Origin of the sequence: Methyloterricola oryzae (assembly GCF_000934725.1) — a bacterium.
GTDB lineage: Bacteria > Pseudomonadota > Gammaproteobacteria > Methylococcales > Methylococcaceae > Methyloterricola > Methyloterricola oryzae.
Window position 1 is genome coordinate 114,182 of sequence record NZ_JYNS01000005.1, and the last position, 57,671, is coordinate 171,852.

General features: G+C 61.6%; 48 protein-coding genes (2 of these 48 running past the window's edge). 11 read left to right on the top strand and 37 right to left on the bottom strand.

Translation table 11 applies throughout. The annotated features are described in order from the left end of the window. The 3 genes from EK23_RS09030 to ppsA form a co-directional block, all read right to left on the bottom strand. A protein-coding gene (locus EK23_RS09030; protein WP_045225029.1) for an ATP-binding cassette domain-containing protein crosses the window boundary here: on the bottom strand, positions 1-67 show its start. The gene continues 1,631 nt to the left of window position 1, outside the view; the window shows 67 of its 1,698 coding nt (coding positions 1-67); its start codon is at positions 65-67; its stop codon lies beyond the left edge, outside the window. A 156-nt stretch (positions 68-223) separates the two neighbouring features. Continuing rightward, positions 224-1,045: a posphoenolpyruvate synthetase regulatory kinase/phosphorylase PpsR gene (gene ppsR / locus EK23_RS09035; RefSeq protein ID WP_045225030.1), complete on the bottom strand. Its 822-nt coding sequence runs from the start codon at positions 1,043-1,045 to the stop codon at positions 224-226. Positions 1,046-1,139: 94 nt separating this feature from the next. Next, positions 1,140-4,463: a phosphoenolpyruvate synthase gene (gene ppsA, locus EK23_RS09040; protein WP_438941138.1), complete on the bottom strand. Its 3,324-nt coding sequence runs from the start codon at positions 4,461-4,463 to the stop codon at positions 1,140-1,142. Positions 4,464-4,592: 129 nt separating this feature from the next. Between ppsA and EK23_RS09045 the strand changes: the two genes are divergently transcribed. Continuing rightward, on the top strand, positions 4,593-5,516 hold the full coding sequence (locus EK23_RS09045) for a LysR family transcriptional regulator (RefSeq protein WP_045225031.1): 924 nt from the start codon (positions 4,593-4,595) through the stop codon (positions 5,514-5,516). 209 nt (positions 5,517-5,725) lie between these two features. On the opposite strand, the gene EK23_RS09050 is transcribed toward EK23_RS09045, so the two are convergent. Further along, complete coding sequence (locus EK23_RS09050; RefSeq protein ID WP_158002475.1) at positions 5,726-7,282, bottom strand: carboxypeptidase-like regulatory domain-containing protein; 1,557 nt, start codon at positions 7,280-7,282, stop codon at positions 5,726-5,728. Between the two features lie 926 nt (positions 7,283-8,208). On the opposite strand from EK23_RS09050, the gene EK23_RS09055 reads away from it, so the two are divergent. Both EK23_RS09055 and EK23_RS09060 read left to right on the top strand, forming a co-directional pair. Next, complete coding sequence (locus EK23_RS09055) at positions 8,209-8,799, top strand: hypothetical protein (protein ID WP_045225033.1); 591 nt, start codon at positions 8,209-8,211, stop codon at positions 8,797-8,799. 276 nt (positions 8,800-9,075) lie between these two features. Then, complete coding sequence (locus EK23_RS09060) at positions 9,076-10,197, top strand: AI-2E family transporter (protein WP_235281971.1); 1,122 nt, start codon at positions 9,076-9,078, stop codon at positions 10,195-10,197. Positions 10,198-10,315: 118 nt separating this feature from the next. On the opposite strand, the gene EK23_RS09065 is transcribed toward EK23_RS09060, so the two are convergent. After that, positions 10,316-11,302, bottom strand: a complete 987-nt coding sequence (locus EK23_RS09065) for an alpha-1,2-fucosyltransferase (RefSeq protein WP_158002476.1) — start codon at positions 11,300-11,302, stop codon at positions 10,316-10,318. Between the two features lie 435 nt (positions 11,303-11,737). On the opposite strand from EK23_RS09065, the gene EK23_RS09070 reads away from it, so the two are divergent. Continuing rightward, on the top strand, positions 11,738-13,855 hold the full coding sequence (locus tag EK23_RS09070) for a polysaccharide deacetylase family protein (RefSeq protein WP_045225036.1): 2,118 nt from the start codon (positions 11,738-11,740) through the stop codon (positions 13,853-13,855). 253 nt (positions 13,856-14,108) lie between these two features. Here EK23_RS09070 and EK23_RS09075 read toward each other — a convergent pair whose 3' ends face one another. From EK23_RS09075 to EK23_RS09130, 12 genes are all read right to left on the bottom strand, one after another. Continuing rightward, a complete protein-coding gene (locus EK23_RS09075; RefSeq protein ID WP_045225037.1) occupies positions 14,109-14,762 on the bottom strand; it encodes a PqiC family protein in 654 nt (217 codons plus the stop codon). A gap of 14 nt (positions 14,763-14,776) precedes the next feature. After that, a complete protein-coding gene (locus tag EK23_RS09080; protein WP_045225038.1) occupies positions 14,777-15,802 on the bottom strand; it encodes an MlaD family protein in 1,026 nt (341 codons plus the stop codon). Beyond that, complete coding sequence (locus EK23_RS09085) at positions 15,799-16,593, bottom strand: ABC transporter ATP-binding protein (protein ID WP_045225039.1); 795 nt, start codon at positions 16,591-16,593, stop codon at positions 15,799-15,801. Before EK23_RS09085 ends, EK23_RS09080 begins: the two co-directional genes overlap by 4 nt. After that, positions 16,594-17,730: an MlaE family ABC transporter permease gene (locus tag EK23_RS09090; RefSeq protein WP_045225040.1), complete on the bottom strand. Its 1,137-nt coding sequence runs from the start codon at positions 17,728-17,730 to the stop codon at positions 16,594-16,596. Between the two features lie 171 nt (positions 17,731-17,901). Continuing rightward, a complete protein-coding gene (locus EK23_RS09095; RefSeq protein WP_045225041.1) occupies positions 17,902-18,768 on the bottom strand; it encodes a transporter in 867 nt (288 codons plus the stop codon). A 70-nt stretch (positions 18,769-18,838) separates the two neighbouring features. Then, positions 18,839-20,116: a patatin-like phospholipase family protein gene (locus EK23_RS09100; RefSeq protein WP_200892130.1), complete on the bottom strand. Its 1,278-nt coding sequence runs from the start codon at positions 20,114-20,116 to the stop codon at positions 18,839-18,841. Continuing rightward, the gene (locus tag EK23_RS21650) at positions 20,113-20,841 is read right to left on the bottom strand and encodes a DUF4410 domain-containing protein (protein WP_158002477.1); all 729 of its coding nucleotides are present in this window, start codon (positions 20,839-20,841) and stop codon (positions 20,113-20,115) included. Before EK23_RS21650 ends, EK23_RS09100 begins: the two co-directional genes overlap by 4 nt. Positions 20,842-20,929: 88 nt before the next feature. Beyond that, on the bottom strand, positions 20,930-21,778 hold the full coding sequence (locus tag EK23_RS21655) for a DUF2092 domain-containing protein (RefSeq protein ID WP_082054058.1): 849 nt from the start codon (positions 21,776-21,778) through the stop codon (positions 20,930-20,932). 61 nt (positions 21,779-21,839) lie between these two features. Continuing rightward, complete coding sequence (locus EK23_RS09115) at positions 21,840-22,604, bottom strand: hypothetical protein (RefSeq protein WP_045225042.1); 765 nt, start codon at positions 22,602-22,604, stop codon at positions 21,840-21,842. A gap of 40 nt (positions 22,605-22,644) precedes the next feature. After that, positions 22,645-23,037 (bottom strand): hypothetical protein, encoded by a 393-nt coding sequence (locus EK23_RS09120; RefSeq protein WP_045225043.1) that lies wholly within the window; start codon positions 23,035-23,037, stop codon positions 22,645-22,647. Between the two features lie 160 nt (positions 23,038-23,197). Further along, positions 23,198-23,902 (bottom strand): DUF3313 domain-containing protein, encoded by a 705-nt coding sequence (locus tag EK23_RS09125; protein ID WP_045225044.1) that lies wholly within the window; start codon positions 23,900-23,902, stop codon positions 23,198-23,200. Between the two features lie 124 nt (positions 23,903-24,026). Continuing rightward, on the bottom strand, positions 24,027-25,889 hold the full coding sequence (locus EK23_RS09130) for a mechanosensitive ion channel family protein (RefSeq protein ID WP_082054059.1): 1,863 nt from the start codon (positions 25,887-25,889) through the stop codon (positions 24,027-24,029). Between the two features lie 150 nt (positions 25,890-26,039). Here EK23_RS09130 and EK23_RS09135 point away from each other — a divergent pair, with 150 nt between their 5' ends. Continuing rightward, positions 26,040-27,371 carry an esterase/lipase family protein gene (locus tag EK23_RS09135; RefSeq protein ID WP_158002478.1) on the top strand — a complete coding sequence of 444 codons (1,332 nt, stop codon included), beginning with the start codon at positions 26,040-26,042 and terminating at the stop codon, positions 27,369-27,371. Between the two features lie 46 nt (positions 27,372-27,417). Here EK23_RS09135 and EK23_RS09140 read toward each other — a convergent pair whose 3' ends face one another. From EK23_RS09140 to EK23_RS09150, 3 genes are all read right to left on the bottom strand, one after another. Continuing rightward, on the bottom strand, positions 27,418-28,449 hold the full coding sequence (locus EK23_RS09140) for an SGNH/GDSL hydrolase family protein (protein WP_045225045.1): 1,032 nt from the start codon (positions 28,447-28,449) through the stop codon (positions 27,418-27,420). A 181-nt stretch (positions 28,450-28,630) separates the two neighbouring features. After that, a complete protein-coding gene (locus EK23_RS09145; protein WP_045225046.1) occupies positions 28,631-29,074 on the bottom strand; it encodes a DUF2846 domain-containing protein in 444 nt (147 codons plus the stop codon). Positions 29,075-29,334: 260 nt separating this feature from the next. Next, positions 29,335-30,432: a hypothetical protein gene (locus EK23_RS09150; protein ID WP_145998610.1), complete on the bottom strand. Its 1,098-nt coding sequence runs from the start codon at positions 30,430-30,432 to the stop codon at positions 29,335-29,337. 718 nt (positions 30,433-31,150) lie between these two features. Here EK23_RS09150 and EK23_RS09155 point away from each other — a divergent pair. Then, positions 31,151-32,239 (top strand): IS5 family transposase, encoded by a 1,089-nt coding sequence (locus EK23_RS09155; RefSeq protein ID WP_045225048.1) that lies wholly within the window; start codon positions 31,151-31,153, stop codon positions 32,237-32,239. Positions 32,240-32,903: 664 nt separating this feature from the next. Here the strand turns inward: EK23_RS09155 and EK23_RS23645 are convergent. From EK23_RS23645 to def, 12 genes are all read right to left on the bottom strand, one after another. Continuing rightward, complete coding sequence (locus EK23_RS23645; RefSeq protein WP_158002479.1) at positions 32,904-33,056, bottom strand: PepSY domain-containing protein; 153 nt, start codon at positions 33,054-33,056, stop codon at positions 32,904-32,906. 213 nt (positions 33,057-33,269) lie between these two features. Then, positions 33,270-35,093, bottom strand: a complete 1,824-nt coding sequence (gene typA, locus EK23_RS09160) for a translational GTPase TypA (protein ID WP_045225144.1) — start codon at positions 35,091-35,093, stop codon at positions 33,270-33,272. Positions 35,094-35,279: 186 nt separating this feature from the next. Further along, positions 35,280-36,566, bottom strand: coding sequence for a DUF4340 domain-containing protein (locus tag EK23_RS09165; protein ID WP_052808067.1), 1,287 nt, complete (start codon positions 36,564-36,566; stop codon positions 35,280-35,282). Positions 36,567-36,633: 67 nt separating this feature from the next. After that, entirely contained in the window at positions 36,634-37,032 is a 399-nt protein-coding gene (locus tag EK23_RS09170) for a rhodanese-like domain-containing protein (RefSeq protein ID WP_327037040.1), read from the bottom strand. 27 nt (positions 37,033-37,059) lie between these two features. Further along, positions 37,060-37,641, bottom strand: coding sequence for a class I SAM-dependent methyltransferase (locus EK23_RS09175; protein WP_045225049.1), 582 nt, complete (start codon positions 37,639-37,641; stop codon positions 37,060-37,062). Positions 37,642-37,644: 3 nt separating this feature from the next. Further along, positions 37,645-39,024: a Trk system potassium transporter TrkA gene (trkA, locus tag EK23_RS09180; RefSeq protein WP_045225050.1), complete on the bottom strand. Its 1,380-nt coding sequence runs from the start codon at positions 39,022-39,024 to the stop codon at positions 37,645-37,647. 115 nt (positions 39,025-39,139) lie between these two features. Next, the gene (locus tag EK23_RS09185; protein WP_045225051.1) at positions 39,140-40,510 is read right to left on the bottom strand and encodes a sigma-54-dependent transcriptional regulator; all 1,371 of its coding nucleotides are present in this window, start codon (positions 40,508-40,510) and stop codon (positions 39,140-39,142) included. Further along, on the bottom strand, positions 40,503-42,686 hold the full coding sequence (locus tag EK23_RS09190; protein ID WP_045225052.1) for a sensor histidine kinase: 2,184 nt from the start codon (positions 42,684-42,686) through the stop codon (positions 40,503-40,505). Before EK23_RS09190 ends, EK23_RS09185 begins: the two co-directional genes overlap by 8 nt. Continuing rightward, the gene (locus EK23_RS09195) at positions 42,668-43,228 is read right to left on the bottom strand and encodes a DUF4390 domain-containing protein (protein WP_045225053.1); all 561 of its coding nucleotides are present in this window, start codon (positions 43,226-43,228) and stop codon (positions 42,668-42,670) included. Before EK23_RS09195 ends, EK23_RS09190 begins: the two co-directional genes overlap by 19 nt. Then, complete coding sequence (rsmB, locus tag EK23_RS09200) at positions 43,225-44,511, bottom strand: 16S rRNA (cytosine(967)-C(5))-methyltransferase RsmB (protein ID WP_045225054.1); 1,287 nt, start codon at positions 44,509-44,511, stop codon at positions 43,225-43,227. Before rsmB ends, EK23_RS09195 begins: the two co-directional genes overlap by 4 nt. Next, positions 44,508-45,440, bottom strand: coding sequence for a methionyl-tRNA formyltransferase (gene fmt, locus EK23_RS09205; RefSeq protein ID WP_045225055.1), 933 nt, complete (start codon positions 45,438-45,440; stop codon positions 44,508-44,510). The genes rsmB and fmt overlap by 4 nt, the downstream gene beginning before the upstream one ends. A gap of 73 nt (positions 45,441-45,513) precedes the next feature. After that, entirely contained in the window at positions 45,514-46,050 is a 537-nt protein-coding gene (def, locus tag EK23_RS09210) for a peptide deformylase (RefSeq protein ID WP_045225056.1), read from the bottom strand. A gap of 352 nt (positions 46,051-46,402) precedes the next feature. On the opposite strand from def, the gene EK23_RS09215 reads away from it, so the two are divergent. From EK23_RS09215 to nifA, 3 genes are all read left to right on the top strand, one after another. Next, positions 46,403-46,690 (top strand): 2Fe-2S iron-sulfur cluster-binding protein, encoded by a 288-nt coding sequence (locus EK23_RS09215; RefSeq protein WP_045225057.1) that lies wholly within the window; start codon positions 46,403-46,405, stop codon positions 46,688-46,690. A 111-nt stretch (positions 46,691-46,801) separates the two neighbouring features. Continuing rightward, positions 46,802-48,376, top strand: a complete 1,575-nt coding sequence (gene nifL, locus EK23_RS09220) for a nitrogen fixation negative regulator NifL (RefSeq protein ID WP_045225058.1) — start codon at positions 46,802-46,804, stop codon at positions 48,374-48,376. Continuing rightward, on the top strand, positions 48,369-49,898 hold the full coding sequence (nifA, locus tag EK23_RS09225; protein ID WP_045225147.1) for a nif-specific transcriptional activator NifA: 1,530 nt from the start codon (positions 48,369-48,371) through the stop codon (positions 49,896-49,898). The genes nifL and nifA overlap by 8 nt, the downstream gene beginning before the upstream one ends. Positions 49,899-50,045: 147 nt before the next feature. Here nifA and EK23_RS09230 read toward each other — a convergent pair whose 3' ends face one another. Further along, on the bottom strand, positions 50,046-50,417 hold the full coding sequence (locus tag EK23_RS09230) for a hypothetical protein (RefSeq protein WP_052808068.1): 372 nt from the start codon (positions 50,415-50,417) through the stop codon (positions 50,046-50,048). 2 nt (positions 50,418-50,419) lie between these two features. Beyond that, entirely contained in the window at positions 50,420-51,043 is a 624-nt protein-coding gene (gene parA, locus EK23_RS09235; protein WP_045225059.1) for a ParA family partition ATPase, read from the bottom strand. Between the two features lie 568 nt (positions 51,044-51,611). Here parA and EK23_RS09240 point away from each other — a divergent pair. Continuing rightward, the gene (locus EK23_RS09240) at positions 51,612-52,493 is read left to right on the top strand and encodes a hypothetical protein (protein WP_045225060.1); all 882 of its coding nucleotides are present in this window, start codon (positions 51,612-51,614) and stop codon (positions 52,491-52,493) included. Between the two features lie 53 nt (positions 52,494-52,546). Here EK23_RS09240 and EK23_RS23650 read toward each other — a convergent pair whose 3' ends face one another. After that, entirely contained in the window at positions 52,547-54,013 is a 1,467-nt protein-coding gene (locus tag EK23_RS23650) for an HAF repeat-containing protein (protein ID WP_045225061.1), read from the bottom strand. Positions 54,014-54,191: 178 nt separating this feature from the next. After that, a complete protein-coding gene (locus EK23_RS09250; RefSeq protein WP_052808081.1) occupies positions 54,192-55,322 on the bottom strand; it encodes a transglycosylase SLT domain-containing protein in 1,131 nt (376 codons plus the stop codon). Between the two features lie 154 nt (positions 55,323-55,476). On the opposite strand from EK23_RS09250, the gene EK23_RS09255 reads away from it, so the two are divergent. Further along, positions 55,477-57,033 carry a putative hexosyltransferase gene (locus EK23_RS09255; protein ID WP_145998611.1) on the top strand — a complete coding sequence of 519 codons (1,557 nt, stop codon included), beginning with the start codon at positions 55,477-55,479 and terminating at the stop codon, positions 57,031-57,033. A 117-nt stretch (positions 57,034-57,150) separates the two neighbouring features. Here the strand turns inward: EK23_RS09255 and EK23_RS09260 are convergent, their stop codons facing one another. After that, a protein-coding gene (locus EK23_RS09260) for a TetR/AcrR family transcriptional regulator (protein ID WP_045225064.1) crosses the window boundary here: on the bottom strand, positions 57,151-57,671 show its 3' portion. The gene runs 127 nt beyond the window's last position; 521 of the gene's 648 nt are visible here — the last part of the coding sequence; its start codon lies off the right edge, out of view — the gene reads right to left on this strand; its stop codon occupies positions 57,151-57,153.

Genomic DNA, 57,671 nt, shown 5'->3' on the forward strand with positions numbered 1-57,671 from the left:
CGATCGTGTAGAACTGTTTCAGGCGCGTCAGCGGGTGCAGCGCGGGATGGTCCGTGTGCGGCGTCATGCGTCTATCGTCGTGTCTGGGATGGCGGCATGGGCGTACTGCGCGCCTTTCGCTCTTCGGTGCAAAATTTTCGAGTTTGTTCGACTTCCCTGACCCATAAAGCCCGCCCGAGTTCCAAGGGCCAGATTGTCCGTGGCGCGCAGGGACTTGGCAAGGCTAGAGGTAGGATTCCAGCGAAGGCAGCCGCGCGCGCTGCAGGATGGTGGTGGCGATCTCCTCGATGGAGCGGGTGGAGGAATCCAGCCACGTGATGCCCGCCTCGCGCATCAGGCTCTCCGCCTTGCGGATTTCCGCGCGGCAGGTCTCCAGCGCCGCGTAGGCGCTGTCCGGGCGCCGCTGGCTGCGCACCGAGTGGAGCCGCTCGGGGCTGATGCTGAGCCCGAACAACTTGGTCCCGTAGGCCAGCAGCGCCGGAGGCAGCACGCCGCGGGCGAAGTCCTCGGGGGTCAGCGGGTAGTTGGCCGCCTTGACGCCGAACTGCATGGCCAGATAGAGGCAGGTGGGCGTCTTGCCGCAGCGGGAGACGCCCACCAGGATCACCTGTGCTTCCTCCAGGCCCTGATTGCTCATCCCGTCGTCATGGTTGAGGGTGTAGTTGATGGCGTCGATACGGGCGAAATAGGCGCTGCCGGTGGCGCTGCGGGATTTGCCCAGTTCGCCCTGCGGTGTCTGTTCCAGTTCGTAGGCCAGGGGATCGACGAACAGCCCGAACACATCCAGCAGCAGTCCGCCGCTGTCCCTAAGGCGCGCGCGCCAGTCGGGGCGGAGCAGGGTGGCGATGACCACCGGCCGCGCCGGTTCCTGAGCCGCCACCCGGCGAATGGCCGCCACCGCCTGCGTCAGTTTCTCCTCGCTGTCGATGAAAGGCATGCGGACCTGGCGGAACTGGACCATGGGGAAATGCGCCAGGAGATGGCCCAGGGACTCGGCGGTAATGCCGGTGCCGTCGGAAATGAAAAAGACCGTGCGGTCGTGCATGGCTGTCTGCGATCGGGGTTTCAAGTCCTTCAAGGAGAAGCGGGCAGGTTATCCCGACCTGCCCGCTTCCTGTCGCCTTCGACCGGCGTGCCGGTCACTCCGCCAACCGATTCCAGGTGGCAACCACCGTGTCCGGGTTCAGGGACACGGACTGGATGCCCTGCTGCAGCAGCCACTGGGCGAAGTCGGGATGATCCGATGGGCCCTGGCCGCAGATGCCCACGTACTTGCCCAGGCGGTTGCAGGTGTTGATAGCCATCTTCAGCAGCACCTTCACCGCGCGATCGCGTTCATCGAAACCGTGCGCCATCAGCCCTGAGTCCCGGTCCATGCCCAGCGTGAGCTGGGTCATGTCGTTGGAGCCGATGGAGAAGCCGTCGAAGTACTGCAGGAATTCCTCCGCCAGCAGCGCGTTGGACGGGATCTCGCACATCATGATCAGGCGCAGCCCGTGCTCGCCGCGCTTGAGGCCATTGCGCGCCAGAATGTCCACCACCGAGCGGGCTTCCTCCAGGGTGCGCACGAAAGGGATCATCAGTTCCACGTTGGTCAGGCCCAGTTCCTCGCGCACCTTGCGCATGGCGATGCACTCCAGCTCGAAGCAGTCGCGGAAGTCCTCGGCGATGTAGCGCGCCGCGCCGCGGAAGCCGAGCATGGGGTTCTCCTCTTCCGGCTCGTAAATGTCCCCGCCGATCAGCTTGCGGTACTCATTGGACTTGAAGTCCGACAGGCGCACGATCACCGGCTTGGGGTAGAAGGCCGCCGCGATGGTGGCGACGCCTTCCACCAGCTTCTCGATGTAGAACTCCCGGGGGTTGGCATAGCCGCTGGCGCGACTGGCAACCTCCGCCTGGAGTTCCGCCGGCAGGCTTTCCATGTTGAGGATGGCCTTGGGGTGGATGCCGATCATGTTGTTGATGACAAATTCCACTCGGGCCAGACCGACCCCTTCATTGGGCGTCGCCGCGAAGGTGAAGGCCATGTCCGGATTACCTACGTTCATCATCACTTTCACCGGCACCTTGGGCATGGCTTCCGCTTCCCGGGATTCCACCTGGAAGGGCACGGCGCCTGCATAGACCTTGCCGGTATCGCCCTCGGCGCAGGACACCGTGACGACCTCGCCTTCCTGCAGCGCCTCGGTGGCATTGCCGCAGCCGACGATGGCCGGGATGCCCAGCTCACGGGCGATGATGGCCGCGTGGCAGGTGCGCCCGCCGCGGTTGGTGACCAGGGCCGAGGCGCGCTTCATCACCGGTTCCCAGTTGGGATCGGTCATGTCCGCCACCAGCACGTCGCCCGGCTGCACGCGGTCCATTTCGGACGGGTGCCGAATCACCCGCACCGGGCCTTGGCCGATCCGCTGGGTGACCGCGCGGCCGGTGATCAGCACCTCGCCGGTGCCCTGCAGGGTGAAGGTCTCCACCGTGCCGGCCTGGCGCGATTTCACCGTTTCGGGCCGCGCCTGCAGGATGTAGAGCTTGCCGTCCAGACCGTCCTTGCCCCATTCGATGTCCATGGGGCGGCCGTAGTGCTGCTCGATGGTCATGGCGTAGCGGGCCAGTTCCAGCACCTCCGCGTCGTTGAGCGAGAAGCGCGCGCTGTCTTCGGGCGCTACCGCCTCGGTGACTGTGGACTTGCCTGCCTCGGCGGCGCTGCCGAACACCATCTTGCTGCGCTTGCTGCCCAGGGTGCGGCGCACGATGGCGGGGCGGCCCTGGCTGAGCAACTCCTTGTGCACGTAGAACTCGTCCGGGTTCACCGCGCCCTGCACCACGGTCTCGCCCAGGCCGTACGACGAGGTGATGAACACCACGCCGCGGAAGCCGGATTCGGTGTCCATGCTGAACATGACGCCGGCGCTGCCCGTATCGCTGCGGACCATGCGCTGGATTCCGGCGGACAGCGCCACTTCGGCGTGGGTGAAGCCCTTGTGCACCCGGTAGGCGATGGCGCGGTCGTTGTAGAGCGAAGCGAATACTTCCTTGATGGCATGCAGTATGTTGTCCAGCCCCACGATGTTGAGGAAGGTTTCCTGCTGGCCGGCGAAAGAAGCGTCGGGCAGGTCCTCGGCGGTGGCGGAGGAGCGCACGGCGAATGAGGCTTCCTCGCCGGCCTCGGCCACCAGGGCCAGGTAGTGATCACGGATCTCCTGCTCCAGCGCCTCGGGGAAAGGCGATTCCAAGATCCAGCCGCGGATGGTCGCGCCGGCCGCCGCCAGGGCATTGACATCCTCCACGTCCAGGCCGGCCAGTTCCGCCTCGATGCGTTCGGCCAGCCGGCCGTGGGCGATGAATTCGCGGAACGCCTGTGCGGTGGTGGCAAAGCCGCCCGGTACGCGGATGCCTTTGGAGGACAGTTGGCTCAGCATCTCGCCCAGGGAGGCGTTCTTGCCGCCCACCAGCGCGACGTCGCTGTTGCGCAGCTTTTCCAGGGGGATGACCTGCGCGGTAGCCGTTTCCTCGGGCCCCCACTGCAACTGCGGAATCACCCAGTCGGGCCGGACGCCGTAGTCCTTGGCGATGGCGGCAACCACGTCCAGGCACTGCGCTTCGGACTGCAGCCCGCTGAATTCGGCGTGGTGTATACCGCCGGTGACGAAAGCGGTGTGCACGCCGGCCTTGGCGCCGCCCATGACATCGTGGAAGCAGGAATCGCCGATGGCCAGGGTGCGTTCAGGCGCGAACTGGGGGAGCAGGGACCGGCAGTACTCGTAGATGGAGGCGTGGGGCTTGCCGATGTAATGGACCTTGCCGCCCATGGATTCGTAGCGGTGGGCCACCTCGCCGGCGCTGAAGGTCAGGCCATGGCTGGAGAAGCGCACCGTGTCCGGGTTGGCGCAGACCAGCGGGATGCCCTGCATGCGCGCCTGGTGCAGCTCGGTCTCGTAGAAGGCCATGGGCTTGGCGTCGTCGACGCCGGCCAACAGGATGAAATCGGCATCGGCCATGCGGCGCACCGGCTCGATGTCCAGGCCTTCCAGCAGGGTGGCATCCGCGCCGTTGCTCCAGAGCAGGCAGCGCCGGCCCAGGTCGGCCGTGAAGGGGTGGATGCCACGGGCCAGGCAGTCGCGCGCCACTTCGCCCGAGGTAACCAACTGCGAGTAGCACGCGCGGGGAATGCCCAGTTCTTCGAGGCGCTGTACATTTAACTGCGCGCGCTTGCCGGAGTTGCTGAGGATGACCACCTGCTTGCCCAGGCCCATCAGGCGGCGCAGGCACTCGGCCGCACCCGGCAGGGCCTTCTGGCCATCGTGCAGGACGCCCCATTGATCGACCAGGAACAGGTCATAGTCATCGGCGAGTGCCTTGATGCCCGAGACAAGAATTGAGCCGCCGGACTGCGGCAGCTCGGCGACGCTCAGGGGAGCGGTGACTTCCTCGGCTTTGACGTGCGACACCGGGTTCTGGCTGGCCATGTTTGCAATCTCCAGTTTGGTTAGGGGATGAGCTGCGGACGCTGATGTCCGATGGCTGCCTATGGTAAAGTCCTCATGTATAAATAACAGTTAAATGATTTAATAGTGATGATTTACTATGGTTAATGTATGAACGTCAGCCTGCGCCAACTCAAGCTGTTCGAATCCGTCGCCCGCAACCTGAGTTTCACCCGCGCCGCGGAGGAAATGCACCTGACCCAGCCCGCGGTTTCCATCCAGGTGAAGCAGTTGGAGGACAGCGTCGGCCTGCCCCTGTTCGAGCAGATCGGCAAGAAGATCTATCTGACGGAAACCGGCCAGTCCCTCAAGAGCCTGTGCGACACCATCCTGGGTGAACTGGCGCGCTTCGAGATGGAAGTGGCGGACCGCAAGGGACTCAAGCAGGGCCAGTTGCGCCTGGGGGTCACCACCACCGCCAAGTATTTCGTGCCCGGGGTGTTGGGCCCTTTCTGCGATCTTTACCCGGGCATCGAGGTGTCGTTGAAGGTGAGTAACCAGCAGGCCCTGCTGGAACGCCTCGCAAGGAACGAAGACGATCTCTACATCCTCGGGCGCCCGCCCAAGCAGATGGCGGTAACGGCCTTGCCCTTCATGGCCAACCCGCTGGTGATGCTGGCCCATCCCGAACATCCCCTGGCTGGCGTGAAGAACATACCGCCGCAGCGTTTCGCCGAGGAATGGTTTCTGATGCGCGAGCCCGGCTCCGGCACCCGCACCGCCACGGAACGTTTCTTCGCCGAGCGCGGCATCAGCCTGCGCGAACGCCTGACCCTGGGCAGCAACGAAGCCATCAAGCAGGCGGTCATGGCGAAACTGGGAGTGGCGGTGCTGTCGCGGAGCACGATTGCCCTGGAGAGCGAGGTGGGGCGAATGGTCATACTCGACGTCGAGGGCTTCCCCATCCGCCGCCATTGGCATATCGTGTATCCGGCGGACAAGCGGCTGTCGGTGGTGGCGCAGACCTTCTGCGACTACCTGGGCTCTCACACGCAGGCGGCTGGCGAGCCAAGCGCGCCGGACAGCGAGGAGTGAGGTGGGCTGGGGTCCTGAGACACGGGAGTTGGCGGCTAAGTCGTCGGCAAACACGCGCGTAGGCTGGGCGTCGGCCATACTGTTGGTGGCCGGACGCCTTCTGGCCGAGGGACGATGCCCCTGGCTTCGTTAGAGTCGCTAAGCAAAGGCCGCCCGAAGGCGGCCTAGAGGCCTCCGCAATGGAAGGCCAGAGTTGAGGTGCGAATAGCCTATCGTCTGTTTTTCCCAGGTTTAAGACCCTTCAGCGGCGGATGCTGGCGCTCCCTGGAAAGCGTCTGCGATTCCTGTTTGGACAAGATCGAGAAACTGGTCACGCCCTTGCCGATGCAGAGCAGATTCTTCCTGCCCTGAAGGTTGAAGTAAGGCTGGTTAATGTCCTGGCCGAAGAGTGCGTCGGCACAGATGTTAGTCCCTTCTCGCACCGAGCTCGGCACGTAGAATTGGAAGTCCACCACGCGGCTCGCACCCGGTTTAAGGGTCATTTTAGTCGGGTTCGCGGTCTGGAAGGTGGTATCGCCTCCCAAAGACCTTAGATCGCTGCTGTTCACTATGCTCCAGGCTGCACCGCTCATCTGCTTCCCTGTGAGGTTTGTGACTCTTACGCTGTAACGACAGGTTCCACCTTTCGCTGGAAAACTGCCGCAAGGGCGGACCACTGAGAACTTGATGGGATACAGTTGCAGTGGAACATTGCCGATGTCCCGATTCTCGTACTCTTGGACACTCAGTACTTCCTGCTGAACTTGTTGATAGTTCTGGGCGGTGACCACCAGTGTATAATCGCCAGCCGGGATTTGCGTGTTGAACGTGAAGCGACCTTCGTTATCGGTTGCTGTTTCGCTGATGCCCCCACAACTGAAGCCGCACTGGGTCAAGTAAACATAAGCAAACGGATACTCCTGTCCAGAAAGCCCTACGCCGCTCTCGGCGTCAACAACCCGTCCGCTGATCGACCCTATGCTTGGATTCGGCGTCAGCGCGATGTCCCCCACTTTGTAGTTTTCACCCTGGCCTACGGCAAAGGGTCCAACCTGATTGTCCTGATAGTTGCCGCAGTGAGCAACCACCATGTACGTGCCGGCCGGTAGCGGTTGGCCCTTTAGGTCCGCGTTGATATAGAAACTACCGTCGTATGTCGCGTCGCCCCAGTTCACGTTATTGGTGCATGACCCAGCTTCATCAGGAGTAGAGCACCACATTAAATCCACGTAGCCACAACCGGTAATATTGCCCGTTGCGGCGTCCATGAGTCGGCCGCTGATCGAACCGATCTTTGTGAATGGACTTACTACACTTAGATAATACCCGCCGGATTGGATATGGGTACCATTGAATCCAAAATCATCGAATCCAGTCGCAGCCACAATTAGCACACCGTCCGCTGGAACATTGATGGCAATTTGGGAGTTTAACGAGCCCGAGTCGTCGTTATAAGACAAAGGTTTGCAATTGCTATCGAAAACTCCGAGTACAGGATCGCCTAAGGGGGGTGGGGCATGGATATAGAGCCACGCGCCCTCTAAGGTGATTTTGATATAATTACTTGGGGGTAAGTGAAGCCTAAAAAAGTCGACGTCACCAACGGACAGTTCGCCCTCTACCAGAAATGGTGAATTATCTGCGCTAAAATCGACATCCTGTGCACCCAAGCAAGTATTATTCGGTTCTGCATCTCCCTGTTGTGCAAATACCGCTGATATACCGCCGAGCAGGGCGAGCACCAATACCAAGAATAGCGCGAAGCTACGGTATCGTTTTACGTTCATGGCTATTTCTCCCTGTTTTTCCAACCAAAGGCCGGTTGGGTGTCTCATGTCGATGGTCTTGCAGAAAGGCTAGACCGGTAGGAGTGCTTCGCGAGTAAAAGGCTTTACAAATCTGCCAAAGTCATATCTTCGGAAAGGATATGCCTTTTATGCTGTTTGCCGCTCAGCGGTGTTCTTTGTTGCTTGGTTTCTTATATGGCCAGGATTTTGGATAAAAATGCTAGGCCATCTCAAGGTTAATGTGTAGCCAACCGCTGAGGCAGGTGATTGTCGCATTCAAAGAGATGCGTGTAATAAATGGACTTTAGGCTCTGAATTGCCCTGGCATGTGGCTGCTTTGAACGCGGCAAGATAAATTGATACACCTTACTCTCTATTATTGGATCGGTATTTATACTCAAGAGACAAGAATCTACGGTGACCCATGAGCTGGCGAATTTAGGAAATGAGAAAGTCGGATATCTGTGATGTCATTCAACCGTATGTATATGCTGAATACTACCTCAGTGCTTCGTGTTGGCCGCTTACGCCAATTTGAGAAAAGTTACTATTAACTGTCTTTGCAATAGCCGGAAACGATGGTCAATTGAAAGCAACGGCCGACGGTGACGAAGGGAGGAGAGACGAGCGATCTACGGCATTGTGTCCGGTTTGACAGTTCGCAAGCATCTCCAATACGCGGTCAATCGTGTGCATTGAAAGGCGCGGTCGGTTGGCCGCTTTGTCAAGCGCGCGGTGTTTTGTGAACCGGAAAGACTTTCCCATTCCTCGTCATTGGCATATGGTGTACCGGGTGGACAAGCGGCTGTCCGAATTCGCGTCCACCTTCTGCGACTATCTGGCTTGCTCCGACCTTGGCGTGGCCCAGAAATGTCAGGAGCGTCTTTGCGCTCTAGATCAAAAATAAACAAAAATCAGGAGTTGACATGAAGCCACAGATTTTCGCCTTCTGCGCCGCGGCAACCGCGGTTTTGTTCAACGGCTGCGCCGGCCAAGGCAACGCCTATTCCCCTGTTGCCCAGGCGGCGGTACCCTCCATTTCAGCGCCTTCCGCCGCGTCTGTCGCCCAAGGGGCGGTTCCCTCGATTTCAACTCCTTCCGCCGCATCGGTTGCTCAGGCGGTGAGTGCCGGCCTGCCGACAGTGGACATGGCCGCCGTCAAGGCATTGCTATCGCCGGATGAGATAGCGCAGACCGTGGAATTTCCGGAAACGGGCACCAAGACTCTGAGCGGCCGCATCGAGGGCTACAAGACGGCCTCTTTCGCCGTGCCGGTGCGCAAGGGACAGAAACTGGACGTCACCATGGAAACCAAGAGTTCGTCCGCCTACTTCAATATTCAGGACGTCAAGGACACCAGCGGCGCGGCGGTCTTCGCGGGTGAGACGGAGGGCACCAACACCGCCATGATCCGGGCTCAGGCAGACACCACCTATGTGATCCGTCCGTACCTCGTCCGCGCCGTCGCGCGCCGGGGCGAAAAGGCGGACTACACCTTCAAGATCGAGCGGCAGTAGGCGACCTCTCTCGTCTCTCGGGGCGAGAGAGCCTTGGTAACAAGCGGGCATCCCCCTGACGCGCAGGCTGGGGGATGTGCCGCCGAACCGTTCGGACTTTGGAAACGGTAGCTCGGTCCGGCGCACACTCACCCGCCCGATTGCCACAGCGCCTCGGGGCGCAAAGTAATGGTGCGCAACGGAGAGGCTTTCCACCTGCGCGGCATTAGCTTATCGTCTAAAGCCGGTTACCCGGCGCTTTGCCAATCTATCAGTCCCATGAAAGGGAGAACGTCCTTGACCGATCAATTGGATCATGTTTCTGGCGCGACGCTCGACGAAATCATCTCACGCAAGCTGATCGACCTGTTCATCCGGGTCGGCTTGATCGGCTTCCTGGTGGTTTACTGCTACTACATTTTTCGGCCCTTTATCGGCCTGATGCTGTGGTCGGTGATCCTTGCGGTGGCCATGTATCCGCTGCACGCGATCATCGCGCGTCGACTCGGCGGACAGGAGGGGCGGGCAGCCACGGTGCTGGTGCTCGGCATCATGCTGAGCGTCTTGGTGCCTGCGACCTTGTTGATTTTTTCCTTCGCCGATTCCACTCATGATCTGATCAGGCAGGTCAAGAGCGGCGGATTGCAGGTGCCGGCCCCCGATCCGGCCGTGGCCGCATGGCCGCTGGTGGGCGGCAAGCTGCATGCCCTCTGGAACACCGCCCACACCGATCTGGGCGCCCTGGTCACCAAGTACGAGCCCAAGCTTGGCATCATTACCAAACAACTTTTGGGCTATGCCGCCAGCGCCGGAACGGGTGTGCTGATGTTCCTGGTGGCCCTGGTTCTGGCGGGTATCTGGATGGCTTACGGCGCGGCAGGCCATGGCGTCGCCCTGGCCATCGCCGGGCGCATGGCGGGCCCGGAGCGGGGGCCGGCTCTGGTGAGTCTTTCCACCTCGACCATACGCGCGGTGGCGCAGGGAGTCATCGGCATCGCCTGTGTTCAGGCCTTGCTGCTGGGGGCGGGCTTCATCCTGGTGGGGGTGCCAGGCGCGGGCATCCTGGCCATGCTGGTGCTGCTGTTCGGCATCATGCAGGTGCCCGCGCTGCTGGTGTCGCTGCCGACGATCATTTACGTGTTCTACACCAACGACTCCACTTCCGTCGCGGTCATGTTTGCCGTCTACACCGTCGCAGCCGGCAGCGTGGACAACATACTCAAGCCTTTCGTGCTGGGGCGAGGGGTGGACGCGCCCATGCCGGTGATTCTGTTGGGCGCCCTCGGCGGCATGGCCACCGGCGGCATCATCGGCCTGTTCCTGGGGTCGGTCATGCTGGCTCTGGGATTCCAGTTATTCATGGCCTGGGTGTACCGGGAGCGGGACGCTCGGGCAGGTTTGGAGACGGTTGCGAAGTAGCCTTGCGAAAGTTGCGCACGTGCGATTGGCAGCGCTTTGACTCCCTCACATAAGCTAGACCTGCGCTCGGTCACCATCAGGCCGGACGCTTGGGACTGTCGTCAGGCCTGAGAACAGACTATGTCTCGGCCATCCACGCAGGCGGAATCAGGTCTGGGAAAATCTGTGCGGTCATGTGTTCCGTAAGCCATTGAGCAGGGTAAACCACTTGCTTCTCCGGGTTGGCGTTAAGATATGCGCCCCACCAGGAGAAGGTGCTGTTGGCAATGACGTGATGATGGCAACTGCTCATCAGGTACATCTGTTCCCAATCCGTAGCGTCGTTGGGTACTTTTAGGAAACGTAACTTTCCCTCAAGCTTGCTTCCATCGAGTTCCGAGGCTCTGGCGACAGAATCCGCTATGTGAGGCAGATAAGACTGGTTGACCAGTTCGTCGTCCTCTTCCTCGCAGAAAATCAGGATGTCGACGCCATTCGTCCCATCCCATTCGAGCGCACGCAGGATGCGCAGGACGGCATTGGAGTAGTAGGTCGGGCCCAGGATGAAGTGCACGTCTGAGGTATTCTTGAAGTCTCCGAGGCGCACATGCAGGGAAATTTGGAGGCGTTCGGGGTCGAACAATTGTCTGAAGCGGTCGCGCGTCGCCGCGATTGACGTCCGAATCTCCAGTTCCTTCAGCAAGTCTTCGAAGTCATCCTCGAAATACTTGTAGGACAGGAAATAGCCGCTAAGTTTGAGGTGCTTGTAGCGCCTGAGATGCGCCAAGTCACGAAAGGTACCGAACGAATCGCGATGCTCGGTATCCCATCGGTAGGCCTCATAATTGTCCACACAGCAAGGCTTAAGCGCCTTGAATACGCTGTCGAAATATCGTGGCCTGGCGTGATAGCCGGGCTTGTTGCTCATCTTCGAGAATCGTTCGGGGTCGTCATGCAGGATCAGCTTCGATTCGGTCTTTCGCGCATAATTGAGCGCGGTCAGCAACTGAAACATCTGGTTGCCGAGTCCGTAGCGGTACTCGATGGTAACGACCCTTTGAGCGCCGTCGACACTAAGCCGCCGCGTAACTCTGCGCTTTAGCCTGCGCGCGTGGGTGAGAGGCATCAACTTGACCTTAACTGAAAAACGCAGAAGCGGATCGCTCACCTGACCCCTTGAGGAAACGCTTGCCGGGATCACTAGCCGTGTCTCCAAGACGTGAAGAGCTCCACTGCAGAGCATCTGACTGAACACTCTTCAAAAAGCGCCTCCCGAGAACGGTGTCTCGGTAGTCACCCCCGAGAGCATTCATCGGAAAATGCAATTATGTTTTTGAGTTTGCAGGATAACTCGGCGCCGGTGATTTGTCATTAACCCTGGCAATGGGCATCCAGGGCAGAGGCCTGCGAACAGTTGCATCTCTCCAGCCTGAAAATTCACGCCGCCGAATTCATCTTCTCAGACCCGACGGTATGATAGGCTCCCCGGAGTTGCCTGCTGAGACTCCCGGTCGCGAGCGTGCGCAGGCTAAACCGATGATCTTTTCCAAAGGAGTACTTGATGGCCATTTTCTCTCAGATTATCGCCGTGGAGAGCCCGGAGCGCCTGATCTGCGATGAGTCTGGCAAGAATCCGGGCTTCAGTGTCCAATTTGAGGCCGACGGCGAAATTCCTTTTCCCCAACTGATCCTGCATGGGCAAGGCATGCAAAAGATCTTCAAGGATGAGGATATCCGTTGTTTCCCATCGCATGCCGGGAACGTGACTTACGAAGTAAGTATTCCGGCGGGTATCCTACAAGCCGGGCAGGTGAGCATTCAGGTGGAAGGCTGCCGCAAGCGTGATGTCGGCAGCGCCGGTGGCGCGGACTGGGTCAAGGTATTCCGCAACCTTGAGCTGCGGCCGCGTTCACGCCCGCAAACGCCAAGGGTGAGCGTCGGTTCCGGTCCGGTGAAGCTCTACTTCGGCATCCACAAGCACATGCACCAGCCGTACTACGACACCACCAACCGCTATGCCTGGGATGGGGAGAAGGACGGCATCTTCGGATCGCGAGGCGGCAACTACACCGATTTCATCCCGGCGGCGGTGCGCCAGTATGCCGATGGCGGCCTGCCCCACGCGGGGCTGTCCACCAGTTGGAGCGGCTCGCTCATCGAGCAACTGGACCGCTGCGCCAGCGACGGCCTGTGCGGCGGGCGCTTCGGCCATTGGCGGGAGCCCTTGCGCGGCATGGCTGGCGCAAAAACGGCTCTGGGCAATCCGCGAGTGGCTTTCACCGCTTTCGGATTCTTCCATCCCTTGATGCCTTTGATCCCGCAGCGCGACATCGTGCGCCAGATCCAATGGCACAAGGGGCTGGTGCGCGAGGCCTTCGGCGTCGATCCCGTCTCCACCCTGTTTCCGCCGGAGACGGCGTTCCATGTACGCATCATCCCGGCACTGCTGGAGGCGGGGGTTACGTCCGTCATCTACGACTCCATCCACCGCTTCCGGGCCTGCCGCGACTACCCCTACGCCGGCATGGGCGAGGGCATGCTGCCGCCCAATCGGGCGGAGCAGGTGAACCCGCCGGTGGATGACTGGCTGCAGCTGCACAATATCTGGGCGGGCTCCAAGATCTCGCCCTCGCTGCTGCGTCCCGAGTACGTGGCCTACGAGGATCCGGACGGCCAGGTGCACAAGATCATCGCCGTGCCGGCGGAGCGCTACATCGGCAACGAGGACGCCCGCGGCGGCTTCGGCGCCCTCCAGTATCCGTCGGTGCTGGGCCAGGTCTATGACCGCATCGTCGAGACCGGCAGTTACGATCCCAAGCATCCGCCGTTCTTCCTGCTGCATTCCGACGGCGACAACCATGGCGGCGGCGCGGACAGCTATTACCACCACAACACCGGCGCCCTGGTGCACTGGCTGCAGCAGGACCGGCGTTTCGAACTATGCGGCATCGACGACTACTTGCAGCAGTTTCCGCCGGACCCTGAACATACCTGCCATATCGAGCCCGGTTCCTGGAGCGGCGCCGACAACGGCGACCCGCAGTTCATGAAGTGGTTCAGCCGTTACGATCAGGCGTATTCGCCGGACCTCAATTCCTGGGCGGTGCTCACTGCCTTCCAGAACGCGGTTCACAGCCTGGAGGATGCGGAACCCGGGCACGCGGCCCTGGGCGATGCGCTGCGGCTGCTGCTCACGGCGGAAACCAGCTGCTACTGGTACTGGACCGGCCAGCTCACCTGGGACCAGCAGGTCACCAACGCCGCCAATATGGGGCAGTCCATGCTGCGCGGCGCCATCGATGACTTGCTGCGCCGGGGCGGTGACCGCACCGCGCCCACCATCTTTCCACCCTGGGTGACGCCGGAAAATCCGGGCGGACAGCGCTGGGGCCAGGGTTGCCTGCAGGATGCGCCGCGCGAGGGCACGGTGCACACCTTTGTCCACGACATTTCCGGGTTGAAGCGGGTCAGCCTGGTGCTGCGCAGCGCGGCGGGGGAGTCGACCCTGGCGATGCACGACCGCGGCGTCTATCCCACCGCGACCGGAGCGCAGAGTTCGGCCCATTACTTCACCGCCGATCTGCCAATGGGGGCGGGTGACCTGCGCTATTACATCGAGGCGGAAGATACGGCCGGAAATCTGGCCCGCAGTGCCCTGGAGCGAATCTACCTGGCCTGATACGAAACGTGTTGTCTGCGTTCGGGCCCGGCGTCAGGATATTTTACGTTTCTGCGGATTCGCACGGGCGGCGCGGGAATCCGTGCTGCCTCGTTCAGTCGCCCCAGTATCGGGCAGCAGCGCGAATTCGGTGCGTGGCGGGCGATCCAGCGGAGGGACAAATCCAGCGTGGGTACCGTGGATTCAGGGAGGCTAGCGTTGGCACGCAAGCTGCAGGACTCTAAGTGCCGTCATGGTATCCTCCTAAAACTTGTTAGAACCCACCTTCTGGTGGGTTTTTTTTCGCCTGCTGCCCGGCGTCCGGGCGTGTTGCCTCTTGCCGCAGCGCCGCCGCCAGGTCTCGATCCAACTGGTTCAGGCATTGGTTCAAGCCTTTGACCATCAGTGCGTAGTCGCTGTCGGAGGCGGGCGCCGCGTAGCTGACCTGCCGGCCGGGTCCTGAGCCGTCCGGGCGGGTGATCTGCCACTGCGCCGTCAGGTGTGCCTGGCCCCGCTCATCCACATGAAATTCCAGAATGTTCAGCGACAGCTTGAGCTTGGCCTCGCGGGCCCGGACCGAGCCGTTGACGGGCACCACCTCGGCCGGCACCAGCACCGCCAGGTCCTGGGTCAGGACGCGTGCGATGTTGCCGTCCAGGTCTTCCGCCCAGCGGTTGGTCTCGTCCAGGCGGTAGGCGTTGGGGCCGGTGGCGTGGACGATCTGCGGCCGGTCCACGTAGCCGGGCACCTGAATCGGCGCCAGGGCGATGAGCAGGGTTTCGCGTGCTTGCGCGCCGGGGTTCGCCTTGCCGGTAGCCAGGGGCTCCAGCATATAGAACTGCGAGGGCGGTGAAGTACCCAGGCAGCCGCCGAGGATCAGACAGGACAGGAGGGTGAGGGAGAGTGCCGTAAGCCGCGTCGGATGCATGATTCAACCCCTGTTCAATGGTCTTTGCCGGAAATCAACGATTCCGGGTGCCGCTCCAGATAATCGGTGAGGTCGCGCAGGGAGCGCGCCGCCTGCCTGAGGGCGATGAGGGTCTCGTTGAGGGTGGAGTCAGGCCCCACGGCCTGCTCCACGGTGCCCACCGCCGTGCCCGCCTTGTTCAGCGCAACGGTCGCCGCCTGGAGGGTCTGGTTGGCGGTGGCCAGGATCGGCTTGACCTCGCCGTGCACGTGCTGCACCAGTTCCCGGGAATCCTGCATCAAGGCATTGGCGTTGCTCATGGTCTTGTCAGTATTGCGCAGGATGGGCTCCAGGTTGCGGTTGAGGGTGGAGACGGTCTTTTCCATCTCCACCAGGGTTTTGGCCAGGGCGGCGCGGGAGGTCTTGACGTCCTCGGAGGAGAGCAGGTCGCGCAGTTCCTTCACGGTTTGGCCGAAGTTATCGACGATCTGCTCCAGCGGAAGACTGCGGATCTTCTCCGCCACTTCCTCGGCGGTGTTGCGCAACTCGTCCGCTGTGGTGGGCACGGCGGGCAGTTCCAGCAGGCCCTGGTGCTCCAGTCCCACGTAGTTGGCCGGCTTGCCGGGGAAGATGTCCAGGTCCACGAACAAAAGGCCGGTGAGCAGGCTTTGCATCTCCAGTCGGGCGCGGAATCCGGCCTCTACCAATCTGTCGCGGTTTTGCTTCTGGTGCTCGTGGGTCATGCCCTTGGCGAAGGGCTTTCCGCCGGCGCCGACGAAGCTGTTGCGGTCGATCTCGATCACCACCGGCTTGTAGACCTTGGCGTGCTTCTGGTCGATTTGCAGCGAGATCTTGGTGACGGCGCCCACCTTGACGCCCTGCATCTTCACTGGAGCGCCCACCTCCAGGCCGTTGAGGGAGGAGTCGAAGAAGATCACGTAGTAGATCTTGTCCATGTTCAGGTACTGCGCGCCGCCGAACATAAGGATGCCGATCACCAGCAGCGCCAGCGCGCCCAGGGTGAAGCCGCCCACGGCCACCGGGTTGACGGGTTTACTCATGGCCTAGCACCTTCTTTCACAGTGGATTCCTCGCCATCGCGTTCACCTCGGGTCAAGAAGCGGATGATTTTGGGGTCCTTGGATTCTTCCAGCAATGCCTTGGGCGAGCCGGTGGCGAGCATGGTCTTGGTCTCCGGGTCCAGGAACACCGAGTTGGTGCCGATGGCGAAGATGCTGGCCAACTCGTGGGTGACAACCACGATGGTGGTGCCCAGGGTGTCGCGCAGGGAGATGATCAGATCGTCCAGCAGCCGGGCGCTGATAGGGTCCAGGCCGGCCGAGGGCTCGTCGAAGAACAGGATTTCCGGGTCCAGGGCCATGGCCCGCGCCAGGCCGGCGCGCTTCTGCATGCCGCCGCTGATCTCGGACGGGTAGTAGTCCTCGAAGCCGGCCAATCCCACTAGCGCCAGTTTGTAAGAGACGATGTCGGCGATTTCCGCAGGGCTCAGGTCGGTGAACTCGCCCAGGGGCAGGGCGATGTTCTCCGCCAGGGTCAGGGAGCTGAACAGGGCCCCGCTCTGGTAGAGCACGCCGATGCGGCGCATGATTGCGGTGCGCTCGGCGTCCTCCGCCTGCCAGAAATTCTGCCGCTGGTAGTAAACCTCGCCCTTTGCCGGGCGCTGCAGGCCGATCAGATGGCGCAGCAGGGTGCTCTTGCCGCAGCCGCTGCCGCCCATGACGATGAACACGTCGCCGCGGTTGATGGAGAAATCCAGATCGCGCTGGATGACGAAGTCCCCGTAGGCCATGGTCAGGTTCTGCACCGTGATGTGCGGGACCGGCTCGCTCATTCAGATCCCCAAACGGTTGCAGACCAGGGTGATGATCGAATCGGCCACCACGATGTAGACGATGCTGTCCACCACCGCCGCCGTCGCCGCCTCGCCCACCGCCGCGGCGCTGCGCCCGCACTGCATGCCGCGCCGGCAGCCGGCGCTGGCGATGAGGACGGCGAACACCAGGCTCTTGGACAGGCCTATGGCCAGGTCCGGCAGGTGCACCGCGCGTCTAGTCTCGTTGTAGTACTGCAGCAGGTTGACGTCGAAGGCGCTCACCGTCACCAGCGCGCCGCCGAGGATGCCCATGAGGTCGGCATACAGGCAGAGCAGGGGCATCATCAGGATCAAGGCCGCCAGCCGCGGCAGCACCAGGAAATGCATGGGCGAGATGCCCATGGTGCGCAGGGCGTCGATCTCGCTGTTGACGTTCATGGTGCCGAGCTGCGCCGCGTAGGCCGCGCCGGTGCGTCCCGCCATGATCACGGCGGTCATCAGGGCCCCCATCTCGCGCACGGTGCCCAGGCCCACCAGGTCGGCGATGTAGATCTGCGCGCCGAACATGGAGAGCTGCACCGCGCCGACGAAGGCCAGGATCAGCCCCACCAGGATGCTGATGAGGCTGACGATCGCCAGGGCGCCGGGGCCGGTTTCCTGCACGCACAGCATGAGGTCGATCGTCCGGTAGCGGGCCCGGCCACGAAGCGCATCCAGCACGGCGAGCAGGGTCTCGCCGACGAAACCGACCATGCCGGTGGCTTCCTTGAAGGCCGCCAGGGTGTTCTTGCCGAGGCGGGCCAGGAACGGCTCGCCATTGGCCGAGCGGCGCGCGCCGCTGCGCTCCGGCACCGCCCGCGCCAGGTTCAGCAGGCCGCGCACGCCTTCCGGCAGACCTTCGCAATCCACGGCAATGCCGTCGGCGGCGCAGAAATCGGTGATCTGAAGAATGAAAGTGGGCAGGCGGCTGTCCCAGTCTTGCAGGTCATGGACAGCCAGCCGCATGCGCTGGGGCTTGGCGGCGCGCAGGGCTTCCAGGAGCGCTTCGGCCTGCGGAACATCGGCCGCGTGGGTCCAGGTGCCGGAGAATTCGATGGTCGAGTCGCCAGCCTCGCTGCTGTGCCGGGCTTGACCGGACGCCGGCTGCGGGTTCACCCAGGCCTCCTGGCGATGGGCCGGGCAGCCGCGCCCGGTGGCGACGAAGGCGAAGGCTGCGCGAGTCTGGCGGGTCGTCCGGTTCGCATCGTGAGGGTCCTTAACAGTGTCTGCCGATACTTTAATGAAAAGCCCGGAATCCCGCCAGACGCCGCGGGAGGGTTCTTGGCGTTAAAGTCCTTCCCCCCAGCGGTACTGCCAGGCGAGTCCCACGATATCGAAGTTGCTGCCAGTGCGGGCATAGATGCCGCTGCTGCCGAACAGCTTGATGGACTGCTGGCGGCTGATGGGAAAGGAGAGAGTGCCGCCCAGGCGCCAGTTCTCCATGCGGTCGTTGGCTTCGATGCCATCCTTGGTGGTCTGGCCTCCGGTGTAGTAATTGGCGTCGAAGGCCCCCCAGATGCCATTGCCGAAGCTGTAGATGAGGTGGCTCTGCAGTGCGACCATGGGGTCTTGTTCCAGGGTCTTGCCACGGAAAGGCTGGTCGTTGTCGGTGAAGATGAAGACGCCCGCTGCCAGCTCCATAGTGAGCGGACCGAAGGCCTTGGATAGCCCGAGTTCGGGCTTGACGGCCCAGCGGTTGGTGCCGAGGTTCACCAGCTTTTCCGGGTCGTACTGGCCGCCGGGCGGGGAGACCGCGAGGCTGGCGCCCAGGATCCAGTCCTGCTGGTACTGGCTGAAGTCCTTCATGCTCAGGGCGGGCGCCCCCAGCAGATTCATGTAGAAACGCACCCAAGGGTCGGCAAAGCCGCTGATATCGCGGATCCTGGGTTTGCCCAGCACCTCCGCCTGGCCCGACAGCCAGGCCTGGGGCACGATGATGTCGAACTTGCCGGAATGGCCCCAGAGGTCCAGTGAACGCACGTAGGCCAGGGTGGCGCTGTGGATGGACATCCTGCCATTGGTGATGGGCACCGTGGGGGCGAAGCTCACATTGCCCTGGGTGTAGGCATAGTTGACCACCAGGAAGTTGAGGCCGACCGGGATGTTGGAATAAGCCCTTGGCTCGATGTCGGTGGCGGCGGCTTGTTGCGCCATCAGGCAGCAGGCCGCCAGGGTAAAGCACCCGGCAGGGCGCAGGCGCCGGATTGCCAGGGTCGCGTTCAGGCTAGTGGATCTGGCCAGGCAGTTCGGACCCCGCTAGGCCTGGCGGCGCCTTTCTCCACGGATAGCCTTTCAGCGCCAGCCGGTAGCCGTAGTCGTAGAGCGCCTTCATGTAGGCAGGATCGAAATCCTCGCGGTGCTCCGCCTTGAAGTCGGCTCCGATGAAGGCCAGGTTGTAATCCAGGCCGTCCTTCTGAGCGGTCAGGTAGATGCGATACAGGTCGCCCAGGCCCTGGGTCTGGATCAGGGAGGCGATGGCGCGGCCGGCGATGCTCATGGTGCGCCGTTCTACCGAGGACCATTCCGGGTCTAGGCGGGCATTGCGGATGATGTAGGCGCGCCGTTCGCGCTGAGCCGGTTTCATGCCGTGCTGTTCCATCACGTCCGACAGGCGGGGCGGATAGAGGAAGACTTGGGCGGTCGTGCCGCCATCCACGTGCATCTCCTGGTACTTTTTGCCATCCACTTCCACGTCGATCATGACCGGCGGGAAGGCGCCCGGGATGGCGGCCGAGGCCAGCATGATGCTGCGGAACAGCTCCAGCGCCTTGGGATTCTTGCTGGCGGCGATCGCGCCCATGTTCCAGATCACCGGCCGGCGCGCATCCAGGTCGGTGGTGCCGATCAGCAGCAGCCGTCCCTTGCCGTATTCCGCCGCGATCCGCGTCAGCATGGCTTCATCCACGTACTTGCCCAGCAACTGCCAGAGCGGGCGGTTGTCGGCCATGCCGTCACTGGTGAGGGCCGCCATCAGGGAACGTTCCTCGGCGATGTCCTTCTTGGAGACGGAAGTGTAAACCTGGCTCAAACGGTCGTCGTATTCGTGCCCGAGGAAGGCGAAGGGGGCGATGAGGGCTCCGGTACTGATGCCAGTGACGCCCTTGAAGATCGGGCGGGTGCCGGATTTGCTCCAGCCCGTAAGCAGGCCCGCGCCGAAGGCGCCGTCATCGCCTCCTCCGGAAATGGCCAGGAAGTTGGCGGGGGGCAGTTCGCCGGTTTGACTCTGCTTGGCCAGCGTGTCCCGCTCGCGCTGCAGCGCCGCCATGCTGTCGTTGATCAGGGGCGTGATGTCGCGGTCCACCCAATAGCGCACGCCGGGCATGCCGGGCACCTCGGCCTTCATGGTCTGGGCCACGGGCACCGCGTTCAACCGGAAAAGCGCGCCGCAGCCCTGCAACGCCAGAACGGCGAGCAGGGCAATCAGACTACGCAGATGAATTAGCATGCGGTGCAGCCTCAGGTCTTGGTAGGGCAATCCGGCCGATGCGTGATGTCCGGTCATTGACCGCCTGGGCTGATCCACCCCTGCTCGGCGAAGTAAGTCTGCAACTGGGTGGCGATCTTGTCGGCCAGGGCCTTGGCCTGCTGGGCCGAGGAGGACTTGTAGCTCTTGGCCCCGCTGACGGCGGCATTGGTCGCCAGCACGGCGGCCGTTCCCGCGCCGGCGGCGGCGCCCGCGGGACCCATCACTGCAGCCCCCGGCATGTCGCCACTGTCCGCATGGGCGGAGAAAGAAGCGATGGAGGAGAGCCCTGCCTGCATGGGGGCCAGTACCTCGACATCACAGTCCACCGAGGACTGCCCCAGGCCGAAGCCGATGGCGTTGCGCTGCAGGCGGTTGCCTTCGTCGATCTTGAGAAAGTGTCCGGTGACCAGGATAGATCCCGGGTTGACCGGCATGTTCTGATCCGAGCGCAGGGGGTTCAGGCCCATGGCCTGGATCTTTTCCACCAATTCGGTAGCGAGGGCGTCCGCGACCTCGCGGCCAACCGCCAGTTCCTCCGCCGTCGGGTTTTCCTGCTTCATGTTGCGCTCCAGTTTCGCGAAGATGCTGGAATTCTGGTGCACATCGCTCGGGCTGACGGCAAAGTTATAGATCAGCACCTGCTGTGGCCTGGGGAGGCCGGTATTGGCCACTTCGCTGGTGGGGCGCACGGTGTTCTTGGCGCAGCCGGAGAAAATGGCCAGCGCCAGTATGGCTGCCGATGTTGCGAAAGTCTTGTTCATAAACATGATGCTTGCCTCGTTGTCCTAGGTATCTGAAGGCTTGGCACGGGTATGGCCGGCCGGTTGCACGGGCGCGCTGAATCCCCGTTCACTTGCCGGGCGCGGCCATTTGCGTTCCGAATTCCACCTGCTTCGCGCCTTCGGGCTTGCTGAAGTCGAACATGCCGGCGGAGAGACTGGGCTTCAGGTTCCAGTCGGATAGCTCCACCACGAATCTTGGAAAGTTAGGCACATCTTTATAGGTTACCGCCAGGCGGCGTGGCAGGGCGTTCTTGCCGCTCTCGATCCAGATTTCCCAGTTGGTGTTGGCATTCATGAAGGCGAAATGCTCGCAGGCGACGCCGTGCACCTGGGCCGGGCCCACCACGATGGCGTGGGTCAGTTCCTTGGTCAGGGCCTGGTAGGGATCGGCCACCATGAAATCCGCCGAGGGGAAGGTGATTCCGGTTTTCTCCATGGCGAATGGCAGCATGGCATCCAGGGTGTTCGGAGCATCCGTTGTCGCGTAGAGCTTCTTGGCAGGGTCGAAGGCCGCGAGCTTGCTGCCGTTGTAGTAGAGCACGAAATGCGGCAGATCTCCGCCGACCTTTGCTCTCAGCATGTTGGGCCGTTTTAACGCCAGGCTCGACTCGGCGAAATACGTGACGAACTGGCCGGTCTTGGCAGGGAATTCACCGGAGCTGCGCGCCTTGAACGTGAGGGACTTCGCTGTCGCCAAGGTTTCGCTCATCTGCTTCAGGCGATCCAGGGCGGGCTGTTCGAAGGTGGAGGGCGGCGGTGGCGGTGGGGCGACGGGTTGCACCACGGCCGGCTGGATGGGCGTGGGAACCGCCTTGCCGGATTCACCCTTGTGCGCGCAACCCGCAGCCGCCAGCGTGAGCGACAGTGCGATGGGACTCAGGAGCATCCGGCTTGAGCCATGTTGTTTTCTTAGCATGTCCGTTCCTCGTTGTTCATGGGATTGAATTCGGGCTGCGGAGCGAGGCTCCGGGCACCGATCAGGGTGCTGAAACGACCTGGTAGTAGACCCCGGAGCTGCCGAAATACGGTTTGTACCAGTTGGGGCCGCATTGGTAGTACTCGGTGTTGTGCATGTTCACGCTGCCGCATCCGCCGGGCAAGGTGCTGACCTGGGCGCCGATGGGCATGGCCGCGGGATAGCCCGCAGCCGGCTGCTGCACCACGACCGTGGTGTTGGTCGGTTGCGAGGACTTGGCCGCCGCCGCGCCCGCCATGGCGCCCACCGCAAGCCCGGCCACCCCGGCGGCCGCCACCTCGCCGCCGGAATAGCCGCCGTTGTTGTAATAAACCGGCGCCGGATAGCCATAGCGGACCGGCGGCGGCGCGACGTAGCCGTAATGCACGGGAGGCGGAGGTGGCGGCCGGTAATAGGCGTTGTGGTTCCAGGAAGCGGTATTGCCGTAGGCGCCGGTGGCGGTGCCTGAACCATGATTCCAAGACGCGCTACCGCCATAGGCGCTGGTGGCGCTGCCTGAACCGTCGGACCAGGACGCGGATCCGCCGCGGGCCGTAGTGGCGCTGCCGGTTCCGTGATTCCAGGAAGCGCTGCCGCCATAGGCCCCGGTGGCGCTGCCGGTGCCATGGTTCCAGGAGGCACTGCCGCCGTAGCGGCCAACCGCCGCCCCGGAGCCGCCGCCGCCCACCGCTGCGCCGCGGTAGCCCACGGCGCCCCAGGGATAAGCGTTAAACGAGGCCGCCGCCAAGGCGGCGGTCAGAATCAAGGTACTTGGTCGGGTGTGCATAGGAATTACTCCCTGCGAAGTGATGGGGAAGCCGGCGGCCTTATTGTGGCGCGTCCAGCACCCGGGCTGTCTGCGAAAACGCATTGCAGTTCTCAACGTCACGGCAGACGGTCTCGTACACGGCTTCCCGGCCGCAGCCGCGGATGCCGATGGTGTATTGGGTCCAGGGGCCGGCCCAGGCGCCTGCGGCCCGGTAGCCACCCTGGATGCCCTGGATGATCTTCTGAGAGAGGACCGAGGTGGTCACTTGTTCGCAGTTCAGTTCGAACTTGCCGCGGGCTTCGGCGGTGCGCAGGGCGCCAGGCGAGTTCTCGGCCAGGAACTGGGCGTCGCTGACACAGCCCGTGAATAGAACTGTGACAGCAACCACGGCGACAGGCACCAGGAGAACGCGGTATGGGAAAGCGCTGGGGGAGGGAGAGACATCAGGCATGGTCGTGATCCTTCTCGTGTTTGTCGTGAACAGTGCCTTGGGGACTGACCGCCTGCGTGACGGTTCCGTGTCGGGAGTGAAGCGGAGCGGCGTCCACCGCCGCTCCTTCCGGCCTGGCGCCAAAACGCGCACCAGGCCGGAGCCGGGTCGCTGCGCCGGTTTACGGAGTGGCCTGGCCGCTGGTCCAGGAGGATAGCTTCTCCGCCAGCTTCTGCGACCATGTGGTAATGGCGTTCTCGGCATCGCCCCACTGCCACTGGAACCCGGCCTCGATGGAACCGCCACCGATCTGGCGATCGACTACGGCCGCCAGCACCTGGCCGGTCTGAGCGTCGGTCAGCTTCGCCGCGCCCTGGGCCTGGCCAACGAAGGGGAAGGTGCCGGTAGCGAGATATTTCAGGTTGCTGAGCATGTGTGCCTGAGGAATGATCATGGACACGCTGCGCAGGCCCGGCGTCGCGGCCTCGGCGTCCAACATGGCGACATCGATTTTCATCACGCCGGGACCGGGCTTGTCGACAATCTCGAACTTTTTGCCCAGTTCAGCCACCAGTTGCTGGTGGAAATAGTTCACCAGCATCTGCTGATCGGAACCGGAAACCGAGCTGGATGGCGCTCCCCAGAACGTCACGGGGTCGACCATCATCTTGCTGTAGGAAGTCCACTTTGCGGAGGGGTTCACATAACGCAAACCGGCCTGACCATCGCCGCCTGGCGTCAGTTGATCGCACACGGTGCCGAGAAAGCCGCAGGCAAGACCTTGCTTGTTCACGTCTGCCTTTTCGGTGGTGGTGCAGGCGGTCAGCGCAAGGCCCACGAGAGGCAATGCGATGAGGGTTTTGATGGTGGACCTGCGCGGTGTCATGGTGATCTCCTTTCAGTTGTTGTTGGCAAGATATGCCGCCTGGGGCTGAATAATCATATTCCCAATTTATGGCAACGCAACTACCCGCCAAAAGCCATGGCGCGTACGGGTTTGAGCAGCCGTTTCAGATCCCAGTTCCTGGAGCGGAACCAGGCGCTTGAGCCGGCCAGGACTCGATCTGCAGCGTCCGGGTGGGATAAGCAAAGCGCACCCCCTGGCTTTCTGCAAGTTGCACGATGGATAGGAGGATGCGCTCGCGCTGCCTCAATTCCGTGCTGCGGTCCGGTACCTTGAGGAAAAAGTTGAGAAGGACATCCAGACTGTGGGGGCCGAAGTCGTGGAAGTTCACCTGGATGACGTCTTTGGCCGTGTAGGGGTCGGTTTCCAGCAACTGGCGGACGGCGGCGCCGAAGGCCTGAATCTTTTCGGGTGGCGTATCGTAGGTCAGGTTGAGAAGGGTCTTGACCTGCCGCGTTTCGCGCAACTCCATGTTGTCCACGGTGCTGTTGACCAACTGGCTGCTGGGGATGGAGACCAGGGAGTTATAAAAGGTGCGGATGCGGGTGCTGCGGAAGCCAACGTTTTCCACCGTACCCTCGATGCCTTGCACCTTGATGTAATGGCCGACCGCAAAGGGCTTTTCGAACATGATGATGAGCGAGCCCAGCAAGTTGGCAAGGGTCTGCTGGGCCGCCAGGGCCACGGCCAAGCCTCCGACGCCGAGGCCCGCCAAGACCGAGTAGGCGGGAAGTCCGATGCGGTCGGCACCAATCACCAGGATGGCGATGGCGGCGACGATGGTCAACAGCCTCAGCATCAGTCGGATCAACTGACTGTCGATGCTGCTGGCGCGCACCCGTTCGGTTCCGATGATGGATTCGGCAACCGCGCCGCCGGAGGTCCAAACCAGCCAAGTCAGCGAAATGAAGAACAGGCCCCACAGGGACAGGGTGGCGGCCTCGTAAACCGCCCCCGATATGCGCAGCACCTCGGCCAGCAATTCCGCCGTGACCGGCGACACGATCACCAGACTGAGGGGCGTCAGCAGCTTGGCCCAGGCATCCGCTTCCTCCGAATGCCGGCTCCAGCGCTGACCCAGGCGACGGCAGCTCAGGACGATCAGCAAGGCCAGCGCCAGCACCAGCGCCATGGCGATCCAGCGCCAGACCGGCTGATCCAGCACCGTCGCCATTCCCCAGGCCGGCACGCTCAGAATCCAACGCGGCGGAATGAAATTCCGCAGGGCCAATGCGGGACCCGTGGGGCTATAAGAGAGGAAGTCATACAGCCCCGGTTGGGCGTGCTGCTTGTAGGGGCGATATTTGATGCGCTGGTAGAACTCGGGAATTCGTTTGACCGTATCCGGACCGAACAGGTATTCGCCGGAGCGGGGCCCCGATTCGACCCGCACGATCCGGATTTCCGAGCCGGGAATGGTCCACCGTTTGAACTCGGCTGCGCTCATGGCTTTGGCGTCGGGAATCGCGTCCGTGGCTGGAAGATCGATACGGTCCAGGATTTCTTTCAACTGCAGGGCGATCCGCCTCGATGACTCTTCCTCCAGGGCCGGCGGCAAGGCGCTGGTATCCAGCACCCGTTGTGCCGCCCGCTGGCGGTGGATGCCGTCGCGTATGCTTTCGATGTCCTCCGGCGACAGGAACAGGCGCGAGGAGCTTAGGTAGGACTGCACCAGCCCTGCAGCCATGGTGTAGGCGTCGTTCATGAACTGCAGATAGCCCTGCAGAGTGGCCCGTGGACTTGAGGTGTCGATGGGCTCCAGCGGGTTTTTCTCGTCCGCCCTGGCCCAAGCCAAAGGTTGCAGGAGACTCAACATGAGCAGCCAGGCAAGCAGGCGGTGGCGTTCAGTCGGGGCATTCAAGGGCTGATGCATGCGGCTGGACCTTGGGTTCTTCTGATGGTTTGGAATCTCTGGAGTGAGCGCATGCCGTGGATTCACCGCGGTTTCCTTGTACGTGTGTAAGTCCATTTTCTGGGCTAACTGCTGGAATTCTCGCGATTGTAAGCCGCGCGGCGCGAAAGATCGACCGGCACGCGTGACGGGGTCGGCATGGCCGGATGCAAAGCTTTGGGCACTGCGCTAGAGTCTGGCGGTCAGGCGCGGAACTCGGGAGGCTTCATGAGCAATTCGACGCGGCGATGGCTTGCCATCGCGATGGTGGCGCTGCTCCTGGGAGGCGGCGCGGGCTGCGTGTTCCGCACCGTGGCCGAGCAGCAGCAGAAGATCGATGCCCTCTGTCAGCTCTGGGGGAGCGTGGCAACCGAGCGGCAATCCCAGGGAACTCTCGTGGTCGTGCTCGCGCGCTTTCGCGGCGGCGACCTGCGGCAGACGTCCAACTGGAGCGTGTTCGATCACTTCGTGCTGGAGCAGTCGGGACGCTGGTTCTTCGCGGTCAGTCCGGGCACTTACGGGCTGGCGGCCTTCGAGGACAGCAACGGCGACCGCATCTATCAGCCCGGCGAATCCGCCCTGCGGGTGGATGAGCGGCGGCTGATCCAATGCCAGCCGGGCACGGAAGTGCGCGATATCGCACTGGCCATCCCCGAGGGCGGCCGTCTGCGGGTCGAGGGGGGCCTCGACATGCGCGCGCTGGAAGGGCGAAGCATCCACGACCAGATGCGCCTCAGCCTGCTGTCGCTGATGGTGAACGGCGATGTTGTAACGCTGGACGATCCCCGCTTTGCCAGGGAGAACGCAAACAAGGGCTTGTGGCAGCCCTTCGACTTCCTGTTCGATGTGCGCGCCGGCCTGTATTTCCTCGGTCCTTACGACGCCAAAAAGGCACCGGTGCTGTTTGTGCACGGCATTACCGGGACGCCGATGGACTTCCGCTTCCTCATCGAAAATCTGGACCAGCGCAAATTTCAGCCCTGGGTGTTTTATTACCCCTCGGGCGGCCATCTGGATTACATCGCGGGTGTTCTCAACCAGTTGATCACCCAGCAGCAGGCAAGGCTGGGATTCAGACGCCTGCTAGTGGTGGCTCACAGCATGGGCGGGCTCGTAGCGCGGGCCTTCGTCCTCAAGCATCACGCCAGCAGCACCCACGCCGACATTCCGTTGTTCGTCTCCCTGTCATCCCCGTGGGACGGGCATGCTGGGGCTGAACTCGGCGTCAAGCATGCGCCAGCGGTGGTGCGCTCCTGGTACGACATGGCGCCGGACAGCCCGTTTCTAAGGTCGATCTTCTTCCAGGGCGAGGGTCCTAACGCCCCACGCAGGGGATTGCCCGATTCCGTGCGGCACCATCTGCTGTTCGGCTTTACCGAGACGGAAGCCGGCGACGGCGTGGTCAGCCTGGCCAGCCAACTGCGCCCGGAGGCGCAGGACGACGCCACGCGCCTGCATGGCTATCAGGCTACCCATACCGGCATCCTGAAAATGCCGGAGGTATCGAAACGGCTCAACCGGCTGCTGGACGAGGCGCGGGAACGCCAAGCGGCTGAATAGAGCGGTATGCGCAGCGGCTGCGGCCGCCGCGCTTTCGATCAGTGGCTCAAGGTGCCGGCAGCGCCGGAACCAGTGCATACAGGGCTCGGCCCACCCGCTGCTGGACATGGTTGGTGGGGTGCACCTCGTCGAAGAAGACGAAGCGGTCGAAGTCGCCGAGGCAGGCAAGGTCCACGCTGGGAACCGCCGGCAGCAGGGGGTTGTCGACGCAGGCGTCGCGGGTGTTGTCAAAACCCAGGGACTCGCCGTTTTCAAGCACGTCGCGGAAGAAATGGAACAGATCAAACTGAACCAACTGCACTCCCAAGGTCTTCCGGGTCCGTTCCAGGGTCTCGGAGAGGCGGCTGTTGAAGCGGCGGGTCAGGCGCGTGGCCCTCGCTGTTGCACCGCGGTTGCCAGGCTTTTGAGCCAGCACCCGGGTTTCCGGGATCGACCCGATATCCGGCGAGTTGACCACCAGAAAGGTTCTCCCGCCCATCAGCGTCACATGGCGGATGGCCGCATCGATCTTGGAGACGGCGGTATTGAGGATCCGGTTGGCCAACTGGGGAGAGTCCGCATCTCGTGCCACGCGCACATCATTGCCGCCTATGAATACCACGAACAGGGCATTCGCAAGGTCGGGCGCCGGCGATGCGCTGGCGACTTCCAGATCGAAAGCGGCCACTTGGGTTTCTAGCAGAAACACCGGTAAGTCGCTGCCGCCGTTAGCCAGCAGCCCCGACGCCACCGCACCCGCGACCGCGAAGTTGTTGCCTTCAGAGGGCAGCCCTTGCGGCAGCAGCACCGTGTGCAGGGCTGGGGCAATGGGCAGGGCCAGTGCATCCGCCAGCACCTCTACAGCGCGCCGGCCCGGTTCCGTAAGTGACTTTGCGTTGGAAAAGCCCTGGTCGAAGGGGTACACATTTAAGAAGGCCAGGAATTCCTGGCCCGGCGCCGCGGAAAGGGCGGCTAGGTTGCCCCGGTCCGACAGGCTGTCGCCAAAGACGTAGATCTTGCTGAAATCCTGGGCCTGGGCAATGGCGGCGAACAGCCAGCCGAGCAGCAGGATGGAAAGATGCAGTTTACGAGATCGCATGGCGGTTACTCCTTTTGCAATGTGGATCCTGGCGCGGCGCGGGAAGCAAGGTGTGCAGGGTGCCTCGCCGCTTCGGCGGCGTCAAGCCGTTGGCAGGCAGCGGTAGCAATGGTGGAAGCCTTTGTTTGGTCTGCCTCCGATGCGTTCTGTCAGAGATGCGCCCGCCGAAGTTTTTTGGGGTTCAAGGCTCGATGGGGGGTAGCAGCCTGCATTCGGTGATCTCAAGACTTCCGAGTTCCAGGGGAACTTCCGACAGGTTGAATTGGCTCATGCGAAACCCTGACCCGATGCTGACTTTCAGATAAGTCGCCTTTCCCGCCTCCACATTGACGTCGGCTTCATCAGTTACTTCGGACTTGACGGCAAAGTTCACGCGGCCGGGTTCAGAGATATATGGAAAATAGCCGCCGCTCCTGATCCTGACGATAGCAACCTTGTTCGCTGTTATCGTGCCGACGACGCCACTGCCGGCAATGCGTGGCTGGCGATAGATGTAGACAACGCCCTTTCCGGGCGGAATGGCTTCGGCGGGTTTGAAATGCGGGGCGGCCGTTGAGCACCCCGATGTGACCGCCGCAAGTAGGACCCAAGCGATACCGCGACCCTGCGGCGTCCGATGGGGCATGGCTGTTCTCCGTTCAGTTCTTCAGTACGTAAGCTTTAGCTACAAAGGCTTATGTGTAAATACGGGGAATCTGGCTTGACAAGCAGGAGTGGTGTCGAGCGGAAATCGATGTTTGTGGGCGAACTCGCTCCGGTTCCATTTCTGGTGACGTGGCGGCTGCCCGCCGAATTTTCCCGTGGTTTGATCCACGGCGAAGTCCCGCTCCGTGCTCATGCGTTGCGTTCAACGCGTTGGATCGCAAACAAAGACAAAAAAAACGCTCAAGGCCAACGGAAGACGAATGCATGCAGCCAGGCATCGCTGATATTCACGGTACCCGTGAAGGGCAGGTTAGGCTGCAGGGGGCGGACCAGACGGGCTAGTGCGACAAAGAACCCAGGTGAGCGCGGTATCGGATAGACTTGGAGCGCGGGCTCTTTATCACCGACCAGATTTCTTAACTGATCGAATGAAGCCCCGTCGTCTGGCAGAACCACCACAAGGTCTCCCGAGCGAGGTTCGTCCTGTTGCCGGCACACGTAATTGAGCCAAGGTAAACAACGGCGGTCTTCCCGCGGGTCGACCGGTGACGAAATGATGATATTAAATGGCTGCTTTTCCGATTGAATTTCACGCTCTGGTTCCAATCCTCGGTAACGCAGGTATGAGGCAAATTCCTGCCGGCTGTAGGTGTCACTGAAAGGAAAGAACAAATGCAGCGACTTGCTTCCGTTGCGTGCATACTCGGAAACAAGAAAATTGGCGATATCCACCTGTGCCGATATGAGGTTTTTTCGCTCAACAAGCTTCATATTTGAAAAGGCCAGGATCTGGATAACTACTACGGCAGTTACTCCACTAATTGTCAGCTTTTCCAGTCGTGAAAGTCGGGGCCATGCGGGGATTAACCAATGGCTGACGTAAAGCAAGGTTATGAGGTCTACGGGAGCCATGTAATATGGACTGAAAAGCCGCAATACAAAGTATGCAAGCATGTAGAGTAGAGCAGCAAATGCGCAGCCATCCCAGAATAGATAGGGGCATTGTCGAGTGCGGATCAAAAAAGCCGCACGTCCAACTACAGCGACAATCAGCAATGGAAGTAGCAAATCACTCTTCAAATAAAGCGCAATGATTTCAGAGAGCGGCAGTTTGGCGTCTTCAATATACTTATGGCCGAGTCCGGTTCTGAGCATTATAAGAAGGTAATAACTCAAAAAAATCAGCGCTAATATAAATAGCATGAGATCGAGTGCGCATTTTGGGTTGCGCAGCTTGTTAAGGTCGATCCGGCGAGCACTAACGTCATATGCACGTATGAAGATTGCGGGTGCCGAAATGCCGCACACGAGGATAAATGCCGTTTCCTTGTAATACATAAGGAATTGCGCGGTTAAGATCGAGCTAATAGCCCATCTCCAAGTTGGCCTTCGCGCGTATTCCCGATACGAGACCAGAAAGGCAAGAAGCCAAAAAACAACATTACGTTCGGGATATATCAGGCCGCCAAAAGCCACCAAAAAGCTTGGTGTTATAAGTATAATTGAGATCAGAGTTAGGTGGGCCGAAACATTGAATTGTCTTAACAGAAGAATTAGTAATATTATTATAAAAATAAGCTGTAAGATCGAATATAGATGGTAGCCAGTTGCTGTGTTGGTTGCTATTGAAAGTAGATTGAACTCTTGAAAAGCCAAGGGGTAGAATCGCCCGCTGCCAGGGATTATGGTTGGCCTTTTTGTAAGTCCGCTCAATGTGGTTTCAAGCAGAATCGAGTAGTCATAGTAAATAAAATCTTCCCTGTATAGCAGGATCGCTATGTAACCCCCTAGGAAGCCTATGAATGCGGATATGGTAAGTGCCTCTAATTTGTTTGGCTTCCTCCAGGCCATAAATGGCTTATCTCCTCCGCGCTCCGATTCACCTGGGTTTGCGATTCTGCATAGGAAAGCGGACATTAACAGGGTGTTGAATTTCTCGGTCCGTGGAAGGTAGGAAAATCAGGGTGCAGGCAAGTGCGTAGCACCGGAAAAACAAGGTAACGCATTGTCTGTGATGATAAAATAGTATCCATCACGAGATACTCCAGGCTTCCCGATGCGCGGCGCAGACATCACCCAGCACGAACTGTTCAGCTACCGGACACTGGAAGATCGCATTCCCCCGGATCATCCCTTGCGCAAGCTGCGCGCGGTGGTGGATATCCTGCTGAAGACCATGGATGCTGACTTGGGTGCGCTTTACGCCAAGACCGGCCGCCAGTCGATTCCGCCGGAACGTCTGCTGCGTGCCAGCCTGATCCAAGTGCTGTTCTCGATTCGTTCCGAGCGGCAGTTGGTCCAGCAGATCGATTACAACCTGCTGTATCGCTGGTTTGTTGGATTGACGCTGGATGGCGCGGTGTGGGATCACTCGACCTTCAGTGCCAACCGCGAGCGCCTGTTGAACGAGCGGATCAGTCGGTGTTTCTTTGAGCGGGTGCTGGCTTTGGCGGAATGGCAACAGGTGCTGTCCGACGAACACTTTTCGGTGGACGGCACTTTGATCGAGGCGTGGGCGTCGATGAAACGCTTCGAGAAGAAGGATGGAACGAGCCCGCCGCCGAGCGATGGGGGCCGCAACCCGACCGTCGATTTCAAAGGCGAGACGCGCAGCAACGATACCCATGCTTCCACCACGGATCCGGATGCACGTCTGTACAAGAAGAGCCCCGGTGACAAGTCGCGGCTGTGTTTCATGGGGCATGCTCTGATGGAGAACCGCCACGGACTGGTGGTCGATGCCGAGGCCACGTTGGCGAGTGGCACGGCGGAGCGGGAGGCGGCCAAGGTGATGATCGCGCGGACGGTGCGCAAGCCGGGTGCGACGGTGGGCGCGGACAAGGGCTATGACGTCGCGGAATTCGTGGCAGCCCTGCGCTTGCTGCGGGTGACGCCGCATGTGGCCCAGAAGGCCAAGGGCTCGGCGATCGATGGGCGCACCACGCGGCATGACGGCTACAGGACCAGCCTGAAGATTCGCAAGAGCGTGGAGGAAGTGTTTGGTTGGTCGAAGACCATAGGTGGTTTGAGCAAGACCCGCTTTCGAGGCTTGCCCAAGGTGAAAGCGCAGACGCTCTTCACCTTTGCCGCCTACAACCTGACGCGGATGGGCAGCCTGTTCGGCTGGCGCTGGTCGACCGCCTAGGCGGAGGTCCACCCGCCACCCGCCGAATCGGCGGTAAACAGCCTGGTTGAAGGGGTATAAACCGACTGAAATCGGAAATTCACTACCCAAACGGGTTCCGCAGCGCAAAATCGAACTCACGCAAGGGTTCAAAGCCGAAGGCATCGTTGCGAATTTCAACATCCTGTTAAAGCGGCTGCGGACACGGTAACTGCCAACCAAATCGGCCAAAAATGATCTTGTAGCCGCCAGGAGATCGCGGAGATGATGTGCTGGGTCATTTGGCGCCGATGCGAGCATGAATAAGGGAGCCTTGAAAATTCCAGTCGAGCAGCACAAAACGATCACCGGTCGACGACTGGGCGATGTAATTGACAAAACCGGTATGCAGAGCCTGATGTGGGCTGGCTCCTCGCGGTGCTGTTACTTATGTTTACGAGTTTAATGACGCAGACCGAAAATCAAATACGGGGAATTGGCCTTGACACGGAGATGGCTAATGACCAAACGGGACGCCCGGATTGGAGGGAGTTGCCTTTAACCGTTAACGCAGGTGGGCGACGAGGACAGTGCCTGTGAAGGCACTGCGCATTCTATGGATGGATCGGGCGTTGGGTTTTTCGGTGCGAGTTGTGCCCGACTTCCTGAGGGGGGATAAATCTGAGGGGCTTAATCTGTCTGGCGTTTAGTTCGCCTTATGCTCGGAGTACGCTTTCAAGATCTTGCCTCTGGAATCCAGTTCGATTTCCAGATTCTCCTTACCTTTCTTGGTCTCGACTTCATAGGCGTAGAAGCTATCGCCCGGGTTCAGAATGTTCTCGGCTTTCTTGCTACGCAACGTCCTGGGCGATAGACGGGCACGCCTGTTCCGCTGGAATTTTCTACACCCAGCTGGATGAATCGGGATCGATGTTCATGGGGGGCAACAACATCCATGTGAAACAGGGGGCCGACGCGATCCAGATTACGAAGATCGAATCGGACCCCTTTTCCCGGCGGGATGCGCGATGCGCGCCGCCCTCGATTGGGCGGCGCAAGTTGTAGGGGAGATTTACTCGTTGGCGACGGCGCGACCGGCTTTCTTGCGCTCGTGCTCCAGCAGGAGCTTCTTACGGATGCGGATCGACTGGGGGGTGACTTCCACCAGCTCGTCGTCGTCGATGAATTCCAGCGCCTGCTCCAGGCTCATCTTGATGGGCGGGGTGAGCAGGATGTTCTCGTCTGAGCCGGCGGCGCGGATATTGGTGAGCTGCTTGGCCTTGGTGGGGTTGACCACCAAGTCGTTGTCGCGGGAATGGATGCCTATGATCATGCCCTCGTACACTTCGGTGCCGTGTTCGATGAACAAGCGACCGCGCTCCTGCAGGTTGAACAGGGCGTAGCCCAGCGCTTTGCCGGCCACCATGGAGATCAGCACGCCGTTGATGCGCTGGCCGATGTTGCCTTTCTTCAGCGGGCCGTAGTGGTCGAACACGTGATAGAGCAGGCCGGTGCCGGAGGTGGCGGTCATGAACTCGGTCTGGAAGCCGATCAGGCCGCGGGAGGGCATCATGTATTCGAGGCGCACGCGGCCCTGGCCGTCCGGCACCATGTTTAGCAGGTCGCCCTTGCGCTCGCCCAGCTTTTCCATCACCGAGCCCTGGTTGGCCTCTTCCACCTCGATGGTGACGAATTCATAGGGCTCGCAAGGCTCGCCATCGACCTCCTTGATGATCACCTCGGGCCGGGAGACGCCTAGTTCGTAACCCTCGCGGCGCATGTTCTCGATGAGGATGGACAGGTGCAACTCGCCGCGGCCGGAAACCTTGAACTTGTCTGGATCTGCGGTGTCCTCCACGCGCAGCGCCACGTTGTGCAGGAGTTCGCGCTGCAGGCGCTCGCGAATCTGGCGGGAGGTGACGAACTTGCCTTCCTTGCCGGCGAAGGGCGAGTTATTGACCTGGAAGGTCATGCTCACCGTGGGCTCGTCCACGGTCAGGGGCGGCAGGGCTTCAACGCAGTCGGTGGCGCACAGGGTGTCGGAGATTTCCAGCACGTCGATGCCGGTGAAAGCGATGATGTCGCCGGCCGAGGCCTCGGGCACTTCGACCCGCTCCAGACCCTTGAAGCCGAACACCTGCAGCACGCGGGCGTTGCGCTGCTTGCCGTCGCGGCTGACCACCGTCACCGGGGTGTTGGTCTTGACTGCGCCGCGCTGGATGCGGCCGATGCCGATGACGCCGACGTAGGAGTTGTAATCCAGCTGGCTGACCTGCAGTTGGAAGCCGCCTTCGGTGTCGACCTTGGGCGGGTGCACCTTGTCCACGACAGTCTGGAACAGGAAGTCCATGTTGCCTTCGCGGATGTCCGGATTGTCGCCGGCATAGCCGTTCAGGGCCGAAGCGTAGACCACCGGGAAATCCAACTGCTCCTCGGTGGCGCCGAGGCGGTCGAACAGGTCGAAGGTCTGGTCCAGCACCCAGTGGGCGCGAGCGCCGGGGCGGTCGATCTTGTTGATGACCACGATGGGGTGCAGGCCCATGGCGAAGGCCTTCTGGGTGACGAAGCGGGTTTGCGGCATGGGGCCGTCAACCGCATCGACCAGCAGCAGCACCGAGTCCACCATGGACAGCACGCGCTCCACCTCGCCGCCAAAGTCAGCATGGCCCGGGGTGTCCACGATGTTGATGTGGTAGTCGTTCCAGTCGATGGCGGTGTTCTTCGCCAGGATGGTGATGCCGCGCTCTTTTTCCAGGGCGTTGGAGTCCATCACGCGCTCCTCCACCTTCTCGTGGGCGGCGAAGGTGCCGGACTGCTGGAGCAACTTGTCCACCAGGGTGGTCTTGCCATGGTCGACGTGGGCGATGATGGCGATGTTTCTAAGCTTTTCGATCATAAAACCTTGGGGGGATCTGGGCCGGTTGGCGCGGCGCTGGCTGAAATCCTGGAACAGCCGGACATTCAACCAGCCCTCCGCTACCGTTTCGTGACAGCCCCGTTAGGCTGGCGCCACGCGGGTCATTAACGCCACACCGCAAAAACCCGCCATTGTAGCGGGTTTGCTGGGCCTTTGCGAATCGACTCAGTGTTTCCTTTCTGCGTCGGTACTTGTGGTCGCTGCGGGTTCTTCGCTTCCGACCGCTGCTGGCTCCGGTGTAGGAGTCGGCTTAGGCGTGGGTGTCGGGATGGGGGTAGGCGTAGGGATGGGCGCCGGGGCGGGCTGAAGGAGGTCGTCCTGGGACGTGTCCAGATTGGCATAGCTGGCCGGCCCAATGACGAACACCCAGCCGCCGAAGCGCTGGGTAAGGGCGGCGACCTCGCCGGCCAGGCTACCCAGGCGTTGCTCGCGGTCCTTGCCCGGGTCCGCCACGTCAGGGGGCAGCGCCAGAGTGGGGTCCTGCGTTTGCCTAGCCTCGAAGTCGGCCTTCGCTCTGGCCTGAGTTTCCTGCACGTAGGCCTCCGCTTTGGCCTGCTCCAGGGTGGCGAAGAAGCGCGCATAGTATTTATTGCCCTCCTGCCAGGCGGACACGTCGATCTTGAGCCCGTCGGCGGCGCGGAAGCTGGCGGTGTGCAGCTCGGCGTCCGCGGGCTGCTTCGCCTGTGCCGCGGGCAATACGTCCACCAGCCTGAGGCCTGCCAGGGTGGAGGCCAGACCTTTCACGGCGTCGGGCGAGCGGACCTGCTTGCCCAAGGGAACATCGGAAACGGAGAATTCCACAGCTTCCGGACGTTCCTTGAACAGGCGCAGGGGCTTGCCCCCCGGCTTGGTCAGGATGACTTCAGACAGGCGTTCGGCGGGAATGTCGCTGATCTGGGTGTCCAGCCATTTGAGCAGGTCGCGCTCCACGCTCAAGTTGCCCTTGGCCAGCCAACTGCGTTTCTCCTCCGGCTGGCGGACGAAAGTGCCGCCGCTGCGAACGCTGTGATTGCCGATGATCAACTGCTCGGGCCTGGGCAATCCCTCTAGCGTGATTTTCACGCCTTTGGCGTCTGGCGCCTGGGTGTCTTCCACGCCCAGACTGACGTAGCGCTCGGGGTTGCTGGTCTTCTGCTCCAGCAGCTTCGCCTCCGAAAGTTTCAGCAGGAACGCGCGAACCTTGCCCGCGTCGGCGGGATAGCCCGCTTTCTCTTTGAGGTTCCAGCCCGTGTCACCCTGGCTCAGGCTGAACAGGGGCTTTCCCTCGGCACCCGTGGCTCTTAGAGCCCGCACCTCATTGATGTGTTCCCTCAGCCCGGAAATGGCGAAACCCGCAGCCGGCGGTGACTCCGGCTCCAGCTCGCGCTGGCCGGAGAGGAGTGACGCTGCGCCGATCGCAATAAGCGCCGCGGCGCCCAGGGCAAGGACGACATTCTTGTTATTTTGGTTCATGGCGTTTTCTCCTCAGACAGCATGCCGCTTGGATACGCCCCTTGATGATGGGCTGCGGGCAAGGCCCTCAGCTCTGCTCCCAGGGCAGTCCATGGAAGCGCCAGCCGCCCAAGCCGCCGCGGTGCTTCTTCTCGTCCAGGGGACCCTCGAAGCCTTCGTCCACGTTGGTCAGGTTGGTGAATCCGGCTGCCGCCAGGGCCTTGGCGGCGTCCATGGAGCGCTGGCCGCTGCGGCACATGAGGTAGAGCGGCGTGTCCAGGGCGTGCACGCGCTGGCGCACTTCGTCCACGAAGTTGGGGTTGGGCTTCCAGTCCGGGGCGTCCTTCCAGGGGATATTCACCGCCTCGACCGGGTGTCCGACGAACGCATATTCAATGCGGTCGCGCACGTCCAGCAGCACGGCGGACGGGTTGGCCTGCAGGTCTTCGAAGGCTTGCGGCGGCTTGGCGGTCTTGATCAGGGACATGGATGCTCCTTGTAGCGAGGGCAGGGGTCATTTGGATTTTTGCCCGACGAAATAGGCCTCGTCTCGGTGGCCTTCGGCCAGATTGCCCACCTGGGCATCCTCCCGATAGAAGAGGAGTCGGAAATCCCGATACAAGGCCAGCAGTTCGTTGGGTTGCAGCAAAAAATCCGGATTGCTCGGCCCGGCCGCGGACTGCTTTCCGGCGATGAAGGTCTGATAGAACAGCAGGCCTCCGGGTTTGATCGAGCGGGCGATGGCGGGGCACAGCGGACGCGCAAGAAAGCGGCTCACTACCACCACATCAAAGGCGTCTTCTGGCAAACCGGTGCTTTCCACGTCGCGCACGGCCGCCTCCACCGGGAAAGCGCCGGCACACGAACGCAAGCGTTCGATAGCCACGGTGGAGAGATCGTAGGCACGCACCCGCAGGCCGCGCAAGGCCAGGAAAAGGGCGCTCCCGCCCAGTCCGCAGGCCAGGTCCAGGGCCTCGCCCGAGGCGGGCAACAGGTGCGCATTGTGCTCCAGCACCTCGGCGGGCTGCGGCAGCCCCCGCGGCATCCGCTCGTAGAGCGCGTCCCATTTGGCCTGCAGCTGGCTTGCTTCGCTCATGAGCTAGGCCGCAACGTCTTCCGATTCCTGCTGGAACATTTTCTCCACGATGCGGATCAGCTTCTTGTCGTGGAGGAACATGATCACGTGGTCGCCGTCCTCGATCACCGTGTCGTGATGCACTTGCAGGACTTCCTCGCCGCGGACCAGGGCGCCCATCACCACGCCCGAGGGCAGCTTGATCTGGTCGATGCGCTGGCCGACGATCTCGGACGAACCGCGCGAGCCATGGGCCACCGCCTCGATGGCTTCCGCCGAGCCGTGGCGCAGGGAGTGCACCTGCACTACGTCGCCGCGTCGCACATAGCGCAGCAGGCTGCCGATGGTGGAAAGCTGGGGCGAAATCACCAGGTCCACGAAGGTGGTGTCGACGATGTCGGCGTAGGCGCTTTTGTTGATCAGGCTGATGACGCGCCGCGCACCCAGGCGCTTGGCCAACATGGCGGAAAGGATGTTGGCCTCGTCGTCGTTGGTGATGGCGCAGAACACATCGGTGTTCTCGATGTTCTCCGCCACCAGCAGTTCCTTGTCCGAGGCATCGCCCAGCAGGACCACGGTATTGGTCAGCTCGGCCGCGATCTTCTTGGCGCGGCGTGAGTTCTTTTCGATCACCTTGACCTGGTAGCGTTTTTCCAAAGCCTGCGCCACGCGCTTCCCGATGTGGCCGCCACCGGCGAACATCAGGCGCTTGTAGGGCTTGTCCACCTCGCGCAGCTCGCTCATGACGTCCTTGATTTCCTCGCTGGACGCGACGAAGAACACTTCATCGTCCGCCTCGATGATGACCTTGCCGTTGGGAATAACCGGCTGGCCCTTGCGGAAGATGGCGGTGATGCGCGCGTGCACGCTGGGCATGTGCTGATGCAGTTCCTTGATCTCGCGCCCTACCAGGGGACCGCCCTTGTGCGCGCGCACGGAGACCAGGCGCACCTTGCCGTCGGCGAAGTCCAGCACCTGCGAGGCGCCCGGATATTCGAGTAGGCGCTCGATGGAATGGGTGACGATCTGCTCGGGGCTGATCACCACGTCGATGGGCAGTGAATCCGGCGCGAACAACTCGGGATAGCTCAGGTATTCGATGGCGCGCACCCGCGCGATCTTGCGGGGAATCTTGAACAGGGTGTCGGCGATCTGGCAGGCCAGCATATTGGTTTCGTCATCGCTGGTCACGGCGATGAGCATGTCAGCGTCGGCGGCGCCCGCCCGCGCCAGCACCGTGGGATGGGCGGCGTTGCCCTGCACAGTGGCGATGTCGTAGCGGTCCTGCAGGTCGCGCAGCAAGGGCGTCTGCGTATCCACCACGACGATGTCGTTGGCTTCGCTGGAAAGGCTGTTGATGACGCTGGTGCCGACTTGTCCGGCTCCCAGGATGATGATCTTCATGGATGAATTCCACTCGGGTGAAAGGGCGACGGCCGACAGAGCAATGTACTCCATCTGTGCCGGCAGGGAGTGCGGGCAATGACGTAGAGGGTTTGGCTAGCTGTAACCGAGGGCTTCACTTCTTCTCTTTGAACTTGATGCCCAGGGAGTTCAGCTTGCGGTACAAGTGGGTACGTTCCAGGCCAATGGCGCTGGAAAGCCGGGCCACGCTGCCGCCGTATTTATCGAGATGGTATTCCAGATACGCCTTCTCGAAGCGCTCGCGGGCTTCTTTCAGGGGCAGTTCGTAGTAATCCGGTGCCTGCTGCCCGCCCGGTGCCGGTTCGCCCAGGGAATCGCCCAGGGCGGCCTTGACCTCTTCCACGCTGACTTCGCCGCCGGTACCCAGGATGAGCAGGCGCTGCACCAGATTTTTCAGCTCGCGCACATTGCCATGCCAGGCGTAATGGCGCAGGAAATTCTGCACGGCCACCGGGAAACGCCGGAAGGCCAGTTTCTCACGCCCGACGAAATAATCCACGTAGAAGTTGAGCAGATCCGGCACGTCCTCATTGTGCTCGCGCAGGGGAGGCACCTTGAGGCTCACCACGTTGAGCAGGTAGAACAGTTCCGGGCGGAAATTGCCCAGGCGCGCTTCCTCTTCCAGGGATTTGCGGGTGGAGGCGATCACCCGGACGTCCACGTTGATGGGTTCGCTGCCGCCGACTCGGCAGAAGCTGCGCGATTCCAGCGCGCTAAGCAGGCGCAACTGGGTTTCGTCCTCCATGTCGGCTACTTCGTCAAGGAACAGGACGCCCCCGTGGGCCTGCTCCAGCAGTCCGTGCTGGACGCGTCCGCCGTCCTCGCGGCCAAAGAATTCCACGGAGGAGAATTCCGGCGCGATGGCGCCAACGCCCACATCCACGAAAGGGCCGTCCCGGCGCGAGGAATTCGCGTGCAGGTAGCGCGCCAGGGTCTCCTTGCCGCAGCCCGGCTCGCCGACCAGCAGCAGGCTCGCGTCGTGCTGCGCCAGGCGCCGGGTCTGTTCCTTGAGGCGCTCCATGGCGGCGCTGCGTCCCACCGGCTCGATGAACACCTCGGCGCGACGCTTGAGGCCGATATTCTCCTGCTTGAGGCGCGCGTTTTCCAGCGCCCTTTCCACCGTGACCAGCAATTTCGCCAGGGACAACGGCTTTTCCAGGAAGTCGTAGGCGCCCAGGCGTGTGGCTTCGACCGCCGTTTCCACGGTGGCATGGCCCGACATCATGATCACCGGACTGACCAGGCGCTCGTCGGCGACCCATTCCTTCAGCAGGGTGATGCCGTCCACGTCGGGCATCCAGATGTCCAGCAGCGTCAGATCCGGTTGCCTGGCATTGTGCAGGGAACGGGCGGCGGCGGCATTCTCGGCCGCGGCGACTTCGTAATCCTCGTCCTCAAGGATTTCCTGTAGCAGTTGGCGGATGTCCGGTTCGTCGTCCACCACCAGAATATGGGCTTTAGGCATGAGCCACCTCCTGGGCGAAGGGCGCGGTGTCCCGTGCCGGGAAGCGGATGATGAAACCGGCGCCGATCTGGCTGCGGGTGTCGAGGCGGATGGAGCCGCCATGTTCTTCGATGATTTTCTTCACGATGGCAAGGCCCAGTCCTGTGCCCTTGGTCTTGGTGGTGACGTAGGGTTCGAATACGCGCTCCGCCTGCTCGGGCGGAATGCCCGGGCCGTTGTCGCGCAATTGGATTTCGACGTAAAGGTGCCCGTGCTCATACAAGCTACGGGATTGAATCGTCATTTTCGCCATGGCGCCAGCTTCCATTGCTTCCAGGGCATTCTTGATCATGTTGTGGAGGATCTGTCGCATGCGGACCGGGTCGGCCGACACTATGGGTAAATTGTGCGCCAAGGACAGCTCGAACTCCACTCCGGATTGCGGCGGGTAGAGGGCCACCACCTCCTCGATGAGGCGGCTCAGGTTGAGTTCCTGCAGGTGAATGATGGAGGGCTTGGCGTATTCGGCAAAGGCGTTGACCATGCTTTTCATGGCTTCCACCTGGTCCACGATGGTCCGGGTGGAGCGTTCCAGGACTTCGGATTCACGCTCGCCCAGGCTGCCGCTCAGCTTGTGGCGCAGGCGTTCGGCAGAGAGCTGGATGGGTGTCAGTGGGTTCTTGATCTCGTGCGCCAGACGCCTGGCCACCTCGCCCCAGGCGGCGCTGCGCTGCGCCTGGATCAGGGCGGTGACGTCATCGAAGACAACCACCGCACCCTGCCATTCGCGCCCGGGACCGAGCAGCGGTGTGATACGGCAGAGCAGTTCCTGGGGGCCATCGGGCCCGTTAAAGTGGATTTCCTGCTGCCAGGCGCTTTGCCGCAACAGGCATTCGCCCACGGTTTGCATCAGATCATTCAGGTGCGGATGGGCTTCCGCCAAGGCCGGGAGCGGCGCGTTGAGCAGCAGGGCGAGATCCGCATGCAGGATGGCGTCGGCGGCCGGGTTGGCGGTCTGTAGGTGCATGTGCGCGTCAAAGCTGATGACGCCGGCTGAAAGGTTGCCTAACACGGTTTCCAGGTAGGCCCGTTGCCGCTCCACTTCCATGCGCGAGTTGTGGGCATCATCGCGGGCGCGGGCGATCTTGGCGGTCATGGCGTTGAAGGATTCCACCAGGAAACCCAGTTCGTCCCGGCTTTTCACCGGCAGCTTCTTTTCGTACTGGCCCTCCGCCACGGCGCGGGTTCCTTCCGCCAACCGGCGCACTGGGGCGACGATGCGGCGGATGCTGACGAAAGCCGCCCAGATGGCGGCCAAAAGACTCAGCAGAAGCACCAGGGACAAGGTCAGCGCGAAGCTGGCCTTGAGGGAACTACGCAGGTAGTTCAGTTCCTTGTAGTGTACGTAGGCCTCTTCCACGGTGCTCGCCATTTCCGCCAAGTGGGAGGGCACGGGATAAATGGCCTGCAGGAAGTAGTTTTCGTCGGCGCCGTTGACGGAAGCCACCGCGCGGATCTTGAGACCGCCGGAGGCGGCGGGCTCCAGTCCGATATAGGACTTGCCCTGCTTCATTTGCAGCAGCACGCCTTCGCTGGGCAGGTCGGGGAGGATGGAGTCGGAGCGGAAGCCGCTGGAAACCAGGATGCGCCCGTTTTTGGACAGGACCGTGGTTTCCCCCTCGTCCGAACTGTCGCGCAGTTCTTCCACGGTGATGGCGATCATGGACTGCGGGACGTTTTCCAGGGCGGCGGCGGTTTCCTCGGTCCGCCGCAGCAGGGCCCGCATGCGTTCGTCCAGCGCGGCGCGCCCCAGTTCCAGGGCGTCTTCCATGGCCTTGTCGATGCGCACGTCGAACCAGCTGTCGATGCTCTGCTGCAGGAATTGCATGGAGTAGTAGAAGACTATGGAAGCCGGCGCCAGGGTGAGCATGATGAATAGATACACCATGCGCGCCGTAAGTTTGGAGCCGGCGGCGCGCTTTTTGAGCTGACGCAGCAGCCAGTAGACATTGGCCACCACCAGCCCCAGCAGCATGACCGAACCCAGGGAATTGATCAGCAGCAGGGTGGAGTAAATCTCGCCCAGTTGCGATGAGTCCTGGGTAGCGGAACTCATCAGGTGCAGCGAGGCCACCAGCACGGCGAACAGTGCCATGATGGACAGGCTGATGGGGGGTTTCAGTTTGCGAAAGACCATCGATACCAAGGACTGGAGAGATACCAGGCGGGCGTAACGTAAGCGACGGGGCGCAGGGGCAAGGGCAGGGATTCGATATCCAGGTCTACGGCGACCCGTGCGCGGTAGCGCTGGCCCTTGGACAACCGTTCCAGCGGGGCAATGGGCAGGTCGTGGATGGAGCCCATGTATTCCAGCAAGGCGTTGAAGCTCGCGAAATTGTGCAAGGCGCCGCTTTCCTCCTGAACCAATTGGAACAGCTTGGCCAGGGAATGATAGCGTACCCGGAACAGCATGCGCGCGTCGACATCGGCCCGGCTCCACCAATGGGCACTGTCCCGGACGATCTTGACGCGCAGTGCCAGCGTCAGGGGCACGCCGTTCTTCAGCGCATCGATGGCGGGATCGCTGAAGCGGTAGTCGATATCGGCGTTCAGCACGTACGATTCGTCCACCTCGACCAGTTCCGCGCGCAGTACTTCAAACCCGTAATCGGCAGCCCACAACGGGCCTTGCGGCAGCAACAGCAGCAGGGCCAGCAGCAGGCGGGGCAGCCCGCTCATGCGCGGTGTTCCAGCAGGCAGTAGTAAAAGCCATCCATGTCCTCCTCGCCGGGCAGGATCTGCCGTCCGTATCCTGCTTCGCATCCCCAGTCGGCGATTATGCGGCGCTCCTGCGCGTCCGGTTGGGTGTTGAGGAAGGCGGCAATGCGCGCCTCGTTTTCCTCCCGCAACACCGAGCAGGTGGCGTAGAGCATCAGTCCGCCCGGCGCCAGCAGCGGCCAGGTCGCCTCGAGGATGTGCGCCTGAGTGGCCGCCAGCGCGGCGATGTCCTCGGGACGGCGCAGCCACTTGATGTCGGGATGGCGGCGAATCACGCCGGTCGCGGAGCAGGGGGCATCCAGCAGGATGCGGTCGAACGGCCTGCCGTCCCACCAATCCATTGGATTGGCTGCGTCGCCGGTGATGATCTTGGCCTCAAAGCCTGCGCGTTCGAGGTTTTCCCGGACCCGCGCGTTGCGCTCCGGCGCGATGTCCACGGCCACCATCTCGCATTCCGGGCAGGCTTCCAGGATGGCGGCGGTCTTGCCGCCCGGCGCCGCGCAGACGTCCAGTACCCGCTGCCCCGGCTCGGTGTTGAGCAAGCCGGCGGCCAACTGCGCCGCGGCGTCCTGCACCGATGCCCTGCCTTCAGCGAAGCCCGGCAGACGTTCCACGGGGGAGGCATCGGTCAGCACGATGCCCTGCGGAGCAAAGCGTGCGGGCCTGCCCCCCAGCCCGGCTCCCTGCAGTTGCAACAGGTAGGCTTCGCGCGACGTTTGCAGGGGATTGACCCTGAGACATAGGGGAGCCTGACGGTTTCCCTCCAGCAAGATGGTTTCGTATTCAGCGGGCCAGTCGGCACGCAGGCGCTCGATCAGCCAGGCGGGATGGGCAAAACGCGCCTCCAGGTCGTCATCGGCCAGGCTCTGCAGATGCTCCCGCTGCCGCTGGTAGTTCCTGAGGATGCCGTTGAGCAGTGCGCGGGCCCAGCTCTTGCGCCCCACCGCCGAGACGGTTTCGGCGACGGCGGCATAGGGCTTGACCCGGGTGAATTCCAGTTGATAGAGGCCCAACAGCGCCAACAGGCGAATCTGCTCGTCGCGTATGGGCTTGGTGGCCAGTTGCCGCAGCAGGAAGTCCAGCCGCCAGTATTGACGCAGGACGCCGAAGCAGAGGGCCTGGATGAAGGCGCGATCCTGTTCCTTCGGGGCCTTAGGAAGGATTTCGTCCAGGGCCGCCGTCAGCGATCTGCCGCCGGCGGTGACCGATTCCAGGGCGGTGGCAGCCAGAGCCCGGGCGTTCAATCGACCTGGCCAAGCAACGCGCCGCCGGGATCGTGCGCGTTGAGAAAGTCACGCGCGGCCATGCGCCGTCCACCCGGAAGCTGCAATTCAAGGATGCGCAGCACGCCTTCGCCGGTGCCCACGTCGAAGTGGCCGGGGTTGCGCAGCACGCGGCCGGGTTCCGCGCCGGATACGCCCTCCAGGGCCTGCACCCGCCAGATACGCAAGGGCTGGCCCTGCCATGCGGTTTCCGCCACCGGCCAGGGGTTGAGCCCGCGGACCTGCCGTTCCAGTTCACGCGCGGGCCTGTGCCAACGGATGCTTGCCTCGGCCTTGTCCAGCTTTTCCGCATAGGTGACGAGGGATTCGTCCTGGATTTCGGCCTTCAGGCTGCCCTCGGCCAATCCGGGCAGGCAGTCCTTCAGGGCATCGGCGCCAATCTGAGCCAGCCGCTCCTGCAGTTCGCCCGCGGTTTCCAGGGGCAGAATGCGGCAGGTGGCCTTGTGCAGCATGGGGCCCGCGTCCAGCTTGGGTTCGATGTACATGATGGTGACGCCGGTCTCGGCATCACCCGCCAGGATCGAGCGCTGGATGGGCGCAGCGCCGCGCCAGCGGGGCAGGAGGGAGGCATGCACGTTGACACAGCCCAGGCGTGGAATGGCCAGCACGGCGCGAGGCAGGATCAGGCCATAGGCGACCACTACCAGCAAGTCGGGCTGGAATGCGCGCATGTGTTCTTGATCTTCTGCCTCGCGCAGGGTGGCGGGCTGGCACACCGGTAGTTCATGCTGCAGCGCGAGTTCCTTGACCGGGCAGGCCTTGAGCTTGCGGCCGCGGCCGGCGGGGCGGTCCGGCTGGCAGTAGACACCCGCCACTTCGTGCTCAGAGGCCAGCAACATGCGCAGGGTGGGCACGGCAAAATCAGGCGTGCCGGCAAACAGGATTTTCATGGTTTCGCGAAGGGGGAGGATTTCGACCCGGCAGGCCTCTTATGACGCAGGGCCTGACCCTGATCCGGACGGCTCAGATTGCCACGGTCGCCTTGCGCTCGGGCTCGCCCGATTTCTGCCGGCGGTCCTTTTCCAGTTTCTTCTTCGCGCGATGCCGCTTCAGGGGCGAGAGATAATCCACGAACAGCTTGCCCTCCAGGTGGTCGAGCTCGTGCTGTATGCATACGGCCAGGAGGCCGTCGGCTTCCATCTCGAACGGATTGCCCTCCCGGTCCAGTGCCTTGAACCTGATCTTCTCGGCGCGGCTCACCTTCTCGAACACGCCGGGAACGGACAGGCATCCCTCATCCATCTCCTCGGTGCCTTCCTTTTCCAGGATTTCCGGGTTGATCAGGCAAAGGGGCTGGTCCTTCTCTTCGGAAATGTCGATTACCACCACGCGCTTCTGCACGTTCACCTGGGTCGCGGCCAGGCCGATGCCGGGGGCTTTGTACATGGTTTCCAACATGTCTTGGATCAGGGCCGAGATGGACTCGTCCACGGTCTCGACGGGAAGCGCCTTCTTGCGCAGCCGCTTGTCGGGAAATTCGAGTATCGTCAATATGGCCATGGCCCTAGTCTGTGTTCTGATGCGAAAAATAATTTCAATTCTAACGGAGAATTGATGATCTTTGAATGGCTTAAGTGCTGGCGCCGGCGCCTGGCAAACTATCGGCTCTCTGCATATTAGACGCCTCGGGTCCGCGGAGGTTCATGGTTCGGGGTGGCCGCCCTGCTTGTCGTGTTTGAGACAAGCTACGGGCATTTGTCGTAAATTCGACAAACCAAAAATTGGTAAAACTTAATAAAAACAATAATATAAAATCTGGCTCAGAAATTGTAAGAGCGGGCAGGCTGCGTAGGCAGGCCTCAAGGTGTCGGGCTCATAAGCCTGCGGTCATCACCCAATCCGGTTTCAGTCCATGGCAAAAGCCACCATCACGTTCGAAGACATCAATGTAACGGTCACCGTACCCGCCGGTACCCGGCTCATCGAAATATCCGAGAAGGTGGGCGCAGGCATCACCTATGGATGCCGCGAAGGTGACTGTGGCACCTGCATGATGTTCGTCACGGCGGGAATCGAGAACCTCAGCGAACCTTCCGTGCTGGAGGATAAGATCCTCCGCGAGCATTTCGCCGGCAAGCAGGACCGCCTGGCCTGCCAGGCGCAGGTCCTGGGTGGAGCCGTCACGGTTAGGCCTGCCTAGGCCGAGCACATAAGGAGGCCGAAAGCGCGCGCGGTCCGGGCTTGGCCCTCATGGGCCAGAGCAAGGCACCAACTTTGCTTGGACATTGCTTAGTGTCGAGAGAACGCAGCTATGGCCAAACCCACAAAAGAAAAACTACATAATCTCCAGGACTCCCTGCCCCACGGCCTTCTGGCCGAAACCGTCAGCCAGGCGCCGGTGGCGATTTCCATCACGGATGAAAAGGCGAACATCCTCTACGTGAACCAGAACTTCACAGAAATCACCGGCTATGCACCAGAAGAAAGCATCGGCTGCAACGAATCCATGCTCTCCGACAAACGTACCCCGCCCAGCGTGTACCAGGATTTGTGGGCCTGCATCAAGGCCCAGGTTCCCTGGCAGGGACGCCTGCTGAACCGGCACAAGAGCGGCCAGCGCTACCTGGCACACGTGACGATTGCACCAATCTTGAACGATAAGGGCGAGACCACGCACTACATCGGCATGCACCAGGATGTCACCGAGGTCTACACCCTGGAACAGAAAGTGAAAAACCAGATGGTGCTGATCGAGTCGGTGGTGGACTTGATGCCCGTGGCGACGGTGCTCATCGACGAGGCTGACCGGGTGGTGTTGGACAATCAGATGTATAAGGCGTTGACCAGCGACCTGGGTCACAACGAGCCCTCCCGCTTGTTCATCAAGATGCTGCACGACGAATTTGGCGAGGAATGGGAGCGCCTCAAGACTCGCGGCGAGGGCTTCCGCAACCGGGAGATTCGCTTCGACCGCGGCGGTCGCCATGGGCCGCGTTGGTTCGCCTGCTCCGGAAGTTGGTTCAGCCGCGGCGATGACCATGTGGACTCGTTCTTTCACGAGAACCGCCAAACCTATTTCCTCCTGACGCTGAACGACATTACCCAGCAGAAGAAGCGGGAGGAGGAGATCCGCATCAATGCCCTGCGCGCCATGATGGCCGAGGACGAGAAGACCCAGAGCCTGCGCGAAGCCATCTTCGGCGCAATCCACCACATTGAGTCGCCGCTGAACCTGCTGACCGCGGCCCAGACCATGCTGCGGCGTCGGGGCAGCGAGTCGCAGAACAGTTCGCTCCTGGGCATCCTGGAGCAGATCCTGGAGGCGGGCGAGCAGTCGGTGGAACGGCTCAAGGCCTGCGTGCCGATGGCGGACACCACCGCCAAGGCGCCGGTCAACATCAATCAGGTGCTGCACGAGACCATCATCCTGCTCACCGACCGCCTGTTGTTGCGCGGCGTGGTGGTGGACTGGAGTCCGACGCCGGTGCTGCCCAGCCTCATGGGCCTGGAGTACCGGCTCAGATCCATGTTCAAGAACATCATGGAAAACGCCATCGAAGCCATGGACCAGAGGGGCATCGACCGCCGGGAACTGCGCATTGCCACCTGGTCGGACGAGAAGCTCATCCATATCTGCATCGAGGACACCGGGCCCGGCATTCCCGAGGAACTTCGCACCAAGGTGTTCGAGCCCTTCTATTCCACCAAGACCGGCGGCAAGCGCAGCCACTCCGGCATCGGGCTGACCATGGCGCAGGAAGTGGTCAACCAGCATCAGGGGTTGATCCGCTTCGATGCGTCCTACACAGATGGCTGCCGTGTCCACCTGCAATTCCCCATACGCCACCTGCATTCAGAGGCCGCACGACCCTATGTCCATGGCTGAACGTACCCTACTCATCGAGCGGGAGTTAGACACCCTCTACCAGGTCAGCCAGGTGCTCAACAGCACCCGCAACCTCAAGGACAAGCTGCAAGGGGTGCTGGACGTGCTGCACGAGGGCTCGGACCTGCGCTCCGGCATCCTGGCCTTGCGCGAGCAGGAGACCGATGCCCTGGTGGTGTGCGCCGTGCACGGCAACGAGCAGATGAGCATCCCCAACGGCGTTCGCTATGAGCCTGGCGAGGGGTTGATGGGCATCATACTGGATGCCGGCCACACCCTGGTGGTGGAGCGCATTGCCGACGAACCGCGTTTTCTGGGACGCTTGGGTCTGTATGACCCGGACCTGCCATTCATCGGCTCGCCCATACGCGTCAATGAGGACGAACTGGTGGGCGTGCTGGCCGCCCAACCCCTGGACGATCATCTGCTGGGGGAGCGCTCGCGCTTCATGGAGATGGTGGCCAATCTCATCGCCCAGAGCGTGGGCTTGCTGCGCAAGCTGGAGCAGCAGCAGCGCGACTTGACCGAGGAGCGCGACCAACTCAAGCAGAGCCTGCGCAAGAACTACGGTTTCGAGAACATCATTGGCCACACTCCGGCCATGCTCAAGGTGTTCGAACGGGTGCGGCAGGTGGCCAAGTGGAACACCACGGTGCTGATCCGCGGCGAATCCGGCACCGGCAAGGAGGCCATCGCCAATTCCATCCATTACAACTCCGCCTGCGCGGGCGGCCCCTTCATCAAGCTCAACTGTGCCGCGCTTCCCGACAATCTGTTGGAGTCCGAGTTGTTCGGGCACGAGAAAGGGGCTTTCTCAGGCGCCATCAGCCAGCGTAAGGGGCGATTCGAACTGGCTAACCACGGCACCTTGTTCCTGGACGAGATCGGCGAGATTTCCCTGTCCTTCCAGGCGAAACTGCTGCGCGTGCTGCAGGAAGGAGAGTTCGAGCGGGTGGGTGGCACCCACACCCTGAAGGTGCACGTGCGCATCATCGCCGCCACCAACAAGAACCTGGAAGAGGAAGTGGAAGCCGGGCGCTTCCGCGAGGACCTGTACTATCGGCTTAACGTGATGCCCATCAATACCCCGCCGCTTCGCGACCGGTTGGAGGACATACCGGAACTCGCACAGTTTCTGCTCGGGCGCATTTCGAAGCAGCAGGGGGGGAGCATCCTGGAGTTGAAGGAAAGCGCCATCCGGGTATTGATGCGCCATCATTGGCCGGGCAATGTGCGCGAGTTGGAGAATTGCCTGGAGCGGGCCGCCATCATGAGCCCTAACGGCATCATCGATCGCGATGTGATCGCCCTCACCGGCCTCGAAGATCAGATCGCCCCGGTGACCGCCAATGCCGCCCCGGTGGACTTCAACATCGAAGGCATGGACGAGCGCGAACAACTGATCGCCGCCCTGGAACAGGCGGGCTGGGTGCAGGCCAAGGCCGCGCGCCTGCTCAACATGACCCCCCGCCAGATCGCCTACCGGGTGCGCATCCTGAACATCAAGATGAAGCACATCTGACGGAGTTCCTGCTCATGAACTGTGGCTGCGGGGACCAGAAAGGGCCTCCCCTGTGGTTCTGCCGATCGAGACCCTTAGCGGTCGGGAAAAAATGCAATTTCGTGGTTAGCGGTCTCTACGCACACTGAGCGCAACGAGGGCCGTCGATCAGGCGCTCGCGGGTTCCAGCGCCGAATTTTCCGCCGCCTCGTTTCGCTCGTCGAAGTCCTGACGCGCCGATCCAGCGCCGTCCCGCATGGCGCGGCCGATCAGGCCGCTTCCTGGGATCAGCTTGCCGATCATCAGCGCGCTGAACACCACGCCGTAGGATACGCAGTACACCGTGTTGTAGACGGCGCGGCCTACGGGGCCTGGCCCGTCGCAAACTTCGGAGCTTATGGCTGTTTGTTCCGGCGGCTCCCCCCTTTCTGCCGCTGCGGATTCCATTCCGGGAGGCAAGGCGTTCAATCCTTCCGCAGCCGTGGTTTCCTCGCCGGCGCCGGAGGGTTTGCGCGAGATGGTGACGGTCTTTTTGGCCATGGTCAGGGCTCCATCAGTTCGTTGACGAGTTTGAGAATTTCACGGGCGGCGCTGCCTTTCGGTTCGGCTTCCATCACGGAGAGGCCGCGGGCGGCGCTTTCGGCGAACACCACTCTTTGGCCTATCGCCGTATCGGCCAAGGGAAAGGGATAGCCTTTCAGTGCATCGGCCACATCACGCCCAATGGCGGTGTTGCCGATCTTGCGGGTCACGACGAAGAGGCTGCGCAGTGACGCCTTGTACAGGCTGACTTCCTGAATCAGTTTGACGATTTCGTCGGCGGCCCAGACATCGTAGGGCGAGGGCTGAACCGGAATGAGCACCACATCCGCCGCCAGGATGGCGGACTTTGCCAGGTCGTTGACCCGCGGCGGGCCATCGATGAGGGTGTGCGCGTAATCGGCGGCGAGTTTGGGTATGTCCTTGTGCAGGGTGGGCTTGGCCATGCCCACGACGGGGAACAGGCTTTCGTCGCTGCGTGCCGCTTGCCAGTCCAGGGCGCTGCCTTGGGGGTCGGCGTCGATCAGCAGGATGCGTTCACCTGCGAGCGCCATGGCGGCAGCCAGGTTCACGGACAGGGTGGTCTTGCCAACCCCGCCCTTTTGGTTGAGCACCGCGAGGATCATGGATGTGATGCCGTTGCTGTTGGGTGCATGTGTGAACCACTGAACGCGGTTCCGTCCTTGTTAGAGCCGCGGAGCGCGCGGCTTCGGAGGCATCATAACATCAAGACGCCACGGGTAGACAGACGCCGGCGCTTGATGCCGTCGGCCTGTATGTCAGGCGGCAGCCATTGCGCGGAATCAGAAAGCGATGCCGGCCCCAGCGCCTATCAATTCTCCCTGCATCGGTCACTAAAGCTGGTGCAGCGGCTGGATGCGCTCGACTTGAAAGAAAGCGCACTGACCCTGGACCCTGGACTGTGGCGCGAATAGCTGTTGGTCGGATTGGCCTCTTCAAGGTGAGCGCCCAGTCTCCATCCCCGATCCTTGCCCTTAGACACAAGTGGCACGTCTTATTTCTGAAATCTGTAAGTCATCTGTAAGAACCGTCCCGTTAGTCTGCACCCGCGCATAAAGGGTTCTTTGGGGTTATGCGCGCCTGCCCAGGAGGGTCGGCATTCACGAATTAGCTTGGCAATGGCCAGCGTCTTCAGGGAAGAGCGCGGTTGCAGGCATCGACAACGAGGCGAACATGAAGACTCACACACCATTCATAGGCAACGGCATTTTTGCACTGATCCTCGCGGCCCTGGCATTGAGTGCGGGCACGGGGGCACGAGCGGAAACCCTGTACTCGACAGGATTTGAAGCGCCAGTATTTGCGGCGGGCGATGTGCTAGTAAACAAGGATGGATGGACAGGGTCAACAGTGCCTTTGCCTCCTCCAACTGGAGACGTGTCGTTAAATGCAGTTGCCGCCAAAGTCACTGATCGCAAGGCGAAATCGGGAAGTCAGGCCATCGAGGTTTTGGGCGGCGAGCTTATCGGTTTGCCTGTTTTCCCAGATCCCACGGACTTTTCCAGTTCAATCTTCTTTCCATACGACACAATCGGCTCCTATCGGCATCCCATAGATCCGCCAATCACAATTACATCTACATCCGGCAGGCCTTTCGCGGTCGTTGAGGCGGACATGATGTTGGATACCCGGCGGCCTCCTACGGTTGGAGAGTTTTTTTCGATGACTTTGGTTGCAAAGACTGACATTGGTGCGACGCTCGGAGAGATGCAATTGACCTCGGATGGACGAGTCTGGGCTTTCAATGCAGAGGATGGCAGGGGTAGCGACCCCATACCTACGTTTGCCAAAGGGTTCAGCTTCAACAAGTGGTATCACTTAAAGGTTGTTCTAGACTTTCGCCAGCAGAGAACCCTTTATTTTGTGAATGACGATCTTCTGGGGAGCGTGCCTCACGGGGCGTTGACCACTCTAACAGGATACAACAGCTTCACCCGAGGCTCTTTTGTCGTTCAGGCGCGCCCTGACTCTGCGACCAACTTGCGCGCCAATTACACCGCGCGTTACGACAACTTCCGAATCAGCGTGCGCAGCCGGCTGGCAGTGGACGATTGACTTATTAAAGCTATTTCGCGCTGGGCCCTTTTTGAGAGTCCAGCGCGCCCGTCTTATCCATCGTTCGAGGCCTGGATTTCCGCGACAGTCGTATCAAACTTGGCCCGAGCGTTATCGGCTCTAGCCTGCTTCAGGTCGGCGCTGTGCTGCGCCTTTGTAACCTGGTCAGGCCCAACCTGGCCCACCCGCGCAAGAGCCTTGTCGGCCGCGCTTTGCGTGCGGATTGCCTGGAGCGCACGGCGTGTCAAACGTTTGCCCAAGTGGGTCAGCTGCTTCCGGCAGGACTTGCTGGCGCAGGTTCCAACCGGACGCACGGTTTTCCAATCCTTCGGAGAGATAGGGGATGGCGCGCCTTGCGTGTCGGTCGATGGGCCCGTGCCTGGCGGGGTTGAAGGCGAGGGCGCCGAGGTTGGAGCCGGTGCAGCGCCGTTGCAATTCGCCCGGGCATCCGTGCGGGTCGGCGTGATGCGAAAGGCGTGGGATTGGCCGGCGGGATTGCGTCCCGCGCCGACGATCTGGCCGCTGTTCTTGATCGCGGCGGCGTCGCCCAGAACCCAGCCGCTGTCGCGGATGCCTTCCGCGTCGTTCAAGGATTCCGGGCAGCCTGGCCGAGACCAGAGCACAGGGTGCTTGGGGCCGCCATTGGAGTTCCAACTGGTCCCAACCACGATGCCGCTGTCATTGAAGTCGCGGCCTTCGCTCGAGTCGTCCCCGGCCAGCACGCCCAGGTCTTCCATGCCCTTGCCGTCGCTGTAGAGAAAGCCGTGCCAGCGCTCGCTCGGGCTGGAACTGGCGCCGGTGACCTGGCCGGACTGATTGAGCGAATTCGCCGCCCTGACCGGCGCGCCTAGCGAGGTCTGGCCCCCGGCGCTGATCGAGCCGCCCAGGGTGCCCAGATAGACTAGCCCCAGGCCTGTGGTGTAGCGAAAGGCATGGCGGTCGAGGGCGGTGCCCAGGGATTCCAGATGGCTCCAGCCGGCTACCTGGCCGTGATCGTTGATGGCGTTGGCCTGTCCCTGGTCGTCGCCGGGCACGGTTCCGAAATAGCCTTTGTCGGCGCCATCGGTGTAAAGGACCGCCCGCCGCCTGGCGCTGGAATACTCCCAACCGACCACCTGTCCGCCGCTGCTAATGCCGAAGGCGGCGCCAAGGCACGTCTCCAGGCTTGAGCAATGACTGTCGGTGAGGTTGATCATTCCCGCGCCGTCGCTGAACCGGAAGGCCACGCTGCCGCCGCCACGATCGACGTTTTCGCTGCGGCCGACGACCTGTCCGTCTACGTTGATGGCGGAACCATAACTGGTGTCGTTGGCCAGAAAGCGCGGCGCTACGCCGAGATCCTCCATGCCGGTGCTGTCGCCATAGCGGAAGGCGTGGGTCTTGCCCGAGAGCGTCGAACTGGACCCGGTCACCTGACCGGATTCGTTCAGGTCACTGGCGCCGCTGCTGGAACCGCCCAGGGTGCCCAGATCGGTGATGGTGTAAGCCGGTAATGCATGGACTGCAGGCGGATGGGCCAATAGCAGGCTCAAGGTGGCGAGGGATGGCCGGGCTATGCGAAGTGCGGGCGAAAAAGTGCGACTGGCTATGGCGCCGGGACCTCCGTGGCGACGGGGAGGTCCATTGTTATGCCCCGGCCCAGCGAGGTCAATGGCGCAAACGGCCGTCGCCTCGACGGCGGAGCCTGAACGGTTTGCTTCAGCGGGCTTTGTCGGCAAGCCGGTTATCGCCCGCCACAATCGATCTGCCCTGGCCGATTTCCAGGCCCGGAATGCCGATGCCCTGGATATGCATGGCGTTGCCGCCCTCCTCGTAGCGCGGCAGTTTGCCCTCCCGGCTCCACAGCCGGTAGGCGAGGGAGGCGGTGAGGACGCGGATTGGATAGTCGCGGGGAAGGTTCTGCAAATAGGGCTGGATGGTGACGAAGTCGCGCGCCCCGTACTGGCGCATGATGGACAACAGGCCGCCGTTACGCGGGCCGATGTTGTAGGCCAACAGGCCCAGGAACAGATCGTCGCGCATTTCCGCCAGATAATGGCGGAAGGTGGCCGCCGCCACGAAGATGTTGTGGCGCTGGTTGAGCATGTCCAGATTGGCGACGCGCAGGTGCTGCTTGGTCTGGTCCAGGGCGATGCGGGGCGGGGCGGTGATCTGGAACAAGCCCTTGCCGCCGTCCTTGCTGTCCCGGGGATAGAAGGAAGACTCCGCCGCGCCGACTCCCACCAGCACCTCGGCATCCACCTGATTGAGGCGGGCCGCCTCCTCGATGGTGGGAATGTAGATCTGCGCGCGCTCGATGATACGCTGCAGGGACCCCAGGTCGGAGCGCCGGTAGGAGGCGTAGACCTGATGAGCGATGGTGTTTCGCTCCGCTTCCTGGGTGCCGCCCACCAGGGTGCGCAGATTCGCCACCTCGTGGCGGAACCCGTCCTTGAAAGCAAACCATCCGGCGCCGATCCCGATCAGGACCGCGAGGATTGCCGGCAAAGGCATCAAGCGTTCCCGCAAACGGGCACGCAGCCGCAACCATAGCCACAAAAGCAGGGCAAACGCCAGAGCCAGGGCCAGGACGGTGCCGGCAAATGGCAAGAGATTGGCCCAGAATCCGGTGCCGCTGAACCACTCGGCGGCATGTCCGAGTGCCGCGATGCTGGCGATCAAGCCTGCCAGCAGCAATGCGCCGATTTCGACGCCCAGGGTCGTCAGATGTCTCCAGTCGCGGCGCTTCGCGGTCTTCGCGGTCGCCTTCTTTTTGCCGGACGCGCGCTTCTTACGCGGTTTGGGCGGCTTCTTGGCAGGCGGTTTGGGGCCGGTTTCTGGTGCTTCCACAGCTTCGGACAAGGTTGGCGAATTATCTCTGTCGGGTGTCAAGGGTAAGTGACTTTACGGATCAAAAGCCTTGCAAAGCCATTTAATTTCAGATGTCAACATACCTGAAGAGCCCGTCGCATCCTACTTGAGTCTAGTTGCGCGAAGCTGATTAATGAATGCCGAAAGTATGCCCCGAGGCGGTTGCCGCGATATCGCGGGCGTATTTGCTGCACGCAACCGCTATATCGATATCCGCATGTCTGAGAGCAGAGTTCCTATTTTTCGTAAGCCATTTGAGCCGAGTTACTTGACCTTTCGCTGGGCGCTTCTGTTGCGCGGCTATCGCGGATCAGTGGGGGCAAGCGAAAACCAAGCGTTAAAGGCTCCGCTTACGCCAGTAAGTGGGCCAGTGGACAGGCCGTGGCGGCTGGGGATTTGGTTGTCTGCAGGGGCCATGCTGCTGTGCTTGTTCGGCAAAAGCGATCCGATAGATAACGAATTCTGGCACAGTTGGATCTTGGAGTTCCAGACAGCTGGCTATCAGGGATTGAGCGCGAATTACCCCCCGCTCCTGCTTCACTGGCTAAGGCTGGTGGCCTGGACTTTTAGCGCCATCGGCATAACGCCTCAGAACAGCATGCTGATCAAAGTAGTCGTGACCTTTCCGACACTTCTCTGCCAACTCGCTTTCGTCGATTTGGTCGGACGCCGATTAGCGCAGCTCGGTGAAGCGCCCCAGCAATCAGGACTATTTTGGTTAGCGGTTTTTAACCCCGCGCTCCTGGCGAATGGCCCTATTTGGGGGCAGGTTGATCTCCTGCCTATCTTGCCCGCCTACTTCGCAGTTACCTCTGCGACAGAAAGAGCGCGTGCCGTTTGGGCCTTGCCGTGGCTGGTGGTTGCGCTCCTTACCAAGATGCAATCCATCGTCGTCGTTCCTGTGATCGCAGGTCTGGCCTTGAGGCATTTCCGTCAGCAGGTACTTGGGGCGCTTATTGCGATAGCAATCATCGCGCTAGGGTTCTTGCCTTTCGCACTAGCTGGAGCTGACGTTTTCGATGCGCTGGGACGCGCTTACTGGGGAAACCTTAGCCTCTATCCATTTTCGACGATTGACGCAGCCAATCTCTGGTACCTCGTAGTCGGTAAGAGTATGCAGCCGCACGATCTGAGCGTTCTGTCATCAGATTGCTTTCCAGGGTGGCTTGTTGACCTCGCGACACCACGCAAGCTAGGGCTACTAAGCTATTCGATCCTAAGTCTTGCCTTGATGATTTCGGCATTCCGCAACACTAGCAGGCAATATGTTCTGGGGCTAACAGTGGTTTCCGCTACCGGTTTCTTTGCATTCTCCAGCGGCATGCATGAGCGGTATCTGTTCTTTGCTGCTGCTTTCGCGGCTCTTTGGGGTTGCGAGGCGCCGCATCGGCGGCACTGGTACCCATTACTTACGGCGCTTTTGTACGTCAACATGAATTTCGCCCTGAATTTCTTCGGGCATCGCTTTCTCCGGCTGGTATCAGCAGTGGTTGTGTTGACATTCTTTGGATTGGGATGTCAGGCGATGTTTCAGAGCAATCGTCTGGATAGGGGTTATTTTTGCTTGTGTGCCTGCGCCGAAAGGCATCCTTGGGCACCGTATCTCGCGTTTACGGCTCTTTGGCTGATTTTGGCTGCGTCCCTAGTTGTCTCGCAGTTGCATAATTCGGGGAACACGCTGTCTTCCTAGTCTCCAAGCACTGCTTTGGGGTACACATAACCACAATTAAGAGCAGTCCGGAGTCAAAACCCTCGCATTCGAGCCCAACCCCGATTCCTGGAGGGGGCAGCGCTCATTCAAGCCTCCTTATAGCCTTTGGGTCGGCCTGCAGCCGTTCAGGAACAGGTCTACCACTTTGGCCATATAAGCCCGCTGTTCGTTCACCGCACACGACTTGACGCCGTGGGTCGCCTGGCACTGAACCGGCCCGTGGACCATGTGGATGAACTGTTCGGCGGCGAAGCCAGTGTCTTCGATGGCAAGTTCCCCGCTCTTCACGCCACGCATCAGGATCTCTTCGATGCACGCGGCCAGCCTGGAAAACCCTTGTTCGTACAGGACCGTCTGCAGTTCCGGAAAGCGGCCGGCTTCGGCGGTGATGAGGCGGCGCATGGCGATGGCGTCCTCGGTGAGGGCCACGGCCAGCAAATGGCTGCCGATGGATTTCAAGGCCTGTTCGATATCGCGGGTTTCCGAGGCGGCCTGTTCCAACCCGGGAAACAGGTTGAGCTCCAACCGATGTTGCAGGATGGCCGCGAACAGGGCGCGCTTGTCGGGAAACCGGTCATACAGGGTGCGCTTGGCCACGCCCGCGGCGCGGGCGATGG

Bases quoted from the DNA above. Each gene is read 5' to 3' on its own strand.
- EK23_RS09095 (WP_045225041.1), bottom strand. From the start codon at position 18,768: ATGGCGCAACAAGCCGCCGCCACCGACATCGAGCCAAGGGCTTATTCC.
- ppsA (WP_438941138.1), bottom strand. From the start codon at position 4,463: ATGGCCAGCCAGAACCCGGTGTCGCACGTCAAAGCCGAGGAAGTCACC.
- EK23_RS09195 (WP_045225053.1), bottom strand. From the start codon at position 43,228: ATGAGCGGGCTGCCCCGCCTGCTGCTGGCCCTGCTGCTGTTGCTGCCG.
- EK23_RS09165 (WP_052808067.1), bottom strand. From the start codon at position 36,566: ATGAACCAAAATAACAAGAATGTCGTCCTTGCCCTGGGCGCCGCGGCG.
- EK23_RS09240 (WP_045225060.1), top strand. From the start codon at position 51,612: ATGAAGACTCACACACCATTCATAGGCAACGGCATTTTTGCACTGATC.
- parA (WP_045225059.1), bottom strand. From the start codon at position 51,043: ATGATCCTCGCGGTGCTCAACCAAAAGGGCGGGGTTGGCAAGACCACC.
- EK23_RS09215 (WP_045225057.1), top strand. From the start codon at position 46,403: ATGGCAAAAGCCACCATCACGTTCGAAGACATCAATGTAACGGTCACC.
- EK23_RS09145 (WP_045225046.1), bottom strand. From the start codon at position 29,074: ATGCCCCATCGGACGCCGCAGGGTCGCGGTATCGCTTGGGTCCTACTT.
- EK23_RS09130 (WP_082054059.1), bottom strand. From the start codon at position 25,889: ATGGACTTACACACGTACAAGGAAACCGCGGTGAATCCACGGCATGCG.
- EK23_RS09085 (WP_045225039.1), bottom strand. From the start codon at position 16,593: ATGAGCGAGCCGGTCCCGCACATCACGGTGCAGAACCTGACCATGGCC.
- EK23_RS09125 (WP_045225044.1), bottom strand. From the start codon at position 23,902: ATGACACCGCGCAGGTCCACCATCAAAACCCTCATCGCATTGCCTCTC.
- EK23_RS09140 (WP_045225045.1), bottom strand. From the start codon at position 28,449: ATGCGATCTCGTAAACTGCATCTTTCCATCCTGCTGCTCGGCTGGCTG.
- EK23_RS09150 (WP_145998610.1), bottom strand. From the start codon at position 30,432: ATGTATTACAAGGAAACGGCATTTATCCTCGTGTGCGGCATTTCGGCA.
- EK23_RS09135 (WP_158002478.1), top strand. From the start codon at position 26,040: ATGAGCAATTCGACGCGGCGATGGCTTGCCATCGCGATGGTGGCGCTG.
- EK23_RS09190 (WP_045225052.1), bottom strand. From the start codon at position 42,686: ATGGTCTTTCGCAAACTGAAACCCCCCATCAGCCTGTCCATCATGGCA.
- ppsR (WP_045225030.1), bottom strand. From the start codon at position 1,045: ATGCACGACCGCACGGTCTTTTTCATTTCCGACGGCACCGGCATTACC.
- EK23_RS09255 (WP_145998611.1), top strand. From the start codon at position 55,477: ATGAATGCCGAAAGTATGCCCCGAGGCGGTTGCCGCGATATCGCGGGC.
- EK23_RS09175 (WP_045225049.1), bottom strand. From the start codon at position 37,641: ATGAGCGAAGCAAGCCAGCTGCAGGCCAAATGGGACGCGCTCTACGAG.
- fmt (WP_045225055.1), bottom strand. From the start codon at position 45,440: ATGAAAATCCTGTTTGCCGGCACGCCTGATTTTGCCGTGCCCACCCTG.
- EK23_RS09120 (WP_045225043.1), bottom strand. From the start codon at position 23,037: ATGCCTGATGTCTCTCCCTCCCCCAGCGCTTTCCCATACCGCGTTCTC.
- EK23_RS09065 (WP_158002476.1), bottom strand. From the start codon at position 11,302: ATGCCTCTCACCCACGCGCGCAGGCTAAAGCGCAGAGTTACGCGGCGG.
- EK23_RS09045 (WP_045225031.1), top strand. From the start codon at position 4,593: ATGAACGTCAGCCTGCGCCAACTCAAGCTGTTCGAATCCGTCGCCCGC.
- EK23_RS09100 (WP_200892130.1), bottom strand. From the start codon at position 20,116: ATGACCGGACATCACGCATCGGCCGGATTGCCCTACCAAGACCTGAGG.
- EK23_RS09170 (WP_327037040.1), bottom strand. From the start codon at position 37,032: ATGTCCCTGATCAAGACCGCCAAGCCGCCGCAAGCCTTCGAAGACCTG.
- EK23_RS09075 (WP_045225037.1), bottom strand. From the start codon at position 14,762: ATGCATCCGACGCGGCTTACGGCACTCTCCCTCACCCTCCTGTCCTGT.
- EK23_RS09155 (WP_045225048.1), top strand. From the start codon at position 31,151: ATGCGCGGCGCAGACATCACCCAGCACGAACTGTTCAGCTACCGGACA.
- nifL (WP_045225058.1), top strand. From the start codon at position 46,802: ATGGCCAAACCCACAAAAGAAAAACTACATAATCTCCAGGACTCCCTG.
- nifA (WP_045225147.1), top strand. From the start codon at position 48,369: ATGGCTGAACGTACCCTACTCATCGAGCGGGAGTTAGACACCCTCTAC.
- EK23_RS09050 (WP_158002475.1), bottom strand. From the start codon at position 7,282: ATGAACGTAAAACGATACCGTAGCTTCGCGCTATTCTTGGTATTGGTG.
- def (WP_045225056.1), bottom strand. From the start codon at position 46,050: ATGGCCATATTGACGATACTCGAATTTCCCGACAAGCGGCTGCGCAAG.
- EK23_RS09230 (WP_052808068.1), bottom strand. From the start codon at position 50,417: ATGGCCAAAAAGACCGTCACCATCTCGCGCAAACCCTCCGGCGCCGGC.
- EK23_RS09115 (WP_045225042.1), bottom strand. From the start codon at position 22,604: ATGCACACCCGACCAAGTACCTTGATTCTGACCGCCGCCTTGGCGGCG.
- EK23_RS21655 (WP_082054058.1), bottom strand. From the start codon at position 21,778: ATGCTAAGAAAACAACATGGCTCAAGCCGGATGCTCCTGAGTCCCATC.
- EK23_RS09185 (WP_045225051.1), bottom strand. From the start codon at position 40,510: ATGCCTAAAGCCCATATTCTGGTGGTGGACGACGAACCGGACATCCGC.
- EK23_RS21650 (WP_158002477.1), bottom strand. From the start codon at position 20,841: ATGAACAAGACTTTCGCAACATCGGCAGCCATACTGGCGCTGGCCATT.
- typA (WP_045225144.1), bottom strand. From the start codon at position 35,093: ATGATCGAAAAGCTTAGAAACATCGCCATCATCGCCCACGTCGACCAT.
- EK23_RS09080 (WP_045225038.1), bottom strand. From the start codon at position 15,802: ATGAGTAAACCCGTCAACCCGGTGGCCGTGGGCGGCTTCACCCTGGGC.
- EK23_RS09070 (WP_045225036.1), top strand. From the start codon at position 11,738: ATGGCCATTTTCTCTCAGATTATCGCCGTGGAGAGCCCGGAGCGCCTG.
- trkA (WP_045225050.1), bottom strand. From the start codon at position 39,024: ATGAAGATCATCATCCTGGGAGCCGGACAAGTCGGCACCAGCGTCATC.
- EK23_RS09055 (WP_045225033.1), top strand. From the start codon at position 8,209: ATGAAGCCACAGATTTTCGCCTTCTGCGCCGCGGCAACCGCGGTTTTG.